This is a genomic window from Glutamicibacter sp. NPDC088483, from assembly GCF_044753145.1.
GTDB lineage: Bacteria > Actinomycetota > Actinomycetes > Actinomycetales > Micrococcaceae > Glutamicibacter.
Genome location: NZ_JBIVMP010000001.1, coordinates 169,033 through 224,945, shown reverse-complemented (window position 1 = coordinate 224,945; position 55,913 = coordinate 169,033). Strand labels below are relative to the sequence as shown.

General features: G+C 61.8%; 54 protein-coding genes, 7 tRNA genes and 1 riboswitch (1 of these 62 running past the window's edge). Of the genes, 35 read left to right on the top strand and 26 right to left on the bottom strand.

Translation table 11 applies throughout. From position 1 onward, the window contains the following. The first annotated feature begins 28 nt into the window (after positions 1–28). The 6 genes from ACIP6G_RS01140 to ACIP6G_RS01115 all read left to right on the top strand — a co-directional run bounded on the left by ACIP6G_RS01140 (position 29) and on the right by ACIP6G_RS01115 (position 5,000). On the top strand, positions 29–793 hold the full coding sequence (locus ACIP6G_RS01140) for a phosphotransferase (RefSeq protein WP_400288222.1): 765 nt from the start codon (positions 29–31) through the stop codon (positions 791–793). A gap of 169 nt (positions 794–962) precedes the next feature. Next, entirely contained in the window at positions 963–2,930 is a 1,968-nt protein-coding gene (gene dxs, locus ACIP6G_RS01135; RefSeq protein ID WP_105656856.1) for a 1-deoxy-D-xylulose-5-phosphate synthase, read from the top strand. Between the two features lie 65 nt (positions 2,931–2,995). Then, positions 2,996–3,547 (top strand): DUF402 domain-containing protein, encoded by a 552-nt coding sequence (locus ACIP6G_RS01130; RefSeq protein WP_400288219.1) that lies wholly within the window; start codon positions 2,996–2,998, stop codon positions 3,545–3,547. Positions 3,548–3,575: 28 nt separating this feature from the next. Further along, on the top strand, positions 3,576–4,145 hold the full coding sequence (locus tag ACIP6G_RS01125; protein WP_400288217.1) for a hypothetical protein: 570 nt from the start codon (positions 3,576–3,578) through the stop codon (positions 4,143–4,145). A 6-nt stretch (positions 4,146–4,151) separates the two neighbouring features. Beyond that, positions 4,152–4,643 carry a GNAT family N-acetyltransferase gene (locus ACIP6G_RS01120; RefSeq protein ID WP_133834258.1) on the top strand — a complete coding sequence of 164 codons (492 nt, stop codon included), beginning with the start codon at positions 4,152–4,154 and terminating at the stop codon, positions 4,641–4,643. A 21-nt stretch (positions 4,644–4,664) separates the two neighbouring features. Further along, positions 4,665–5,000, top strand: a complete 336-nt coding sequence (locus ACIP6G_RS01115; protein ID WP_400288215.1) for a hypothetical protein — start codon at positions 4,665–4,667, stop codon at positions 4,998–5,000. A 145-nt stretch (positions 5,001–5,145) separates the two neighbouring features. Here ACIP6G_RS01115 and argG read toward each other — a convergent pair whose 3' ends face one another. Further along, positions 5,146–6,573, bottom strand: coding sequence for an argininosuccinate synthase (gene argG / locus ACIP6G_RS01110; protein WP_400288213.1), 1,428 nt, complete (start codon positions 6,571–6,573; stop codon positions 5,146–5,148). Between the two features lie 135 nt (positions 6,574–6,708). Here argG and ACIP6G_RS01105 point away from each other — a divergent pair, with 135 nt between their 5' ends. After that, the gene (locus ACIP6G_RS01105; protein WP_400288746.1) at positions 6,709–7,683 is read left to right on the top strand and encodes an aldo/keto reductase; all 975 of its coding nucleotides are present in this window, start codon (positions 6,709–6,711) and stop codon (positions 7,681–7,683) included. Positions 7,684–7,757: 74 nt separating this feature from the next. Here ACIP6G_RS01105 and ACIP6G_RS01100 read toward each other — a convergent pair whose 3' ends face one another. Beyond that, entirely contained in the window at positions 7,758–8,231 is a 474-nt protein-coding gene (locus tag ACIP6G_RS01100; RefSeq protein ID WP_400288211.1) for a Rieske (2Fe-2S) protein, read from the bottom strand. Positions 8,232–9,228: 997 nt separating this feature from the next. On the opposite strand from ACIP6G_RS01100, the gene ACIP6G_RS01095 reads away from it, so the two are divergent. Next, entirely contained in the window at positions 9,229–10,920 is a 1,692-nt protein-coding gene (locus ACIP6G_RS01095; RefSeq protein ID WP_400288210.1) for a sodium:solute symporter family protein, read from the top strand. Beyond that, positions 10,920–11,051 (top strand): putative transporter small subunit, encoded by a 132-nt coding sequence (locus ACIP6G_RS01090; protein WP_219844114.1) that lies wholly within the window; start codon positions 10,920–10,922, stop codon positions 11,049–11,051. The genes ACIP6G_RS01095 and ACIP6G_RS01090 overlap by 1 nt, the downstream gene beginning before the upstream one ends. A gap of 200 nt (positions 11,052–11,251) precedes the next feature. Here the strand turns inward: ACIP6G_RS01090 and ACIP6G_RS01085 are convergent, their stop codons facing one another. The 8 genes from ACIP6G_RS01085 to msrB all read right to left on the bottom strand — a co-directional run bounded on the left by ACIP6G_RS01085 (position 11,252) and on the right by msrB (position 20,641). After that, positions 11,252–13,375 carry a 3-hydroxyacyl-CoA dehydrogenase NAD-binding domain-containing protein gene (locus ACIP6G_RS01085; protein WP_400288208.1) on the bottom strand — a complete coding sequence of 708 codons (2,124 nt, stop codon included), beginning with the start codon at positions 13,373–13,375 and terminating at the stop codon, positions 11,252–11,254. Between the two features lie 10 nt (positions 13,376–13,385). Then, positions 13,386–14,636: a thiolase family protein gene (locus ACIP6G_RS01080; RefSeq protein WP_400288206.1), complete on the bottom strand. Its 1,251-nt coding sequence runs from the start codon at positions 14,634–14,636 to the stop codon at positions 13,386–13,388. A gap of 158 nt (positions 14,637–14,794) precedes the next feature. Next, positions 14,795–16,045, bottom strand: a complete 1,251-nt coding sequence (locus tag ACIP6G_RS01075; RefSeq protein ID WP_332486048.1) for an HRDC domain-containing protein — start codon at positions 16,043–16,045, stop codon at positions 14,795–14,797. 46 nt (positions 16,046–16,091) lie between these two features. After that, complete coding sequence (locus tag ACIP6G_RS01070) at positions 16,092–16,730, bottom strand: DUF3000 domain-containing protein (RefSeq protein ID WP_400288204.1); 639 nt, start codon at positions 16,728–16,730, stop codon at positions 16,092–16,094. Between the two features lie 61 nt (positions 16,731–16,791). Then, complete coding sequence (locus ACIP6G_RS01065) at positions 16,792–17,853, bottom strand: threonine aldolase family protein (RefSeq protein WP_400288202.1); 1,062 nt, start codon at positions 17,851–17,853, stop codon at positions 16,792–16,794. 82 nt (positions 17,854–17,935) lie between these two features. After that, complete coding sequence (locus ACIP6G_RS01060; protein WP_400288201.1) at positions 17,936–18,640, bottom strand: SDR family oxidoreductase; 705 nt, start codon at positions 18,638–18,640, stop codon at positions 17,936–17,938. Between the two features lie 22 nt (positions 18,641–18,662). Further along, positions 18,663–20,048, bottom strand: coding sequence for a DUF6421 family protein (locus ACIP6G_RS01055; protein WP_332486054.1), 1,386 nt, complete (start codon positions 20,046–20,048; stop codon positions 18,663–18,665). A gap of 149 nt (positions 20,049–20,197) precedes the next feature. Beyond that, the gene (gene msrB / locus ACIP6G_RS01050) at positions 20,198–20,641 is read right to left on the bottom strand and encodes a peptide-methionine (R)-S-oxide reductase MsrB (RefSeq protein ID WP_105656732.1); all 444 of its coding nucleotides are present in this window, start codon (positions 20,639–20,641) and stop codon (positions 20,198–20,200) included. A gap of 62 nt (positions 20,642–20,703) precedes the next feature. On the opposite strand from msrB, the gene ACIP6G_RS01045 reads away from it, so the two are divergent. Continuing rightward, positions 20,704–21,927 carry an alpha/beta fold hydrolase gene (locus ACIP6G_RS01045; RefSeq protein ID WP_332594949.1) on the top strand — a complete coding sequence of 408 codons (1,224 nt, stop codon included), beginning with the start codon at positions 20,704–20,706 and terminating at the stop codon, positions 21,925–21,927. 85 nt (positions 21,928–22,012) lie between these two features. On the opposite strand, the gene ybaK is transcribed toward ACIP6G_RS01045, so the two are convergent. The 3 genes from ybaK to ACIP6G_RS01030 are packed head-to-tail and all read right to left on the bottom strand — an operon-like array spanning position 22,013 to position 23,925. Then, positions 22,013–22,516, bottom strand: coding sequence for a Cys-tRNA(Pro) deacylase (ybaK, locus tag ACIP6G_RS01040; RefSeq protein WP_400288198.1), 504 nt, complete (start codon positions 22,514–22,516; stop codon positions 22,013–22,015). A 57-nt stretch (positions 22,517–22,573) separates the two neighbouring features. Next, positions 22,574–23,014 carry a SufE family protein gene (locus tag ACIP6G_RS01035; RefSeq protein ID WP_105656729.1) on the bottom strand — a complete coding sequence of 147 codons (441 nt, stop codon included), beginning with the start codon at positions 23,012–23,014 and terminating at the stop codon, positions 22,574–22,576. Continuing rightward, positions 23,011–23,925 (bottom strand): sulfurtransferase, encoded by a 915-nt coding sequence (locus ACIP6G_RS01030; protein ID WP_332594951.1) that lies wholly within the window; start codon positions 23,923–23,925, stop codon positions 23,011–23,013. Before ACIP6G_RS01030 ends, ACIP6G_RS01035 begins: the two co-directional genes overlap by 4 nt. 214 nt (positions 23,926–24,139) lie before the next feature. Between ACIP6G_RS01030 and zapE the strand changes: the two genes are divergently transcribed. Beyond that, positions 24,140–25,180 (top strand): cell division protein ZapE, encoded by a 1,041-nt coding sequence (zapE, locus tag ACIP6G_RS01025; RefSeq protein WP_400288195.1) that lies wholly within the window; start codon positions 24,140–24,142, stop codon positions 25,178–25,180. A 24-nt stretch (positions 25,181–25,204) separates the two neighbouring features. Here the strand turns inward: zapE and ACIP6G_RS01020 are convergent, their stop codons facing one another. The 9 genes from ACIP6G_RS01020 to ACIP6G_RS00980 all read right to left on the bottom strand — a co-directional run bounded on the left by ACIP6G_RS01020 (position 25,205) and on the right by ACIP6G_RS00980 (position 27,741). Continuing rightward, positions 25,205–26,392: a benzoate/H(+) symporter BenE family transporter gene (locus ACIP6G_RS01020; protein WP_400288193.1), complete on the bottom strand. Its 1,188-nt coding sequence runs from the start codon at positions 26,390–26,392 to the stop codon at positions 25,205–25,207. 145 nt (positions 26,393–26,537) lie between these two features. After that, a complete protein-coding gene (locus tag ACIP6G_RS01015) occupies positions 26,538–26,747 on the bottom strand; it encodes an antitoxin (RefSeq protein WP_133834248.1) in 210 nt (69 codons plus the stop codon). Between the two features lie 237 nt (positions 26,748–26,984). Continuing rightward, positions 26,985–27,060: transfer RNA gene (locus ACIP6G_RS01010), tRNA-Gly, on the bottom strand. 19 nt (positions 27,061–27,079) lie between these two features. Continuing rightward, positions 27,080–27,155 (bottom strand) — tRNA-Gly (locus ACIP6G_RS01005). Between the two features lie 45 nt (positions 27,156–27,200). Then, positions 27,201–27,272 (bottom strand) — tRNA-Val (locus tag ACIP6G_RS01000). A 54-nt stretch (positions 27,273–27,326) separates the two neighbouring features. After that, positions 27,327–27,399, bottom strand: a tRNA-Gly gene (locus tag ACIP6G_RS00995). Positions 27,400–27,444: 45 nt separating this feature from the next. After that, positions 27,445–27,516 (bottom strand) — tRNA-Val (locus ACIP6G_RS00990). A gap of 27 nt (positions 27,517–27,543) precedes the next feature. Continuing rightward, positions 27,544–27,614, bottom strand: a tRNA-Cys gene (locus tag ACIP6G_RS00985). A gap of 54 nt (positions 27,615–27,668) precedes the next feature. After that, positions 27,669–27,741, bottom strand: a tRNA-Gly gene (locus ACIP6G_RS00980). A gap of 192 nt (positions 27,742–27,933) precedes the next feature. Here ACIP6G_RS00980 and ACIP6G_RS00975 point away from each other — a divergent pair. From ACIP6G_RS00975 to hisF, 13 genes are all read left to right on the top strand, one after another. Further along, positions 27,934–28,776 (top strand): PD-(D/E)XK nuclease family protein, encoded by an 843-nt coding sequence (locus ACIP6G_RS00975; RefSeq protein WP_286172228.1) that lies wholly within the window; start codon positions 27,934–27,936, stop codon positions 28,774–28,776. A 93-nt stretch (positions 28,777–28,869) separates the two neighbouring features. Continuing rightward, positions 28,870–29,433, top strand: a complete 564-nt coding sequence (def, locus tag ACIP6G_RS00970; protein WP_133834247.1) for a peptide deformylase — start codon at positions 28,870–28,872, stop codon at positions 29,431–29,433. A 3-nt stretch (positions 29,434–29,436) separates the two neighbouring features. Further along, positions 29,437–30,369, top strand: a complete 933-nt coding sequence (gene fmt / locus ACIP6G_RS00965) for a methionyl-tRNA formyltransferase (protein ID WP_133834246.1) — start codon at positions 29,437–29,439, stop codon at positions 30,367–30,369. After that, positions 30,366–31,889 carry an RsmB/NOP family class I SAM-dependent RNA methyltransferase gene (locus ACIP6G_RS00960; RefSeq protein ID WP_400288191.1) on the top strand — a complete coding sequence of 508 codons (1,524 nt, stop codon included), beginning with the start codon at positions 30,366–30,368 and terminating at the stop codon, positions 31,887–31,889. The genes fmt and ACIP6G_RS00960 overlap by 4 nt, the downstream gene beginning before the upstream one ends. 28 nt (positions 31,890–31,917) lie before the next feature. Beyond that, positions 31,918–32,580: a ribulose-phosphate 3-epimerase gene (rpe, locus tag ACIP6G_RS00955; RefSeq protein WP_400288189.1), complete on the top strand. Its 663-nt coding sequence runs from the start codon at positions 31,918–31,920 to the stop codon at positions 32,578–32,580. Between the two features lie 41 nt (positions 32,581–32,621). After that, positions 32,622–32,759, top strand: a riboswitch (FMN riboswitch). Positions 32,760–32,874: 115 nt separating this feature from the next. Next, positions 32,875–33,576: a nicotinamide riboside transporter PnuC gene (gene pnuC / locus ACIP6G_RS00950; RefSeq protein ID WP_105661574.1), complete on the top strand. Its 702-nt coding sequence runs from the start codon at positions 32,875–32,877 to the stop codon at positions 33,574–33,576. A 15-nt stretch (positions 33,577–33,591) separates the two neighbouring features. Further along, a complete protein-coding gene (gene ribD, locus ACIP6G_RS00945) occupies positions 33,592–34,632 on the top strand; it encodes a bifunctional diaminohydroxyphosphoribosylaminopyrimidine deaminase/5-amino-6-(5-phosphoribosylamino)uracil reductase RibD (RefSeq protein ID WP_400288187.1) in 1,041 nt (346 codons plus the stop codon). Positions 34,633–34,666: 34 nt separating this feature from the next. Beyond that, the gene (locus ACIP6G_RS00940) at positions 34,667–35,290 is read left to right on the top strand and encodes a riboflavin synthase (RefSeq protein WP_400288186.1); all 624 of its coding nucleotides are present in this window, start codon (positions 34,667–34,669) and stop codon (positions 35,288–35,290) included. Then, positions 35,290–36,537: a 3,4-dihydroxy-2-butanone-4-phosphate synthase gene (gene ribB, locus ACIP6G_RS00935; RefSeq protein WP_400288184.1), complete on the top strand. Its 1,248-nt coding sequence runs from the start codon at positions 35,290–35,292 to the stop codon at positions 36,535–36,537. The genes ACIP6G_RS00940 and ribB overlap by 1 nt, the downstream gene beginning before the upstream one ends. Before the next feature lie 36 nt (positions 36,538–36,573). Beyond that, entirely contained in the window at positions 36,574–37,065 is a 492-nt protein-coding gene (gene ribH / locus ACIP6G_RS00930; RefSeq protein ID WP_400288183.1) for a 6,7-dimethyl-8-ribityllumazine synthase, read from the top strand. Positions 37,066–37,137: 72 nt separating this feature from the next. After that, positions 37,138–37,401 carry a phosphoribosyl-ATP diphosphatase gene (locus ACIP6G_RS00925; RefSeq protein ID WP_038991810.1) on the top strand — a complete coding sequence of 88 codons (264 nt, stop codon included), beginning with the start codon at positions 37,138–37,140 and terminating at the stop codon, positions 37,399–37,401. A gap of 142 nt (positions 37,402–37,543) precedes the next feature. Then, complete coding sequence (gene hisG, locus ACIP6G_RS00920; protein ID WP_105656716.1) at positions 37,544–38,392, top strand: ATP phosphoribosyltransferase; 849 nt, start codon at positions 37,544–37,546, stop codon at positions 38,390–38,392. Between the two features lie 21 nt (positions 38,393–38,413). Next, positions 38,414–39,184 carry an imidazole glycerol phosphate synthase subunit HisF gene (hisF, locus tag ACIP6G_RS00915; protein ID WP_105656715.1) on the top strand — a complete coding sequence of 257 codons (771 nt, stop codon included), beginning with the start codon at positions 38,414–38,416 and terminating at the stop codon, positions 39,182–39,184. A 54-nt stretch (positions 39,185–39,238) separates the two neighbouring features. On the opposite strand, the gene ACIP6G_RS00910 is transcribed toward hisF, so the two are convergent. The 4 genes from ACIP6G_RS00910 to ACIP6G_RS00895 form a co-directional block, all read right to left on the bottom strand. Continuing rightward, a complete protein-coding gene (locus ACIP6G_RS00910; RefSeq protein WP_400288181.1) occupies positions 39,239–40,150 on the bottom strand; it encodes a hypothetical protein in 912 nt (303 codons plus the stop codon). Further along, positions 40,147–40,791 (bottom strand): DUF6318 family protein, encoded by a 645-nt coding sequence (locus tag ACIP6G_RS00905; RefSeq protein WP_400288180.1) that lies wholly within the window; start codon positions 40,789–40,791, stop codon positions 40,147–40,149. Before ACIP6G_RS00905 ends, ACIP6G_RS00910 begins: the two co-directional genes overlap by 4 nt. A gap of 230 nt (positions 40,792–41,021) precedes the next feature. Then, entirely contained in the window at positions 41,022–41,654 is a 633-nt protein-coding gene (locus tag ACIP6G_RS00900) for a hypothetical protein (protein WP_400288179.1), read from the bottom strand. Positions 41,655–41,756: 102 nt separating this feature from the next. Then, on the bottom strand, positions 41,757–42,398 hold the full coding sequence (locus ACIP6G_RS00895; RefSeq protein ID WP_286134102.1) for a TIGR03085 family metal-binding protein: 642 nt from the start codon (positions 42,396–42,398) through the stop codon (positions 41,757–41,759). Between the two features lie 134 nt (positions 42,399–42,532). On the opposite strand from ACIP6G_RS00895, the gene hisI reads away from it, so the two are divergent. The 11 genes from hisI to ACIP6G_RS00840 form a co-directional block, all read left to right on the top strand. Next, entirely contained in the window at positions 42,533–42,934 is a 402-nt protein-coding gene (gene hisI / locus ACIP6G_RS00890; protein ID WP_400288177.1) for a phosphoribosyl-AMP cyclohydrolase, read from the top strand. Between the two features lie 103 nt (positions 42,935–43,037). Next, positions 43,038–44,609 carry an anthranilate synthase component I gene (locus ACIP6G_RS00885; RefSeq protein ID WP_332727224.1) on the top strand — a complete coding sequence of 524 codons (1,572 nt, stop codon included), beginning with the start codon at positions 43,038–43,040 and terminating at the stop codon, positions 44,607–44,609. After that, positions 44,606–45,196: a Trp biosynthesis-associated membrane protein gene (locus ACIP6G_RS00880; RefSeq protein ID WP_133834236.1), complete on the top strand. Its 591-nt coding sequence runs from the start codon at positions 44,606–44,608 to the stop codon at positions 45,194–45,196. The genes ACIP6G_RS00885 and ACIP6G_RS00880 overlap by 4 nt, the downstream gene beginning before the upstream one ends. Positions 45,197–45,352: 156 nt before the next feature. Beyond that, positions 45,353–45,601, top strand: a complete 249-nt coding sequence (locus tag ACIP6G_RS00875; protein WP_105656709.1) for an HGxxPAAW family protein — start codon at positions 45,353–45,355, stop codon at positions 45,599–45,601. Between the two features lies 1 nt (position 45,602). Further along, positions 45,603–46,427 carry an indole-3-glycerol phosphate synthase TrpC gene (trpC, locus tag ACIP6G_RS00870; RefSeq protein WP_400288174.1) on the top strand — a complete coding sequence of 275 codons (825 nt, stop codon included), beginning with the start codon at positions 45,603–45,605 and terminating at the stop codon, positions 46,425–46,427. Positions 46,428–46,537: 110 nt separating this feature from the next. Then, positions 46,538–47,869 (top strand): tryptophan synthase subunit beta, encoded by a 1,332-nt coding sequence (gene trpB / locus ACIP6G_RS00865; protein WP_400288173.1) that lies wholly within the window; start codon positions 46,538–46,540, stop codon positions 47,867–47,869. Beyond that, positions 47,870–48,652, top strand: a complete 783-nt coding sequence (gene trpA, locus ACIP6G_RS00860; protein ID WP_400288171.1) for a tryptophan synthase subunit alpha — start codon at positions 47,870–47,872, stop codon at positions 48,650–48,652. Next, positions 48,652–49,650, top strand: a complete 999-nt coding sequence (lgt, locus tag ACIP6G_RS00855; RefSeq protein WP_400288169.1) for a prolipoprotein diacylglyceryl transferase — start codon at positions 48,652–48,654, stop codon at positions 49,648–49,650. Before trpA ends, lgt begins: the two co-directional genes overlap by 1 nt. 92 nt (positions 49,651–49,742) lie before the next feature. Then, on the top strand, positions 49,743–49,907 hold the full coding sequence (locus ACIP6G_RS00850) for a hypothetical protein (protein ID WP_400288167.1): 165 nt from the start codon (positions 49,743–49,745) through the stop codon (positions 49,905–49,907). 305 nt (positions 49,908–50,212) lie between these two features. Beyond that, the gene (gene gltB, locus ACIP6G_RS00845; protein WP_400288165.1) at positions 50,213–54,832 is read left to right on the top strand and encodes a glutamate synthase large subunit; all 4,620 of its coding nucleotides are present in this window, start codon (positions 50,213–50,215) and stop codon (positions 54,830–54,832) included. Beyond that, positions 54,825–55,913: the 5' portion of a glutamate synthase subunit beta gene (locus ACIP6G_RS00840; RefSeq protein WP_400288163.1), read on the top strand. It continues 381 nt past the right edge of the window; only the first 1,089 of its 1,470 coding nucleotides appear in the window; its start codon is at positions 54,825–54,827; its stop codon lies beyond the right edge, outside the window. The genes gltB and ACIP6G_RS00840 overlap by 8 nt, the downstream gene beginning before the upstream one ends.

The following is a 55,913-nucleotide window of genomic DNA, read 5'->3' as shown; positions in this document are numbered from 1 at the left end:
GCTCGGAGAGGCAACAGTCGTTTCGGACATGTCTTGGGGGCTGACAGACATTAAAGTCCTCCATTTGGATGCAACCGGAAAGCACTTCGTGCTCAAGACCGCGGGCGAAAGAAACCATCACATCATCCGGGAGCTGGAAGCACATCGCCGGTACACGCGTGTACTTGCCGAAGCTGGGCTGGCCGCGCGGCTGCGTTTTTCAAGCGATGCACACCGCTTGGCAGTGCTGGACTACCAGCCCGGAGAACTGTGCGTAGGGACAGAACATGAATACGCGCCGGATTCGCACCGACAGGCGGGACACGCGCTCAGGTTGCTGCACGATCAAGAACAGCGTGTTGCTCATGGCTACGAAGCCCGGCTGACGGCAAAATTCCTTCAATTGCTTGAACGCAAGCACCGCATCGGTGCTTCACGGTGCCGGCAGATCAGGGACCTGTTCACCAGCTACGAGCCTAAATCCGTGGCCGTCGTCCCAACGCACGGAGACTGGCAGCCTCGTAATTGGCTCGTAGACCAAGGAAAACTGAAAGTCATTGATTTTGGACGTTTCGATTTCCGTCCAGCTTCCAGCGACTTCGCGCGGCTCTCACTACAGCAGTGGGTGGGGCATCCGGAGCTGGAACAGGCCTTCCTTCAGGGCTACGGCTATGATCCGCGCGAAGAATTATCATGGAAAATGATGCAATTACGTGAAGGCCTGGGGACGGCCGTCTGGTCTTATGAAGTTGGAGATGAATCCTTCGAAGCGCAAGGGCTGCAAATGCTGGCCGATACGCTGGACCGCAACTAGGCTCGCACGCGAACGGGCACATGCGTTCGGGGGTAGTGAACGTCATTGCCAGGAAATTAGCACCAGCACGGACGTTGACGGATAATGAAAGAAGCCTTGAACGCGGTAAACTAGGTATTTCGCATGGGCTTTCCAGCCTATTGTCGGCGAATTTGTGAAGGGGATGAACGTGTCTTTATTGAAGACCATCAAGAAACCAAGTGACCTGCGGGCGCTTACCCTCGAGCAGCTCGACGACTTGGCGGAGGAAATCCGCGGCTTCCTCATCGACAATGTTGCTCGTACTGGCGGCCATTTGGGTCCCAATCTCGGTGTTATCGAGCTGACCTTGGGCATCCATCGTGTCTTCGATTCCCCAACTGACTCCATCGTCTTCGATACGGGACACCAGTCGTATGTGCACAAGCTGGTTACCGGACGCCAGAATTTCGAGACCTTGCGCCAGCAAGGAGGCCTGTCGGGCTACCCTGACCGCGGTGAATCAGAACACGATGTGGTTGAGTCCTCCCATGCTTCCTCCTCGCTGTCGTGGGTTGATGGAATTTCCCGCGCCAACAAGCTGATGAATAACAATGACCGCTACGCCGTAGCCCTGGTGGGCGATGGCGCCTTGACCGGCGGCATGGCCTGGGAAGCAGTCAACAACATCGCTGCCGACAAGGACCGCAAAGCAGTCATCGTAGTCAACGACAACGGCCGCTCCTACGCCCCGACCATCGGCGGCCTGGCCAACCAGCTTTCGGGACTGCGCCAGCAGCTGGACAAGTTCCGTACCCACCCGGCCTACGAGAACGCCATGGACAAGCTCAAGGTCAAGCTCAAGGGATCCGGGCCAGTAGGCGATTTCACTTACAAGTCCCTTCACGCCACCAAGAAGGGCATCAAGGACTGGTGGGCACCGCAAGGCCTGTTCGAGGACCTGGGCCTGAAGTACATCGGCCCGATCGATGGCCACAACCAGCGCGCAGTAGAAGAAGCGCTGCAGCAGGCCAAGCAGTACGCGGGCCCAGTGCTCGTGCATGCCCTGACTGAGAAGGGCCACGGCTACGCTCCGGCCCGCGCCGATGAAGCTGACCAGTTCCACGCCGTTGGCGTGATCGACCCAATCACCGGTCTGCCGGTTTCCAAGTCCAGCGCGCAGAGCTGGACCAGCGTCTTCGGCGAAGAGATCGCGGCGGTGGCCAACGAGCGCGAGGACATTGTGGCGATCACCGGTGCCATGCTGCAGCCAGTGGGCCTGAAGAAAATGTCCCAGGAACACCCTGAACGCGTCATTGACGTGGGCATCGCCGAACAGCACGCCATGACTACTGCCGCCGGCCTTGCCTTTGGCGGACTGCACCCGGTGGTCTGCGTCTACGCGACCTTCCTCAACCGTGCCTTTGACCAATTGCTGATGGACGTGGCCCTGCATAAGGCCGGTGTCACCATCGTGCTGGACCGCGCTGGAGTCACCGGCCCGGACGGCGCCAGCCACCACGGCATGTGGGATATGGCGCTGACCCAGATCGTGCCTAACCTGCATCTGGCTGCTCCGCGCGATGCCGACCGCCTGCGGGAGGAACTGCGTGAAGCCCTGGACATCAATGATGCGCCAAGTGTCGTGCGATTCTCCAAGGGCTCGGTGGGTGAACCCATCGAAGCTGTGGACCGCCTGCCAGATGGCGTGGATGTTCTGGCACGCTTGGGGGACCGTTCCGCACCGGATGTTCTCATCGTTTCCGTGGGCGCCATGAGCGAGCTTTCGCTGGATGTCGCAGAACGACTGAACAGCCAGGGCGTATCGGTGACCGTGGTGGATCCTCGTTGGGTTCTACCAATGCCAACCTCGGTGATTTCACTGGCAGCCCGCCACCGCATTGTGGTCTGCATCGAAGATGGCGTCCGAGCCGGCGGTGTGGGTTCGCGCTTGCGCACCGAAATGCGTGCAGCGGGTGTCGATACGGCTCTGAACGAAGTAGGTTTGCCTACCGAATTCTTGGCGCACGGAACTCGGGCTGAGGTCTTGGACCGCGTTGGACTGACTGCACAGCAGGTAGCCCGCGATACCCTGGCGCAGGTTCTGGGAACCAAGGTTCCATTCGCCCGGCCCCTCCCTGGACAAGACCTACCTACCGGTCAGATTCCGAAGCTGTGAGCCTACCGTCCGGCTGCCCGGTAGACCTGCCCCGTAGCCCAGAAACTATCGCCGAGGGTTCCTTGGTGGTAGCGCGCGCCTGGAAGTATGATTCCAGCCCGCACTGGGTGGTGCCCGGATTTTATCTCGGACAGGACAAATACGGACATTGGCTTCACCAGCCGGCCGGCGCACTGGTAGCCCGTCCGGGCACCGCACACTTGGCAGCGAGTAATGCGCTCTGCCTGATTCCACACTCGGGCCAGTGGATTGCCACCCTCTATGCGGATGCACTGGAAGATTTTGATGTCTACATCGACCTGTCCAGCAACATCGGATGGCGACGGATGAAGCGTGGCGCTTGGGAAGTCAACTCCATTGACATGGATTTGGACGTGCTTCGTTCACGTAGCCAAGGCGTGTTCCTTGATGATGAAGATGAATTCGCCGCACATGAAATAGGCATGAACTATCCAGCTTCCCTAGTTCGTAGTATTGGAAGAGAAGCTGGACTGTTGCTCGGCACCGTGATCAACAACGATGCACCGTTCAATGCCGAACACCGCGCCACCTGGCAATCCAAGGCTGAGCGCCTAGCCGCACAGCTTGCCGAAGCCTCCAAAAATTTAGATAACTAAGCACACCGTAGACCCAAGGGGTAATCACATGGCGATCATTCGCACCTACCGGATGAACGAAAAGAACGAACTGGAATTCCGCGAAGCATGGTTCCAGCAGTTCGAGGACGATGAATTGGGTCAGTTCGTGATCAATCACGGCACCGTGGGACATATGTCCAAGACCAATGAAGTCCAGGACGTAAACACCGACCGCGCCGACGAATTGTTCGCTGGTTTCGCTGAAGCCTGTGCTGCCGAAGGCTATGCAGAGATCAAGGAAGAAGATCAGTCGTGGGTTATCGTGCAGTACGCGCTGAAATCGGCAAATGGCACCGAACGCGACCAGTACCTGGACAAGAAGGCCAAGGAAGCGCTGACCGGCCACTTGGCATGGCGCGGACTGGGCACGGTGGAGTCCAGCGATTTCGGTAACCGAACGCTGAACATCCGAGTCCTATCGCCAGCTCCAAAGCTTGCAGTCGCTGCGATCAAGACGTGCATCCGCGAAGCCAAGCTGGACTTCACCAAGATGAGTATCGGTGTTGCGCCCTATGCGGAATTGAACAAGCTGAAGATGGCGCACCCGATGCCACCAAAGCCGATGTCCATCGACTGATCACGAATGATAAGCCCCATAGTTGCGACGCAGCCAATGCAGGCAGCGGACCACCCGGCCATCCGTCGGCTGTCGGAGAGTTTGGGGCGTCAGGCTGAACCTGGAAATTGGGGCGCTGGTGAATGCCAGGTAGTCGTCAAGAACCCGGCCGGAGAGCTGCTTGGCTGGGCTCGAGCCCATTGGTGGGAGCCTGCTGATCCGTTGGCGCCAGCTGGCTATTACCTTGCCGGGATCGAGGTTGCCTGCGGATACCGGCAACGGGGCGTGGCACGAAGCCTAACCGAGGCCAGGCTGTCATGGATTGCGCAGCGCGCTTCGACCGCATGGTGCGTGGTCAACGCGCAGAATACTGCGTCTTTGGCGCTTCATCGTGCCCTGGGATTCGAAGAAGTAGCCCGGGCTCCACGGTTCGGTACTGTGGTTTTTAACGGCGGCAGTGGCCTGCTGTTGTCCAAGGAAGTGGTGTCTTCGCGCGGCCCCGCGAAAGCACAGGTTTAAACGAGCAGGAAACAAGGAGAAATGATTCCACAAGAAGACCGGGACGAGACCCCCGGCGCCCAGCGTAAAGTCCCGCGGATGGGAGCAACCCGCACGCCGTTGCACCTGGTTTTCCAGGCTTGCGTCGGTGTCATCATCGGCATTGGAGTGGTGTCCCTGCTTTCTGGCCTCGCCCCAGTGCAGGTTGCCTTGACCGGTGTTGTCATTGCCATATTGGTGTGGATCGTTGAACAGGGCTTCCGCCTGCCAGAACCGAATACCAAGCAGGGAGCACGTGTCCGCATGGTACTTCGACTGATTTCCTTGATTGGTTTCACCATCGCGGTGAGCCCGCTGCTGTCCTTGATCGAGGGCTGACAGCCTGCAACCCAGGCTAGTCCCGGACGTTCACACGTCTGGGACTATTTTTTTGCGCTGACCGGTTTCCGGGCAGAATAAAAGATCGGCCAGGTTCTCCCCGTGATGGGAGAACCTGGCCGATCCTCTAGCTAGGCGTTGGCGCCTAGTCGGTGCCTGCGTCGAATGCAGCAGACTCGATAGCACGGTCGGTAGCCAGATCTTCGCTATCAACCGGGGTTGCGTTCACGATGTCATCAGCGCCACCGGCTTCCAGCGAGCCGACTAGTTCAGCGGTGGTGCCGCCAACTAAGCCCATGGTGGCGTACTGTTCCAGGCGGCCGCGGGAATCGGCGATGTCCAGGTTGCGCATGGTCAGCTGGCCGATGCGATCCACTGGGCCGAAGGCTGCATCGCCTACGCGCTCCATCGAGAGCTTGTCCGGGTGGTAGCTCAGGTTCTCGCCCTCGGTGTTGAGGATGGTGTAGTCGTCGCCGCGGCGCAAGCGGATGGTGACGGTACCGGTGATGGCCGAGCCAACCCAGCGCTGCAGCGATTCGCGCAGCATCAGGGCCTGCGGGTCCAACCAGCGGCCTTCGTACATCAGGCGGCCCAAGCGGCGGCCTTCGTTGTGGTAGCTGGCTACGGTGTCTTCGTTGTGGATCGCGTTGACCAGGCGTTCGTAGGCGATGTACAGCAGTGCCATTGCCGGTGCTTCGTAGATGCCGCGGGACTTGGCCTCGATGATGCGGTTCTCGATCTGGTCGCTCATGCCCAGACCATGGCGTCCGCCGATGATATTAGCTTCGTTGACCAGAGCCACCGGATCGGTGAACTCCTTGCCGTTGATGGCTACCGGGCGGCCAGCGACGAAGGAAACCGAGACATCTTCGGTCTTGATCTCTACGTTCTCGTCCCAGTACTTAACGCCCATGATCGGCTCAACTGACTCGATGGAGCTGTTCAGCAGTTCCAGGGTCTTGGCCTCGTGCGTTGCGCCCCAGATATTGGCGTCGGTTGAGTAGGCCTTTTCAGCCGAGTCGCGGTAAGGGAAACCGTGCTCCTGCAGCCACTCGGACATTTCCTGGCGTCCACCGAGCTCTGCAACGAAGTTGGGGTCGAGCCATGGCTTGTAGATGCGCAGCTTGGGGTTGGCCATCAAGCCGTAGCGGTAGAAGCGCTCGATGTCGTTGCCCTTGTAGGTCGAACCGTCGCCCCAGACATCCACGCCATCTTCGCGCATTGCGCGGACCAGCAGGGTGCCGGTGACGGCGCGGCCCAGCGGGGTGGTGTTGAAGTAGGTCTTGCCGCCGGTGCGGATGTGGAAGGCGCCGCAAGCAAGTGCTGCGAAGCCTTCTTCAACCAGAGCAGGCTTGCAATCAACCAGGCGGGAGTTCTCTGCACCGTACTCCAGAGCACGGCCAGGTACGGCGTCGATATCTGGCTCGTCGTACTGGCCGAGGTCGCCAGTGTAGGTGTAAGGGATGGCGCCCTTGTCGCGCATCCAGGCTACTGCCACCGAAGTGTCAAGGCCACCGGAGAACGCGATACCTACGCGCTCGCCTACAGGAAGATTGGTAAGAACTTTAGACATGTTTCCATCCTAATGGATAAATATGCAATGCAGTGAATTATGCTGTGAAATGTTGAGCAGAACTACCTACCAGATAGCCTATGGGTATAACCTCGCTCAGTGAAGCGGATGAACAAACCAACAGATGAGGTGTCCATGGAATTCCGTCAGCTAGGCCGCAGCGGCCTGAGTGTTTCCGTCGTCGGGCTAGGCTGCAACAATCTTGGCCGCGCAGGAACGGCGACCGAAACCCAAGAAGGAACCGACGCGGTTATCCACGCGGCGCTTGACGCGGGTATTACTCTCTTCGATGTCGCGGATGTCTATGGCAAGGAACCGGGGCTATCGGAAATCCGTCTGGGCAAAGCGCTTGGGCAAGTACGCAATGACATCGTGCTGGCCACCAAATTCGGCATGGATATGCAGGGCGCAAATGGCCCGGACTTCAATGCGCGTGGTTCGCGCCGTTATATCGTCAAAGCAGTCGAAGCATCGCTCAAGCGACTCGGTACGGACTACATCGACCTGTATCAGTTCCATACCCCAGATGCGAACACTCCCATCGAAGAAACCTTGCGGGCCATGGATGACCTGGTCACCAGCGGCAAAGTTCGCTACATTGGCCATTCCAACCGGACCGGCTGGCAAATCGCCCAAGCGGAGTACGTGGCCCGTGAATTGGGAACCGAGCGATTCGTCTCGGCGCAGAATCACTACAACCTGATTGACCGCCGTGCTGAACTGGAAGTGCTTCCAGCGGCTCGTGAATTCGATCTGGGCGTCTTGCCCTACTTCCCGCTGGCAAACGGCCTGCTGACCGGCAAGTACTCCAAGGGGCATGCCCCTGAGGGCAGCCGGCTGACTCACGCGCGTCAGCATCTCGTGGAAACCAGCGATTTTGAGCAGTTGGATCAATTCGACGCCTTTGCTGCCGAACGGGATCTGACGCCGATCGAATTGGCGTTCTCCTGGCTGGCAGCGCAATCGCCGGTGGCCTCTGTGATTGCCGGTGCCACCCGTCCTGAGCAGATTCGAGCCAACGCTGCAGCTGTGCGTTGGGTACCGAGCGCTGCGGAACGGGCCAAGATGGATGAGCTCTTCCCGGCCCCAGAGAAGGTTGCACTGTTCTAGGAGTATCTCTAGCAAGCACTGAAGGCTGAACCCCATCCGGGTTCAGCCTTCAGTGCTTAAAAAGTGCTGGGAAACTACTCTGCGGCGGTGACGTAGGCGACGATGTCGTCACCTTCAATTGCCGCCGCGTAGCGTGGCAGTGCTGCGATAGCTGGACCTGCGTCCACGGTACCGTCAGCGGGTGCGAATCGTGAGCCATGGCAGGCGCAGTAGAAATCTTCCTTGCTGGACTTCGGGCTCACAGCGCAGCCCTGGTGGGTACAGACGTTCGAGTAGGCCAAAACGGTCTTCTCATCCTTGCGGAAGAGCAAAACGCCTACTTCTTTTCCGGAAGGATCCTTGGCTGGAGCGAGTGCACGCGATCCGATGGCAAGGTCCGTGGCCTTCATGAGGGCCTGTCCTTCGCCTGTTGGTTCAGGAATCGGCAGTGCCTCGGGGGTGTCGGCTTCAGAATGTCCATCGCCGCAGGCGGTGAGCAGTGCGGCGGAACCGAGTGCTGCCGAGGCGCACATGAACGTACGACGGGCTGGTCGGGCAATGTCAGTCATGCGCCTATTCTGGCAGAGATCTCTGTGCCGGCGCTAAGAGCAAAGCGCCCGTGTCGGGAGGATGCGGCATGTGGTGAGTTTGATCGGCGGAAAGCGGTCTGCATGCGTTAGCCAGGCGGTATCGAATGCTGTGAATATTTATGCAGTGTTTTCGAAGTCCCGAGAGTATCCATAGCGCCGGGTGCTCCCTCGGCATGGCTCTGAATCCCGCACTTTGGAGAGGTTAGTAATCCAGGTGGGGCATTTCGGGTGGTGTAATTGGGGCATGCCCGCCCGTCTCCCAGTGGGGAATAGAACGGCCAGAACTAGATATTTTTTATCCCGGTTTTCCGCACTTATGTGCGCACCGTTACACGCATCTGCAAGGTAGTCCCGTGATTGATACAGGCGATGGGCTGATTCAACATCGTGCCCCTGCCGGCCGATCGGTGAGTGGGTTGCCCCGCTGCCTTGCGGCGGAGGATTCGAATATCTTTGCATTCATGCTAATATTTGTATGCAGTTAGTTGAAGCTACTAATTTCGGAGAGAGCTTTCGCTGTTTTCCGGTCCGGCGTTTTATCGCCGACTGAGTTACTCCGCGCAGTAATCGCGTGTTGAGTTCCGGGTAGCAGCCCTCCGATGGAAAACCGGCGGTATTCGCCAACGCGAGTACCGCGCCTGAACTGACCCGAAGCGCCATTGCGCGCCAATATGGATAGCCGCAAGTGCGATGCAGGCAAACCATGGGTCCGGATTCACGTTGTGAAGCCAAAAGCGCTAGGTCTGGAACGAATCCACGAGCTGGTGCTCCCCGTGACTAGGGATGAACGATACGAATGAGAAACGAACGAAACTTGAGTGTAGGGAAGTGGTTCATGGGCCCAGGGGCTTGTGCGCGTCGGCTGAAATTTACCCCTTGCGATGAATCTCGCAGGAAGACGTGCAGGATAAGTCGCCGGTTGAGCATTTAGCTCCCGGCGCGAATCTCATCACTGTCTATTAGAGGGAGGTGGCGCGTGAATAACGAAATAGTGCAGTTCAGCGCCCTAACTGTTGTCTTGCTATTGGTGCTCTTCTACGGAGGCACCTTCTTTATTTCCACCCGAATCGGAAAGAAAAAAGAGAACGCCGACGACTACATGACGGCGGGAAATAAAATTGGATTCGGCATTTCCGCTGCAAGTATGACGGCTACCTGGATCTGGGCTTCGTCGATGTACGCCTCAGCCACCTCCGGGTACACCTATGGAATCTCCGGTCCGATCCACTATGGGCTCTGGGGCGCGTTGATGATTCTGTTCATCTACCCATTCGGCAAGCGGATTCGCAAGGTCGCGCCCCGCGCGCACACCCTCGCCGAGGTCATGCATGCACGCCACGGCCGCTCCAGCCAGCTGATGCTGGCCGGGTCGAATATTGTCGGTTCGGTCATCTCCTTGATGTCCAACTTCATCGCCGGTGGCGTATTGATCTCGATGCTCTCGCCGTTCAACTTCATCCAGGGCGTGCTGGCCGTTGCCGGTGGCGTTCTGCTCTACACCCTGTGGTCCGGGTTCCGTGCCTCGGTACTGACCGACTTTGTCCAGGTCGTAGGCATGCTGGGCGCTGTAGCAATCATTGTCCCGGCGATCTTCTTTGCCGCAGGGTTCCCGGCCGCATTCGAAACCGGTGCGAGCAACTTGACCCCGCAACAGTCCAATTTCTTCTCCTCTGAAGCATTCCTGGGCCAGGGGGCACCCTACATTGCAGCCGTTCTGGCCTACGCAATTGGCAACCAGACTATTGCCCAGCGGCTCTTCGCAGTACGCGAGGACTTGATCAAGCCAACCTTCATCACTGCAACCATCGGCTACGGCGCGATGGTCATCGGCGTGGGCATGCTCGGCGTGCTCGCCCTGTACCTTGGGTTCGAGCCGTCGGGTGGAGACATGAACAACCTCATCCCCGAGATGGCTGCCAGCTACCTGCCAGGTGTTCTGCTGGCATTGTTCTTCATCATGATCATTGGTGCGCTGTCGTCAACTGCTGACTCGGACTTGGCGGCCCTGTCTTCGATTGTGATGGCTGACGTATACGGCCAGAACGTTGCCGGCAAGGACAAGGCCGATCCGAAGAAGATGCTGCTCATTGGCCGTGCGACCATGGTCGTTGCCACCGCATTGGCAGTCGCTTTCGCGAGCATGCAGCTGAACATCCTGGACCTGCTGGTCTTCGTCGGAGCTCTTTGGGGTGCTCTGGTCTTCCCGGTTCTGGCCAGCTTCTACTGGAAAAAGGTCACCAACAAGGCCTTCACCGTTTCGGTACTCGTTGCACTGGCGATCTTCATCCCTGTTCGCTTCGAACTGATCCCAGTCAATGGCGTCACCGGCTTGCTGATCGAGCTGCTGTCGGTGATTGGCATCGGCGTGGTCGTGGCGTTGATGAGCTTCGGGTTCTTCGGCCTGCGCGTTGCCAAGATTGTCGGTGTCGTCGCGATGCTGGCCAGCGCGCCGTTCGTCTTCGGTTTCCTGCGCGACTACACGACCTTGAGCGCCTCGCTGGTTGCCTACTCGGTCAGTACCATCGTCTGCTACCTGCTGTCGTTCAGATCCAAGATGGAATTCGACTTCGATGTCATCGCTGTACGCACCGGCGACTTCGACGCAGTACCTGGAAAGCCTGACGCTGCAGATGCCGGACACGATGCCAAGAGCCTGGGAGGCAAATAATGACGACGTTTTTCTTGAGCCTGTACGTACTGGTATGGCCAGTTATAGTGGCCGGAGTACTGTTCTTCATCAGCAGGGGCTTTATCCAGGAATGGCTGGAAGCCCGCCGCAATGGTGAAGACATCATCTAGTAACCGGGCACGCGAAGCGGCGCTCCATGGAGCGCAGGAACCCCGTACAGCAGCATTTACCAGCTGTACGGGGTTCCTGCATCTTAACGGGGCAGCAAGAAGCCGGGACCAGCTTTCCTCATGAGGGAAGCGGTCCCGGCATTTCGCATGGTTCCAGCACTCAGGGAGAAGCACCGGAACCAAGAACGGCCCGGAAGGTACTAGCCGTTGAACCTCTTCCCGTTGACACGTTCGGAGGCGCCAACCTGGTCCAGGTACGGGGTGATGCCACCGAGGTGCATTGGCCAGCCGGCACCGGTGATCATGCATAGATCGACGTCGGCTGCTTCGGCAACGACGCCCTCATCCAGCAGCAGCCCGATTTCCTCGGCCAGAGCATCTTGAACACGAGCCAGGATCTGTTCCTTGCTCGAGTGCTGATCGCCGAAGGCCATCAGCTTTTCAGCCTCGGGATTCAGCACCTGGTTGCCTGCCTCATCCTTGACCCAGAGGGCAGTGATCTTGGCATCGATCAGTTTCTGCAGATTCTCCGAGACGGCAAATCGTTCGCCGAAAGCGGCGTTCAGCGACTCGTTGACATGCTGCGCGACCGGCAGACCTACCATCGCCAACAAGGTCAACGGGCTCATTGGCAGGCCCATGGGGGTCAGTGCCGAGTCAGCTGTCTTCGCGTCGGTGCCCTCGTCGAAAGCGGCCTGGACTTCACTCATCAGGCGAAGCAGTACTCGGTTGACCACGAATGCGGCAGAATCCTTGGTTTTCACCGTGGTCTTCTTCAGCTTCTTGCCCAGCACGAATGCAGTGGACAGCGAGGAATCGTTGGTCCACTCCGTAGCAGCAATTTCCAGCAGCGGCATCACGGCTACCGGGTTGAAGAAGTGGAAACCGACCAGGCGCTCTGGATACGACAAGTCGCGGCCCATCTCGGTGACAGAGAGCGAGGAAGTGTTGGTGGCCAGGATGCACTCGGGGGAGACCACCGCTTCAACCTCTGCGAAAACCTGCTTCTTCACATTCAGCTCTTCGAAGACGGCCTCGATGGCGAAGTCGGCATCCGCGAACGCCTTCTTGGTGACCGATCCGGTAACCAGAGCCTTGGTGCGGTTGACCGCATCCTGGCTCATGCGGCCCTTGGCGTGCAGCTTGTCGATCTCGCCATGGATGTAGGCAAGGCCCTTGTCCACGCGCGATTGATCCAGATCGGTGATAACCACCGGAACGTTCAGGCGGCGGGCGAACAGCAGGGCCAGCTGGCCAGCCATCAACCCTGCGCCAACGACACCCACTTTGGTGACGGGGCGCGCGAGCTTTGGATCCGGTGCGCCGGCGGGGCGCTTGCCGCGCTTCTGGACCAGGTCCAGGAAGGCGTACACGGTGTTCTGGAACTGCGGGGTGCTCATCAGCCCAGTCAGCGCTTCGACTTCAAGGACTGCTGATTCCTGCTGCGAGATGGCCAGGCCCTTGCGGAAGACCTCAAGCACCTTGTACGGTGCCGGGGCCGCGCCGGACAGCTTCGCATCGACGAACTTTTCGGCAGCGTCGGCCGCATCCAGCCAGCGGCGAGCAACCTCGGGATCGGTTGGATCGACCGCATTGGGGCGCTTGACCTCTGTGGTTCCGGAGATGACACCGTCAGCGAAGGCAATGGAGTGCTCGATGAAGTCAGCTGGTTCGAACAGGGCGTCGGCCACCCCCATCTTGGCGGCTGCCGGACCGGAGAGGGTGCGGTTGCTGTTCAGCGGGTTCTCGATCATGACCTTCAGCGCGTTCTCGGGGCCGACTAGGCGGGGCAGGCGGTATACGCCGGCCCAACCCGGAATCAGGCCGAGGAAACCTTCTGGCAGGCCCAAAGCGCCCGCGGCGGTGCTGACCGTGCGGTAGTTGCAAGCCAGCGCGATTTCCAAGCCGCCGCCGAGCGCCAGGCCGTTGATGAAAGCGAAGGTCGGAACGCCCAAATCGGCAAGCAGCTCATAGGTGTAGTGGCCCAGCGAAGCCATGGCGGTTGCTTGATCCGGTGCGCTCAGGCGGGTGACGGCCGACAGGTCGGCACCGGCAATCAGGAAGTACGGCTTGCCGGTGATCGCCAGGGCATCGATCTCGCCATTCTTGGCGCGTTCTGCTTGGACTTCCAGCGCGGCGCGCAGTTCCAGCAGGCCATTGGGCCCGAGGGTGGTCGGCTTCTTGTGGTCCAGGCCGTTATCCAGGGTCAGCAGTGCCAGTGTCTTGCCGCTTGGCAAGGCCACATCCTTCACGAAGGTGTGGGTGACAGTCTCATCGTGCATCAGCTGCGCGACAGCCTGGAAATCTTTGCTCATTGCAGTCATTGTCTCTTCCTTATGCCTTGCTGCCGAAGTCCGCGTGGTTTGGGTTCTCCCAGATCACTGTGCCGCCCATGCCCAAGCCGATGCACATGGTGGTGATGCCATAGCGCACCGAATGGTCCTCGGAGAACTGGCGGGCCAGCTGGGACATCAGGCGCACGCCGGAAGAGGCCAGCGGGTGCCCCACCGCGATGGCACCGCCGTACCGGTTCACGCGCTCATCGTCCTGGTTGATTCCGTAGTAGTCGAGGAAGGACAGCACTTGCACGGCGAAAGCCTCGTTGATTTCGAACAGGCCGATGTCGTTGATGCCAAGGCCGGCCTTGGCCAGGGCCTTTTCGGTGGCCGGCACCGGCCCGTAGCCCATCACGTCCGGGTCCACGCCGGCGAAGGCGAAGGAGACCATGCGCATCTTCGGTTCCAGGCCCAGTTCGCGCACTGCCGCGCCGCTGGCCAGCAGGGCGGCGGTGGCTCCGTCGTTCAAGCCTGCTGCGTTGCCTGCGGTCACGCGTCCGTGGGCGCGGAAGGGGGTGCGCAGTTCGGCCAGCGATTCCATGGTGGTGCCTGGCCGTGGCGGTTCGTCAGCCGAGTTCACGGCCCAGCCTTCGCCCGGCCGCTTGGCTGCCACGGGGATCAGATCGGCCTGGATCTGCTGGTTCTCGTAGGCCTTGGCCAGCTTGGCCTGCGATGCGACAGCATAGCGGTCGGCGCGTTCCTTGGTGATCGCAGGGAAGCGGTCGTGCAGGTTCTCCGCGGTATTGCCCATGTTCAATGCTTGCGGGTCGACGATGCGCTCGGAGAGGAAGCGCGGGTTCGGGTCCGCTCCGGCGCCCATTGGGTGGTTGCCCATGTGCTCCACGCCGCCGGCGACCACTACGTCGTAGGCGCCGAAAGCGATGCCGCCGGCGGTCGCGGTGACTGCGGTCATCGCTCCGGCGCACATGCGGTCGATGGCGAAGCCCGGAACGGACTTGGGGATACCGGAGAGCAGGCCCACGGTGCGGCCCAAGGTCAAGCCCTGGTCGCCGGACTGCGTAGTTGCGGCCATGGAGATCTCGTCGATCTTTTCGGCAGGAACTTCCGGGTTGCGTTCCAGCAGGCCGCGTACGGCTTTGACGGCAAGGTCATCGGCGCGGGTACCGTGGTAGATCCCCTTCTCGCCGGCTTTGCCAAATGGGGTGCGTACCCCGTCGATGAAGACGACATCGCGGTCGTCGAGCGAAGGGCGCGCATTGTTGCGCACGGTCGAAGCGTTGGCACTCACCGTCGGGCTCCTTGGGGTTGGTTCATGCTGCCCGTGAAGACCGGGCAGTGGCCAGCATCACTGTGACCTGAACCATACGTTACTCAGTAGTAACTTGAAGTGCAAGTGCATCACCTCGCAAATCCGGGAACCCTCGGTGAATCCTTCTTGGAAACCGCCTAGGCCTGCTTCAACGCGATGGCCAGCTTGTCCGCAAGAAGTCCACGCTGCCACTGGCGGGCACCGAGATTTTCCAGCATGTCCGCTACGCTTGCCTCGCTGATGCGAGCCGGCGCATTCCAGCACAATTCACGCAGGTACTTCGGGGTCAAGAGATTCTCGCCGGGAATATTCCAGTGCTCGCTCACCTCATTGACGACCAGCTTGGCCGCGTCCAGCCGGTTCGCCGCGGCCGGGTTCTTTTCGGCCCATGAGCGGGGGTGCGGCAAGTCCGGCTTGGGGGCGCGCAGGTCGGGCAGGTCCCTGGTGCTATTGCCGCGCTTGATCGCGTCGACCCAGCGTGCGGCATCGCGTTTGGCATTGCGCGTGTGGAACCCGGGGATCTGCAAGAGCGCTGGAACGCTGGTGGCGCGCTGATCCACGGCGGCCATGATTGCGCGGTCGGGAATGAGCCGACCCGGGGCAACGTCGCGGCTCTGCGCCAGGGCTTCGCGGGAAAGCCACAGTTCGCGAGCTACCGCCAGGTTGCGTCGGCTCTTGAGCTTATGGATGCCGGACAATTTGCGCCACGGCACCTGTGCCGGGGAAGGGTCAGGCAGATTGCGTTCGTACTCGAATTCCTGGAAGGCGAAATCCAGCTTGCCCTGCTCTTCCAGCACCGCGGTGATGGCCTGGCGCAGCTCTTCGAGAACTTCCACATCCAGTGCGGCGTAGTTCAGCCATGATTCAGGCAACGGGCGGGTGGACCAGTCCACTGCCGAATGTTCTTTGGCCAACTGCAGCTCGAGCAATTCGCCCACCATGGTACCCAGCGAGACGCGGGGGAATCCCGCAAGACGGCCAGCCATCTCGGTATCGAACAGCGAGGTAGGGGACATGCCCAATTCGTGCAGGCACGGCAAATCCTGGGTGGCCGCATGCAGGATCCAGGGCTGCTCGTTGACGAACTCGCGCAGCGGGGACAGATCGTCCAGGGTTTCCGGGTCGATCAGCCAAGTACCCGCACCTTCTCGGCGAATCTGCAGCAAGAAGGCGCGCTGGCCGTAGCGGAACCCGCTGGCTCTTTCGGTATCCACGGCCAGATCGCCGGTGCCGGCTTCCAGTGCGCGCACTGCACGGCGCAAGGCAGGTGCGGTGTCGATGACTTCGGGGATCCCGTCGCGCGGCGCACTTAGTGGCGTCAGAACGGGTGCGGCGGCCTCGTTGGCAGTGGTGGATGATGCGGGAGCGGAAGAGTCAGAATTCGGCATGGTGCTTCCATTCTAGGACTATTCGGCTCCATCGCATTGATAATCGCTAGCTCAGGCGGCGATGAGGCAGCTGCTGCACGCCTTCGGGCAGGGGAGGCAGGCCGGCGAAAGTGCAAACCATATCGGCCCACGCGCTCAGATGCGCTCCCAGATGGTCAGAGTCCGGGGACCAGGAAGCACGCAGCTCAATATCGATATGGTCTTGTTCCCCGGCGAGATTGCCGAAGGATTCGGAAATTACCCGGGTCGCAGTACCGCCAGCGGAATGGTATGCGGCGTCGCGATCGCGCAGGGCTTCTTCGAGCCATGACCACGCGACGGAAGCCAGCATGGAATCCTGGCCCATTTCATGATCCAGGCGGGCCCGAATGTAGGTGACGATGCGGAATTGGCCATTCCACAGTTCTTGGCCTGCGGGGTCGAAGAGGAGGATGAAGCGTCCGGTGGCCAGCTGCTCGGCTGGTTGGAGGAACGGGGTGCGGCCAATCTCCTGGCCCTGGGGGCCGTGTCCGGGAGCAACCACATCCATCACGTCGCCGCTGAGTGCCAGCGCGAACGGCGCCAGCCTGCCAGGGGCCGGAATTTCGGTGAATTTCAGTTCCTTGCGCACCTTGGCATGCGACAACTCTTCAAGGGCCGTGGCAAAGGCCTTCGGAATGGCGGAAGCAGGGCGATCATTGGTCACAATTTGAGTCTAAGCGCGCCGTACCCGAGCATGGGTACGGCGCGCCGACCGCGGGTTCATGCTAAGCGGCGGCGTAGGCGCCGAGCAGCTCGTGCAGCTTGGCAATGAACGCTGCAACATCTTCCTCGGTGGTGTCGAACGAGCACATCCAGCGCACTTGGCTGGCCGCGCGATCCCAGTCGTAGAAGCGGAAGTGCTCGCGCAGCTGGTCGCTGACCTCGGTAGGCAGCTGGGCGAAGACGCCGTTGGCCTGAGTCGGGTAGACCAGCTGGACTCCGTCAATTTCCTCAACTGCCTGCGAGAGCTTGGCGGCCATGGCGTTGGAGTGGCTTGCCAATTCGCGCCACAGATCGGTGCCGTAAAGCTCGATCAGCTGTGCGGAGATGAAGCGCAGTTTCGAACCCAGCTGCATGTTCATCTTGCGCAGGTACTTCAGGTCCTGGGCCAGTTCGCTGCGCAGAGTCAGAATGCCCTCACCGAGCAGGATGCCGTTCTTGGTGCCGCCGAGGGAAACAATGTCCACGCCGACGTCAGTGGTCAGCGCGCGCAACGGCACGCCCAGGGAGGCCGCGGCGTTGGACAGGCGCGAGCCATCCAGATGCACTTTCATGCCCAGCTTGTGCGCGTGGTCGGTGATGGCCTTGATTTCCCCAGGGGTGTACAGGGTGCCCAGCTCGGTGGCCTGGGTGATCGACACGGCCAGCGGCTGCGCGCGGTGCTCGTCGCCCCAGCCCCATGCTTCCTGGTCGATCAGCTCTGGAGTCAGTTTGCCGTCGGGAGTGTCAACCTGCAGCAGCTTGAAGCCGCCGATGCGCTCCGGCGCACCGTTCTCATCCACGTTGATATGTGCAGAAGATGCGCAGATGACAGCGCCCCAGCGTGGAAGCAAGGACTGCAAGGCGATGACGTTGGCGCCGGTGCCGTTGAAAACCGGGAAGATCTGGGCTTCCGGGCCAAAGGCATTGCGGGCGACGTTGCCTAGTTCCTCGGTGTACTGGTCCTCACCGTAGGAGATCTGGTGGCCGCCGTTGGCGCGGGCAATCGCATCCATGATGCGCGGGTGCACGCCAGAATAATTATCCGAAGCGAATCCGCGAATCGAAGAGTCGTGGGTAAAAGTCATGCTGTGGAGGTCCTTAGTAGTTCAAGGGGTGAAGTCGAAAGCTATGCCAGTGCAGCGCCCAGAGGTGTGCACCGGCCAGTAATCAGGCCTTGGGCAATGCAACCCGGGTGCCGTTGAGCTCGCGGGCATCCTGGCCAAGCAAAGCCACTGCGGCCTGGGCAAGAAACTGCACCGGGGTCTGCCCGGAAGGCGTTTCTTCGGGAGACTTGTCGCTCAATGCCTTGACGACCCAACTCACCGCGGCGGCATTTTCTGCCTGCTTGGCGAACAGGCGGGCGATGGCATTGACCCAGTGTTCCGCTGCGGCCTTGACCGCACCGTAGTTGGCATTGGACGGGGTCGGATTCAGCACTGCCTCGGAACTGACTATCGCCAAGCGGCCTGCGGGGGAGGCGACCAGATCATCGACGAAGGCGCGGGAGGTGTTGCGCAGGGTGGTCAGCACGCTGCTGTGCAAGAAATCCCAGTCCTCGTCGGTTTGGCCGGTGATCGACTTACCGCCACGCCAGCCACCTACCAGGTGGATCAGCGCATCGATGCTGCCGTGCTCTTCATGAATCCGCAGCGCCAATTGCTTGACCGCTGCGAAGTCGCCCAGATCGCATTCATAGCGGGCATGAACGAACGGGAGGCGTTCGTCGAGGCGCTCTTGGTTGCTTCCCACTGCAAGCACACGCGCTCCGGCATCAACCAGCGCGGTGGCGCTGGCAATGCCGGAGGCGGAAGTAGCACCGGCAAGGAGCACTAGTCTGGATGTCTCGTTCAAGGAGATTCTTTCTTTGCTCACATTTTCTAGCCTAGAGGAAAGGCTAGATTTTCGTTGCCCCGGTCATGCCCTTGGTCGATTCGATGACGGTGGCCATTTTCTTATTCAGAGCTTCGTAGAACATCGACAGCGGGAATTCATCGTCCATGACCTGGTCGGTGATTTCACGTAGTGGTGCGGTCAGCGGCAGGGCATCCGGACCCTTGGCCCAGACCGACGCGGGGTTCGGGGTGACGGTGGCCGAAACCAGTTCGTAGGCAGCAAGCCAGTGAGCCAGCTTCGGACGGTCGATGGACTTCCAATACAGTTCGTCGATCGCATCCCCCAAGGCTGCAACCACCTCGGGTACTTGATCCCAATCGATGCTCAACTTGGTGTCGGTCCAGTGCAGTACATGGTGCTGGTGCATCCATGCGAACAGCAACTGGCCACCGAGACCGTCGTAGTTGCGTACGCGCGAGCCGGTGATGGCGAAGCGGAAGATGCGGTCGAAGATCACCGCGTATTGCACCAGCTTGGCCATCTTGGCGCTCTTCTGATCCGAAGCCGGGTTGGCGGCGATCTTCATGCATTCGCGGAACGCGGTCAAATCGCAACGCAGTTCTTCGAGCGAGTAAAGGAAGAACGGCATGCGCTGCTTGATCATGAACGGGTCGAATGGCAGATCGCCACGCATGTGGGTGCGGTCGTGAATCAGGTCCCACATGATGAAGGTTTCTTCGGTCAGGTGCTGGTCCTTGAGCAGCTCTGCGGCGTCATCGGGCAGTTCGAGGTTGGTGATGCGTGTAGCTTCCTGCAGGACCTTGCGGAAGCGTACAGCCTCACGATCCTGGAAGATCGCGCCCCAAGTGAATGACGGAGTCTGCCGAATGGCGACCGACTCCGGGAAGAGCACCGCGGAATTGGTGTTGTAGCCTTCGGTGAAGTCGATGAAGCGCAGCGGCACGAACAGGGCGTTGGCGTAGTCCTTGCTCTCCAGGTCGGCAATGAACTCAGGCCACATGACCTGCACCAGCACGGCTTCGAGGTGGCGGTTGGTTGAACCGTTCTGGGTGTACATCGGGAAAAGCACCAGATGCAGCAGGCCGTCAATGCGCTGGGCCTGGGGCTGGAACTGCATCAGCGAATCGAGGAAGTCGGGAACGCCGAAGCCTGCATCTGCCCACTGGCGCAGGTCCGTGACCAGCTGTTCGAGGTACTCTGCGTCGTGCTCGAAGTGCACGCGCAAGGACTGCACCGACTCGATGATGGAATCAACGAGCTTGGCAGCCTGTGGTGCAGATGCGCTGTCGGCCAAGGAACCGTCCTGTGCCTGGAGGCCCTGGAACTCGGTGGCGGCAGACTTCAGCGTCAGCCAAGCTTCCGAGTTTGCGATCTGCAGTACTTCTGCGTCGGTGGCCGGTACTGGCTTGGAGGAAATCTGAGTCATTTCATACACCTTCTTTTCATGTTTGGGGCAGCGCTCAAGTGCTTACCTTGAACGCTACGCTCAAACAACAGAAAAGGTGATGCTAAGTCGTCAGTGAATAAGCAACTCTTGCTCTAAATGTGATCCAGGCCTTGCCACCGACAAAGGCATTAGCCCTGAGCAGGACGCAGGGTCAAGCTCAAAGAGTTCATGCAGTAACGCAGATCGGTTGGGGTTTGGAAACCTTCACCCTCGAAAACGTGGCCCATATGCGAATCGCAATTGGCGCAACGCACCTCAACACGCTTCATGCCCATGGACTCGTCGCTGATATAGCGCACCCGATCTTCGGCCAACGGCGCGAAGAAGGAAGGCCAGCCGCAACCGGCATCGAACTTCGTAGTGCTGGCGAACAGTTCCGAACCGCAGGCTCGGCAGGAGTACACGCCCTCGGTAGTGGTATCCCAGTATTCGCCGGTAAATGGACGCTCGGTCCCTGCTTGGCGCAATACGCGGAATTCCTCGGAAGAGAGGATCTGCTGCCACTGCACATCGCTGCGCGCGGTTGCTTCGTCTGCTGGCTGTGCTGATTGGTTTACCGATTCATCATTCATGCAATGTAAAACGCTTGAGCAGGCTAGATGATTCCCGGGCCAGGTCATGGAAAGATGAAAACATGGCTCGGAACATCGTAGATACCATGCAACCCCGCAGCGCAGTGCCTGCAACCCTGATTGGGGTTGGGCTGGGACTGGGCGCTGGTTCCCTGGTGGCCGCCAGCGTATCAGCGCTCGCCGGTTACTTCGCCCGACGTGTAGTGACCCCGGAAGAACGCCGCACCGGCAACAGCATCATCCGGGAGGTCGTCACCGATGCCGAGGGCAAACTCTGGTTGCATTTCAACAAGGACGCCGATACCAGCGAACCTGGTCCGTGCAGCTTCCTCACCGAATTCGACTCCTGCGCGCTGCGGCTTTCCGCGCCGGAAGCCGTTCCGGGCAAATCCCGCCTGGTTGCGCGCAAAATCGAGAAGATCTATCACGGCACCCTCCAGGGAGTACGCCGCGGCAACCTATCCGGGGCAATTTACGAGCACCCCGCGGACCTGGGCTTTGACGCAGAAGACGTAGTCGTGCCCCTGGATGGCGGCGACGGTCCAGCCTGGCTGGTGCGTGGCTCCACGAACGAAGATGTCTGGGTGATTGGCGTGCACGGCCGAGGCGCCCGACGTAATGAGACCATTCGGGCGCTGCCTGCCTTGAGCGAACTCGGGGTTACGACCTTGCTGATGAGCTACCGCAATGACGGTTTGGCTCCGAGCGCCCCGGATGGCCGCTACGGTCTGGGCGATACCGAATGGCATGACGTGGAATCGGGTATCCAATTCGCACTGGACCGCGGAGCGAAGCAGATCATCTTGCTGGGCTGGTCCATGGGAGGTGCCATCAGCCTGCAGGCCGCCGATCGGAGCAAGCTGGCCCACCATATTGACTCGCTCATGCTGGTCGGCCCGGTAATCAATTGGGTAGATGTGCTTTCGCACCAGGCCCGGGCCAATAAGATCCCGCAATCGGTGGGCCTGTTTGGCCAGTGGCTGCTGTCCAATAAGGCAGGGCGCTGGGTCACCGGCCAAGCGGCCCCGGTCAATCTGCGCCGGTTGAATTGGGTGGACCGCGCGGACGAATTGAAATTCCCGACGCTGATAATGCACAGCCGTGATGACGAGTTCGTCCCTAATGGCCCGAGCTTGAAACTGGCGGCGCTGCGCCCGGATTTGGTCACGCTCAAGACCTTTGCCAAGGCAGGGCACACGCGTGAGCCGAATGTGGATCCACAGGGTTTTGCCCGGGCGATCACCGACTTCTTGAGCAAGCGCATGTCGCTGCTTCAAGTCCAGTAGTCCAAGGCGGCAAAGGGCCCTGCCCGCGAGAACGATCAACAGATCTCGATCCCGCAGGCAGGGCCCTTTTTTGGCCAATCGCTGTCTAGCCGGAGGCGATCGGCGCCCAAATGGCTCCGGTCGCCTTCGCGGCATCTCGCGGAGCGATCTCCAGGCTGAAACCGCGGCGCCCGCCAGAAATGAATACCGTCTCGAACTGCTGCGCACTGGAGTCAATGACGGTAGCGGTTTTCTGGCGCTGCCCGAACGGGGAAATCCCGCCCAGGACATAGCCGCTGCGTCGCTGGGCGGCAGCCTTGTCAGCCATCTGCGCCTTCTTCTTGCCCAACGCGGTGCCAATCGCCTTCAGATCCAGCTTCGCATTCACTGGCACCACTGCGACGGCCAGATCCTGGGTGGCGTTGGCTCCGGTGGAGACCATCAGGGTCTTGAAGACCCGGTCGCCACTGGCACCCAATTGCTCGGCTGCTTCGGCGCCGTAGCTTTCGGCCAAGTCGCTATGCGCATAGCTGTGCGCTACATAGCTGATACCTGCCGCATCCAGTGCGGCGGTCGCCGGGGTGGAGGCGGCCTGTTTCTTCTTGCCCACGTGCTTGGGGATCCTTAACTACTGCTTATTGGCTTCTAGCTGCGTTCGAGGCAAAACCTACGCAGGCAGCTGCTCTGAGATCTGGCGCTTAATGCGGCCGAGCATGGCGGTCATGCCGCGCATGCGCAACGGCGACAGCGCACGGGTCAGACCCAGCTGCTGGGGCATGTCATCGGGAACGGCGAGAATCGCTGCGGCCTCCGCGCCGTCCAGGCCGGCAGCCAGCACCGAGGCGAAGCCGCGGGTGGTTGGAGCCTCCGGGGGAGCGGAGAAGAACAGTCCCACCGGGTTATTCGCTTCGGCCGAGACCTCGACGGCCAAGAACAGCGGCGACTGGCATTCGACAACCTGCTCGAATAGTTCAGGATGATCAGCCAGGCGTGCTGGAAGCTCGGGCAGCTCGCGCGAGTACTCCAGCAGCAGTTCCAGGCGGTCGGCCTCGGGCACCTCGGTGAACTCCTCGACGATTTCGTTCAGTGCATCGGGGAGCTGGCTCATGCGCGGGCTCCGCGCTGTGCAGGCATCTCGCCGGCGGCTTCGCCGCGAACGATGGGCACGCCGACCGCGTTGCCCCATTCGGTCCATGAACCGTCGTAGTTGCGCACGGTTTCGAAGCCCAGCAGGTGCTTGAGCACGAACCAGGTGTGGCTCGAACGTTCACCGATGCGGCAGTAGGCCACCACATCGTCGCCCGGCTTCAGGCCGGCGCCGTCGAGGTAGATGGCTTCCAATTCTCCGCGCGAGCGGAAGGTGCCGTCCTCGGCCGCAGCCTTGGCCCATGGCACCGATGCGGCGGTTGGGATGTGCCCGCCGCGCAGAGCGCCTTCTTCCGGATAATTCGGCATGTGGGTACGTTCGCCGGTGTATTCCTCGGCCGAACGCACGTCGATCAGCGGGTTGCCCAGGTGCTTCAGGACCTCCGGAAGGAAAGCGCGGATCTCGGAGTCGACGCGCTCGATCACAGGGTATTCGGTGGCGGTCACGGCCGGCTTCTCGGTGCTCAGCTCGCGGCCTTCAGCGATCCACTTGTCGCGGCCGCCGTCCATCAGGCGTACATCTTCGTGGCCGAAAAGTGTGAAGACCCACAGCGCGTAGGCGGCCCACCAGTTGGACTTGTCGCCGTAGATGACCACGGTCGACTCGCGGGTGATGCCCTTGGCGGCCATCAGCTGTGCGAAGCCTTCGCCGTCAACGTAGTCGCGCGTGACTTCGTCGTTCAGCTCCGTGTGCCAGTCAATCTTCAGTGCGCCTGGCACGTGGCCAGTGGAATACAGCAAGATGTCCTCATCCGATTCCAGTACTACGAGATTCTCGGCTCCGAGGTTGTCTGCCACCCACTGGGTGGAAACCAGTCGTTCTGGGTGAGCGTAGGCTGCATATTTCTCGTTGGACTCGACGGGCAACGACATTCCTAATCACGATCCTTGCGGGTGTCAGTTTTTGCCACGCTGGAAACAGCGGGCACGGGCATTACTTCTAGCCTAGTCCTCATCCATTGCGAACCCAGTGTGCTCTACGACATTTTCGGCAATGATTCGCCGCGTTCAAGGTAAACTGGCCGATGGGAAAGCCACGGCTTCCCGACCATTTCCTGAGCAATCAACTGAAGGACTCCCACAGCCAATGGCGACGATCACCCACCTGAGCGAGACCAAGCCGAATCTTTCAATCGAAGAACTGCTGGCCGGATTCCACCCGTCCTACCGCTTTGGTGAAGTGTCCTTCAATACCTATCGCCCGGATCCTAACCAGCCTTCGCAGACCGAAGCCGTCAATAAGCTCAAGGCTTTCGCAGAAACCGTGGGCAAGAACAACTCCGGTTCGTTCTTCTCCAAGCTTTTCGGCAAGAAGAAGGAAACCAAGAACGGCATCTACCTCGATGGCGGCTTCGGCGTAGGCAAGACCCACCTGCTCGCCTCCCTGTGGCATGCAGCCCCGGGCCGCAAGGCCTTCGGCACCTTCGTTGAGTACACCAACCTGGTTGGCGCGCTGTCTTTCCGCCAGACCGTTGAAGTGCTCAGCCAATACTCGCTGGTCTGCATCGACGAGTTCGAACTGGATGATCCGGGGGACACCGTGCTGATGTCCCGGTTGATGCGCGAGCTGTCCGATGCTGGCGTGAAGCTGGCGGCAACCTCCAACACCCTGCCTGGTGCGCTGGGCGAGGGGCGCTTCGCGGCAGTGGATTTCCAGCGTGAAATCAAGACCCTGTCAGAGCAGTTCGACGTGCACCGCGTCGAAGGCGAAGACTTCCGCCACCGTGGCCTGCCCGATGCCCCCGAGCCCTTGGACGATGCGAGCATCAAGGCATTCGCCCTGGATCGCTACCCGGACAAGACCTTGGCCGATGACAACTTCGAGGATCTGGTGGCTCACCTTTCGAAGGTTCACCCGTCGCGTTACCGCCAGTTGCTTTCCGAGACTGATGTGCTGGTTCTGCACAACGTGGATACCATCACCGATCAGGCCATCGCCCTGCGTTTCGTGGTTCTTGCGGACCGCCTGTACGACAAGGACGTGCCAATCGTTGCCTCAGGCAAGCCATTCAGCGAACTGTTCACCCCGGAAATGATGTCCGGCGGCTACCAGAAAAAGTACTTCCGTGCCGTCTCGCGCCTGACCGCTTTGGCTCGTGAAGGCCAAGTTGGAGAACCAGCCCTCTAAGCCGGAAACACCTGTCCCGCCACTTCATCGTCGAGCCCTGCGCTCGACGATGAAGTGCGTTAAGAGCCCTGCCACCAAGGCCCAGAAGGCACCACCGATCCCGAAGAGCGTGAGATTACCGGCAGCGACCAGGACCGTGGTCAATGCGCTCAACCGCCAGGAGGAATCGGCCATCGCTCCGAGCAGCGCATTGGCGAGTGTTGCCAGCAAGGCCAAGCCCGCCGCCGCCTGGAACAGCCCCTCGGGCGAGGCGCTGGCCACCGATACGATCAGCGCGCTCAAGGCACCGAAGACCAAGTAGAAGACGCCTGAACTCGCCGCCGCCCGCCAGCGCAGCCGGGGGTCCGGGCCGGCCTGCTCTCCGGCAGCCAGCGCCGCGGTGATTGCCGCCAGATTGATGGCATGCCCGCCGAAGAACGCGCCGCTAGCCGACCCCACTCCGGTCGCCAGCATGGTGGGGCGCCACGGCGCTGTGTACCCGAAGGAGCTGAGCACGGCCACGCCCGGAATATTCTGCGATGCCATCGTCACCACGAACAACGGAACGCTGATGCTGGCAATGGCCTGCCAGGAGAATTCAGGACTGACCCATTGCAGCTGCGGAAGAACTTCGAGCGAATCCCACGTCGCGGTGCGGCCAATATGCCATAGGCCGAAACCCACCGCCGCCAGCATGCTCAGCGCTACAGCGAATTTCGGAAGGATCCTGAGCCCGATGAAGAACACCAGGAGGATACCCAACGCGGGCAACGGGATGCTGGCCACGGCTGTAAATGGTTTCAGGCACAGCGGAATCAAGACACCGGCGAGCATGCCTTGGGCAATTGGGACCGGAATACGAGTGAGCAGCCGGTGCAAGGACGGTACCAGACCGGTCAACATGATCAGCGCGCCGCTGACGATGAATGCCCCCACTGCCTGATTGAACCCGAACACTCCGGGAGCCAGTGAGGCGAGCATCGCTGCACCGGGAGTGGACCATGCAATGCTGATCGGCTGGCGGTATCGCAGCGAAAGCGCAATGGTGCTCAGGCCTACGCAGAGGGACAGGACGAATAAGCCTGAGGCCGCCTGTTCGCTCGAAGCTCCGACCTGGAATAATCCGGCCAGTACGACAGCGAAGGATGCTACAAACCCCACCATGGTGGTGATCAATCCCGCAAGCACGGAATGGAAAAGGCCAGCTTCACCTGGGGGCGTGTGACGAGTCATACTCTTTTTCTACAGGGTGGCGCCGGTTGGCCGAAAATCGGCATGAATTAATTCCCCTGATATGACGTTAAAGCAGGGAAGGCACCGACCTCGGTCGGTACCTTCCCAGGATGCTCGGGCAAGCCGAGGGGAGTGCGTCGAGGAATTAGGCCTCGTTATTCTCGCCTTCGCCTCCGCCAAGGCCATTGAGGTAGTCGCCAGCGCCCTGCTGGACACCGTCTACCTGCTCGGCGAACTTGCCGCCGGTCTTGTCATCGACAAAATCACCAGCCTGTTCGATACCCTGGGATACCTGCTCCGGGTTCTCCTTGGCGAATTCCTCTGCCTTGCCACGCAGATCATCAAATCCTGCCATGCTGCACCTCCATTCGTCTGTGGGAACCCCTGTAGCTCCACAACTACCACCCACCCTAAAGGCTCAGGCCAACGCATGGAAGTGCATTAGGGACATTTCCCCAGTTGCCTAGGTGTTTTGCTGGTGGCTGTCAGATTGCACACAGGTTAGCTATTTACTAGTCAGGGAAGTGGTGGCCGCCTGGAACGATGGTTAAAGCAAAGATGGGAATCACGAAAAGTGATTCCCATCTTTATTTGGAGCGGTCAACGAGGTTCGAACTCGCGACCTCAACCTTGGCAAGGTTGCGCTCTACCAGCTGAGCTATGACCGCAAAACTATATTCAATTATTTGGAGCGGTCAACGAGGTTCGAACTCGCGACCTCAACCTTGGCAAGGTTGCGCTCTACCAGCTGAGCTATGACCGCATATATTTAATTAGTAGATCCATGGTCTGGAGAACCATGATTCCGTGCGCGATACTGGGATCGAACCAGTGACCTCTTCCGTGTCAGGGAAGCGCGCTACCGCTGCGCCAATCGCGCCGAAGATTCGCAAGGAATCTCGACAGAATTCAAAATTGCCTTATGAATTCACAGAGCGGTCAACGAGGTTCGAACTCGCGACCTCAACCTTGGCAAGGTTGCGCTCTACCAGCTGAGCTATGACCGCATATATTTAGTTATTAGATCCATGGTCTGGTGAACCATGATTCCGTGCGCGATACTGGGATCGAACCAGTGACCTCTTCCGTGTCAGGGAAGCGCGCTACCGCTGCGCCAATCGCGCAAAAAAGATCAAGCAATCTTCATTGCGAGGTGGGGACGGGATTCGAACCCGCGTATACGGCTTTGCAGGCCGCTGCCTCGCCTCTCGGCCACCCCACCATACTGACCGAAGTCAGAGTGACTAGTTTTACCTAGTCGGTGAATCTTTTTGCGAGCGGACAACGAGGTTCGAACTCGCGACCTCAACCTTGGCAAGGTTGCGCTCTACCAGCTGAGCTATGTCCGCAAAATGTGTTGTTTTCTGAACGTTTCCGTTCGCTCCAACGAGTAAAAACTCTATACGAGTTTTCGCATCCCCACAAATCGAAACGCTGAGATCTGGTTCACATGGCCTAAAAACCGCGGAACTACGCGGAAAATTGATTTTTCCGTCTCGACTAGGAGCGAAGCAATCCGAGTGCATGCCATGATCGTGTGCATGACGTCACCAAAACTGGCTATTCAAACAGACCTGGGCCGCATGTACAGCCGAAAAGTCGGCGGGGAAGCGATTGTCCCATCCATCACCACAGTCATCGGCATGGACAAGCTCGACCTCTCCGGCTGGGCCGGGTACATGGCGGCCAAGTCGCTTTCCGATGATCATCGGCTGGTGCAAGCGGTGGGGGACCCGCGCCAATTGCGCTCACTCGTGCGAGATGCAGCCGGTGCGGCCGAAGCTTATCGGGATTCCGCGGCCATGCGCGGGGACCGGGTGCATAACTACGCGGAGCAGCGCGCCCTGCAAGCGCTGGATCTGGAACATGACCTGGGCGCAGCTCAAGCCGCGCTCGAAGCGAATAAGGAGTTGGGCTTCGCACGCCACTTTGACCAATGGTGGGAAGACTACAACGTCCAGCCCATTGCCGCCGAGGTGACGGTTTGGAATCACAGCGTCGGCTACGCCGGCACCATCGACCTGGTCGCCAAGATTGGCGGTCGAACCTGTCTCGTTGACTACAAGACCAAAAACACCGACCGCGACGGCTTCGTCAAGCGTCCTGACGACAAGGTGATCATGCAGCTCGCGGCCGCATGCAAAGCCGAAGAGCAAGTAGTCGATGCCGAACAAGGCACGTGGAAAGGGTGGGAGCACGGGACCGATGCCATGCTGCTCGCCGTAGCCCTGGGCGAGACCGGGGCACGCACCTTCATGGCCCCACCTCCAGCTTTGCCCGACTACTGGTCCAAGTTCTATGCCTTGCGCCGGAATTGGGAAGCCTCATTCAGGATCGCGCAGTCGCGTGCCTCACTGGCCGAAATCACGCCGCCAGCTCAATAAAGTCGCACGCCCACCGCGTAGACTGGAACGGTTAGCTTTCGGCATTGCGAAACCTAATACCAATGTCCACGGCAGGGAAGGTACCAGCGGATTATGGCGATTTTGGGAATTCGGATCATCGGAGACCCCGTTCTACGCACCCCAGCGCAGGAGGTGACCGACTTTGGCCCGGAGCTCCAGAAGCTCGTCGAAGACATGGATCAGACGATGGAAAACGTCACCGGTGCAGGACTTGCCGCACCGCAGGTCGGTGTTTCCCTGCGTGTCTTCACCTACCAAATTGGCGAAAAACGCGGACATATCGTGAATCCGGTGCTGGAGCTCAGCGAGGATTACCAGGAAGACCAGGTGGAGGGCTGCCTGTCCATCCCGGGCATTGCAGCACCAGTTCGGCGCCGGCGCTATGTCAGGGCCACCGGCTTCGATAAGTTCGGCAACCCGGTAGAACTCGAAGGCGCCGACATGCTCGCCCGCTGCTTCCAGCACGAAACCGATCACCTGGACGGCATCTTGTTCCTGGACCGGCTGGCACCAGAAGAAAAGAAAGCGGCGTGGCGCACCTTGCGGGCCAACAACTACTCGCAGACCGCTAACGCCACCGTAAAGAAACGTTCCGGAGCCCTGGGCTCCAGCTTTGGCGCAGGATTGGGGTTCTAACTCATGCGTATTTTATTCGCCGGCACACCACAGGTCGCCGTCACTTCCCTGGATTACCTGCACGAGGCCGGTTTTGAAATTGCCGCAGTGCTCACCCGTCCCGATGCCCCGTTGGGACGCAAACGCGTGCTGACCCCATCGCCGGTTGCCGCTCGCGCCGCAGAGCTTGGCCTGCCGATCATCAAGGCTGCCAAGATCACCGAAGAAACTACCGCCGAACTTGCGGCCTTGGATCTTGAAGCCGCGGCCATCGTCGCCTATGGAGGGCTAGTGCCGGAGGCGGCATTGGCAGTTCCAACCTATGGCTGGATCAACCTGCACTTCTCCTTGCTACCGCACTGGCGGGGTGCCGCTCCGGTGCAGCATTCCATTATCAACGGCGATGACATCACCGGTGCAGTCACCTTCCAGCTGGAAACCGGACTGGACACAGGTCCGGTATTCGGACAGGTCACCGAGAGAATTGGTGAACTGGACACCGCAGGCATCATGCTCGAACGGCTCAGCCGGTCCGGCTCGAACCTGCTGGTGCAGACCTTGCAAGCTCTGGATTCCGGGCAGGCCATTGCCATTCCGCAGTCCGGATCGCACACCTACGCACCGAAGATTACCGACGTGGATGCGGAGCTGGACTTCACCCGGACCGCCACGGAAATCCGTCGGCGCGCCCACGGAACCACCCCGTCCCCGGGCGCCTGGGTCAAGGCCGAAGACAAGCGCTTCAAATTCGGTCCACTGCGTGAGCACCGCGAGATCACCGACCTTGCGCCAGGCGAAGTGCGCATCGAGCCAGGCAAGCAGCCGAAGGTATACATCGGCACCGCCACCTGGGCCCTGCAGCCCACCGAAATCCAGCCTCCGGGCAAGAAAATGATGAACGCCAGCGACTGGGCACGTGGAGTGCTCACCCAGGGAACGAAAGTGAGCTTCGCATGAGCGGACAGGAACCACGCGGCGGATACCGCGACAATGATCGCCGCAATGAGCAGGGCCGTACCCGCAACCGCGGCCAGGCCGGCCCGCGCAAGTATTCGGCATCCGCACCCGGCCAGCGAAAGCGCGCGGCCGACCCGGCACGCCTGGTAGCTTTCAAGACCCTGCGTGAGGTATCCGGCGCGGATGCCTATGCCAACCTGGTGCTGCCGAAGATGATCCGCGAATACCAGCTTGACCGCCGCGACGCGGGCTTCGCCACCGAACTGGCCTACGGGGCACTGCGCGGCCAGGGGTTCTACGACGCGATCCTGACCACCCTGGTTGACCGTCCGCTGGCCGAGCTGGATCCGGCCATCCTCGATGCGCTGCGCCTGGGCGCCCACCAGCTGCTGGCCATGCGTGTGCCCAAGCATGCCGCCCTGGATGAAACCGTGTCGCTGGCTCGTGCGCAGATCGGTGCCGGTCCGTCCGGCCTGATCAACGCCGTACTGCGGCGCGTTTCGGCCAAGGAAGCCGACGAATGGACCGAACTGCTGGGCAATGCTGCCGCTTCGGAGTCCGAGCGGCTGGCCATCGAGCACTCGCACCCGGATTGGATTGTCCGGGCCTTGCGTGGCGCGCTGATTTCCCATGGCCGCGACGCCAGCGAACTCGAAGCCCTGCTGGAAGCGGATAACCTGGCGCCGCTGGTGAACCTGGTGTCCCTGCCGGGGTTGGGCGATCTGTCCGGCGCCCTGGAATCCGGGGCGGAACCGGGCACCTTGCTGGCTGATTCGGCCACCTACAAGCACGGCGACGTCTCGCGTGTGCCAGGGGTCAAGGAAGGCACCGTGCGTGTCCAGGATGCCGGCAGCCAGGTCTTGGCCCGCGCCCTGGCTACTATCGAATTGCCCGAAGCCGGCGAGGACCGCTACTGGCTGGATCTTTGCGCAGGTCCAGGCGGAAAGGCGGCGCTGCTCGCAGCGATCGCCGTGCAGCGCGACGCCCGCCTGACTGCCAACGAGCCAACACCGCACCGCGCTCGCCTGGTCGAGAACTCGTTGGCTGCGGTGCCGCATGACTACTGGATGGTCACCGGTGACGACGGGCGCAGCTTCGGCGGTCTGGACTATGCAGGGGACTACGACCGCATCATGGTCGATGCCCCTTGCTCCGGCTTGGGCGCATTGCGCCGCCGCCCGGAATCGCGTTGGCGCAAAGCCCCGCGCGACATTCCGGAACTGACCAAGTTGCAAGGCGAGCTGCTCGCTGCAGCCTTCAACGCGGTCCGCGTCGGCGGCGTCATCGGCTTCGTCACCTGTTCGCCGCATCAGGCCGAAACCCGCCTGGTTGTGGAAGACTTCTTGAAGCACCACGAAAACGCGGCACTGCTGGATACCAGCGCCGCGGTTTCCTCGGTGATGTATCAGGACGCGCCATCGGCAGGCCATGCACTGGGCGATGGGAGCACCGTGCAGCTGTGGCCGCACGTGCACGGCACCGACGCCATGTTCATGGCAATCCTGACCAAAAAAGCCTAGCCAAGCCCGAGTATTCCAAGGAGCATCCATGCGTAATGCGCGGATCAACCCGTCGATCCTGTCCGCCGATTTTGCGAACCTCGCTAGCGAGCTGGACCGCATCCACACTGCCGACGCGGTCCACGTGGATGTCATGGACAACCATTTCGTTCCCAATCTGACCTTGGGCTTGCCCGTGGTTGATGCGCTGAACAAGGTCAGCAAGCTGCCGATCGATGTGCACCTGATGATTGAGAACGCGGATCGCTGGGCCCCGGAATACGCGCAGCTCGGCGTGGATTCGGTGACTTTCCATGCCGAGGCTTCGGCAGCTCCTGTCCGCTTGGCTCGTGAATTGCGTTCCGCCGGGTCCAGGGCCGCCATGGCCTTGCGCCCGGCCACGCCGATCGAACCCTACCTGGACATGCTCGGCGAGCTGGACATGGTTCTGCTGATGACCGTGGAACCAGGTTTCGGCGGCCAGAAGTTCCTGGATCTGGTCCTTCCCAAGATCGAGCGTGCCCGGGCTGCCATTGACGGCAGCGGCAAGCCGATTGCGCTGCAGGTTGACGGCGGCATTTCGCGCGACACGATCCTGCGCGCCGCCGAAGCCGGTGCGGATGTCTTCGTCGCCGGTTCCGCGGTGTACTCGGCCCAGGATCCATCGGTGGAAATCGATGTATTACGCAATCTTGCGCTGGGCGGTCACTAGCGGCGCACAAAGTGTGTCAGAATAAACTCAGTAAACACGAATACGTGCTCCGGGGTCGGTGAAAGTCCGAACCGGCGGTGATAGTCCGCGACCCGCAACCAAAGCCACAAGCTGAGGGAACGGTTGAACTGGTGAAATTCCGGTACCGACAGTTAAAGTCTGGATGGGAGAAGCACGAATTTGATATGCCTACTGGTACTGCCGATAGCCCGCACCGGGTCTATCTCCTAAAGCAGAGCCACAGGCCCATCAAATGCACACCCCCGGAGCCGCCGCTTCGAGAAGGGTGGAATGATGGATTTCCTGCGGTGGCTCATTGAAGCTTTCAACTCACAAATTGCGATCGGCTCGTCGGCACTTTTGGTGCGCGAAGTCGTAGGCAATATCTTCGGCCTGGCCAGCGCCGTGGGCGGCATGCGCCGGAAAGTCTGGGCCTGGCCTATCGGAATCGTCGGCAACCTGTTGCTGCTGACGGTGTTCCTGGGCAGCATTTTCGATACCGGATACACTGCCAACCTCTGGGGCCAAGCCGGCCGGCAGATCATGTTCATCGCCGTCTCGGTCTTCGGCTGGTACCGCTGGAAGCAGGCCAAGAACGGCACCGGTAGCGCCGTCACCCCTGAATGGGCTTCCAACAAGGCTCGCCTGGGCCTGATCGCCGTGCTGATCCTCGGCACTCTCGCAGTGACACCGATCTTCCGCCTCCTCGGCTCCTATGAACCTGTCTGGGCTGATGCATGGACCTTCGTTGGCTCGATGCTCGCCACGTACGGCATGGCCAAGGGCTGGGTCGAATTCTGGCTGATCTGGGTCGCCGTCGACGCCGTAGGCGTGCCGCTGCTGTTCTCCGCCGGCTACTACGCCAGCGCGTTCATGTACCTGTTCTACGGGGCATTCACCCTGGTCGGCTTCTTCGTCTGGGCCAAGTCCAAGCGCGACGCGAAACCCCAGATTGAAACCGAAATGCTCGATCCAACCATCTCGCGCCAACGCTGAAAGGGGAGCAGCACCATGATTACGACCCAGCAGCTCGACGCCGCATTGCGCACCGCGCTGGAAACCGCCGGACGCGGCCACCGCGGGGCCAACCCGCTGGTCGGCGCCTGCGTCCTGGATGCCGAGGGAAATATCATCGCCACCGGTTTTCATATCGGGGCGGGGCATCCGCACGCCGAGGTCGACGCACTGCGGCGCCTGGGCAAGATGCCTCCTGCCAAGGCCCGCGAACTAACGATGGTAGTGACCCTCGAACCGTGCAACCACACCGGTCGCACAGGTCCCTGTGCCCGAGCCATCGTGGAAGCCGGCATCGGGCAGGTGTACTACGCAGTCTCGGATAACACCGCCGCCAGCGGAGGTGCCGACTACCTGCGCAGCCACGGAACCCAAGCCACCCAGCTGGAGGATTTCTCCGCGGCGAAGCAGCTGAACCACCGCTGGTTCATCGCCAAGGCTGAAGGTCGACCGTTCATCACGGTGAAAATTGCCCAGTCGCTCGACGGCCGGATCAACGCACCGGATGGCACGAGCCAATGGATCACCTCCGAGGCCTCGCGCAACCACGCGCACACCCTGCGCTCCCGCGTGGATGGCATCCTGGTCGGTACGAACACGGCGATCATCGACAACCCGCGGCTGACCGCCCGCACTCCCGAGGGGCAGCTGCACGAGCGCCAGCCCTTCCGCCTGGTCATGGGTGAACGCGATTTGCCAGCAGATCTGGCACTCGCCCAGGGAAGCGATTGGTCGCAGATCCGCAGCCACGACGTGCAAGAGGCCATCGCCCGGGCTAACGAGTTGGGCCTGGCCCATCTGCTGATTGAAGGTGGCGCCACGGTCGCCTCGGCCTTCATCGCAGCAGATCTGGCCGACGAAATCTACTGCTACCAAGCACCAGTGCTGATCGGCGCAGGCAGCTCATCGGTCAACATGCCAAGCACCACCACACTCAGTGACGCGCAGCGTTTCCGGCTGGATTCGGCCAGCAACGAATCGTTGACCCGGCTGGGCGATGATATTGCCCTGCATCTAGAACCGTTGCCCCACGCCTAAGCGCCAGCAACCCCAAACTTTTCAAGGAGTAATCATGTTCACCGGAATTGTCACCGGCCAGGGAGTCATAGAAGGCATCGAGACCTTCAGCGGCAAGGATCTGGCAGTACTGACCCTGCGTGCCCCGGGCCACACCGAAAACCTGGGCCTTGGCGGTTCTCTTGCCGTCAACGGGGTCTGCCTGACCGCCACCGAGCTGGAAGGCGACACGCTCAGCGTCGACGTCATGGGCGAAACCCTGCGCCGCACCACCATCGGCGCCTTGAAAACCGGCGACCAGGTCAACCTCGAACGCTGCACCCCCGCCGGAGGCCGGCTCGATGGGCATGTGGTGCAGGGCCACGTAGACACCGTCGGCGAGGTGCTGGCCCGCGAAGACCACGGTCAGTGGACCACCTTCCGCATTGGAATCGACGCTGCTTACGCGCCGCTGACCGCGGAAAAGGGTTCCATTGCGCTGGACGGCATCTCGCTGACCATTACCGCAGTCTCCCCGGCAACGAATTCCGGTGGGCACTGGGTCGAGGTCGGCATCATCCCGATCACCCTCGCCGAGACCACCATGGGCACCCGCCAAGTGGGCGAGAAGATCAATATCGAGGTCGACGTGCTCGCCAAGTACGTGGCACGCCTGAATGAATTCGGAGGCCGGCAGTAATGGGCACCTCGACTTTGGATTCCATCCCTACCGCGCTGGCAGCCCTGGCCGCCGGACGAGCCGTAGTGGTCGTCGACGACGAGGACCGGGAAAACGAGGGCGACATCATCTTCGCCGCCCAGCACGCTACGGCCGAGCTGATGGCCTTCACCATCCGCTTCACCTCAGGGGTGATTTGCGTGCCCTTGGGCGCCAAGCGGGCCGACGCGCTGCGCCTGGCCCCGATGGTCGGCATCAACCAGGATGCCAAGGGCACTGCCTTCACCGTCACCTGCGACGCCGCCGAAGGGATCACCACCGGTATTTCCGCTGCCGATCGTGCGCTGACCAGCCGACTGCTGGCCGACCCGGCCACCGAACCGGCCCAGCTCTCCCGCCCGGGCCATATCTTCCCGCTGCGAGCTGCGGCCGGGGGAGTGCTGGAACGTCGCGGGCACACCGAAGCGGCGGTCGACCTGTGCCAGGCCGCCGGCTTGGAACCGGTTGGGGTGATCGGCGAAATCACCAAGGACGACGGCGAAATGATGCGCCTGGATGACCTGCGCGTCTTCGCAGTTGAACACAACTTGCCGCTGATCTCCATCGACGACCTGGCCCGCTGGCGCCGAGTCAACGACGAGATCGAGCTGACCGATCCGATCAAGCTGCCCACCGCCTTCGGGGACTTCACCGCCCGCGCTGCTACCGCAGAAGGCCACGAGCACGTCGTGCTCAGCCACGCCGGCCCCGACGGCGCTAAGCCCGGCAACCTGGTGCGCATCCATTCGGAGTGCCTCACCGGGGACATTTTCGGTTCCTACCGGTGCGACTGCGGCGAACAGCTGCATGCTTCGATGGAAACCATCGCCCGCGAAGGCGGTCACGTCATCTACATCCGCGGACACGAAGGCCGCGGCATCGGCCTGGCCAACAAGCTGCGCGCCTACGCCCTGCAGGAAGGCGGCATGGATACCCTGGACGCCAACCTGCATCTGGGCTTCCCTGCCGACGCACGCGAGTACTTCGCCGTCGCTGCCATCCTCAAGGCCATGGGCATGGACGAAATCCGATTGCTGAGCAACAACCCGGACAAGCAGGAACAGCTGAATGACGCGGGAATCAAGGTAGCAGAGCTGATCGGCCTGCAGATTGCACCGCGTGAGCAGAACTCGGCCTACCTGCGCACCAAGCAGACGCGCTTCGGCCACCACCTGGATCTGCCCGATGCCGACGATGACCAGCAGGCCGACGCCTACCACGGCGCCTGAACCCCACGAATCCAGAAGAATAGAAGGAGCATCAAGATGAGCAAGCATGGCGCACCTGCCGATGTCAGCGAACAGCTGAAGGCCCTGGCCGTTCAGGAGAAGTTCTCACAGCTCAAGGTGGCCATCGTGGCCGCGAGCTGGCACGAGGTGATCATGAACGGACTGATTGACGGCGCCGAGCGCGCCGCCAAGGATGCCGGTCTGGAATCGAGCACCACCCTGGTCCGTGTACCGGGCACCTTCGAATTGCCGGTCGCTGCCTCCACCCTTGCCGGCGACTACGACGCGGTCATCGCGCTCGGCGTGGTCATCCGTGGCGGTACCCCGCACTTTGACTACGTCTGCTTGGCCGCGGCCAATGGCTTAACCAATGTGAGCGTGGACACCAAAACACCAATCGGTTTTGGCGTGCTCACCTGCGATAACGAAGAGCAGGCCCTTGACCGCGCTGGCTTGGAAAACTCCAGCGAGGACAAAGGCTATGAAGCCTACTCGGCTGCCGTCATGACGGTAGCCACACTGCCATAGCATTCGGGTGGCCCTGTCACAAAGGGCCACCAGAATACAGCCCCTGCAGAGAAAACAGCTAGGATAAGTTCCGTGAAAACTTTTGACGAGCTCTTCAGCGAACTATCGCTCAAGGCACAATCCCGCCCGGAAGGCTCACGTACCGTCACCGAACTCGACTCTGGTGTCCATGGCATCGGCAAGAAGATCGTCGAGGAAGCCGCCGAAGTTTGGATGGCTGCGGAGTACGAAACCGATGAGGCCGCGGCGGAGGAGATCTCCCAGCTGCTGTACCACCTTCAGGTCCTCATGATCGCCAAGGGAATGACCTTGGCCGACGTTTACAAGCATCTATAGCCGTCGCGCGATTGCGGCCTGATCCACTGCCGATCAGGTCGCAGTCAACGCACGGCGGCAGAAACAACGGCCAACGAATTAATCCTTGGCGCTTGTTTATGGCTAATCGCCGCAGCGCCATTCATGACGAAATGAGTCAATAATGCTCCGCGTAGCCCTACCCAATAAGGGTGCCCTATCCGAAATCGCTTCCACCATGTTCAAGGAAGCCGGCTACCTCCAGCGCCGCGATTCCCGCGAACTGGTCCTGGTCGATGAGGAAAACCAAGTTGAATTCTTCTACCTGCGTCCGCGCGACATCGCAGTCTATGTCGGCCGGGGAATCCTGGACGTAGGCATCACCGGTCGCGATCTGTACCTTGACGCAGATGTCGACGACGCTGTCGAAGAGCAGCTCTCGCTAGGCATCGGGAAATCGGCTTTCCGCTTCGCTGCCCCGGTTGGCGCCTTCAACGATGCACAGCAGCTCAATGGCAAGCGCATTGCCACCAGCTATGACGTGCTGCTGCGGCACTACCTCGAAAAGTCCGGCATCCAGGCTTCGATCGTTCGCCTTGACGGTGCCATCGAATCTTCGGTCCGGCTGGGCGTGGCCGATGCCATCGCTGACGTTGTAGAAACCGGCAATACCATCAAGGCCGCTGGCATGGAGATCTTCGGCGATCCGCTGCTGAACTCCGAAGCAGTCATGATCGGCCGTGTCGGCCACAAGCCATCCGGCTTGGACGTGCTGATCCGCCGCCTTAACGGTGTGCTCGTTGCCCGCCAGTACGTCATGCTCGACTACGACGTCCGCCGCGAGCTTGCCGACCAGGCTTGCGAGCTGACCCCTGGCCTGGAATCGCCAACCGTGTCGGACCTTGCAAACTCCGATTGGGTGGCCGTGCGCGCCATGGTCAAGAAGTCGCAGACCAATAACATCATGGACGAGCTGTACGAAGTTGGCGCCCGCGCCATCTTGGTCAGCCAGATCCACGCCTGCCGCATCTAAGTAGACAAGGAAAATTCGCTGATGAGCGTTGCAATTCGTGTTATTCCTTGCCTCGACGTTGACGCCGGACGTGTTGTGAAGGGCGTGAACTTTGCGGGGCTTCGCGATGCTGGCGATCCCGTTGAGCTTGCCCGTCGCTACAATGATGCAGGTGCCGACGAGTTGACCTTCTTGGATGTCACCGCATCCAGCGCGGATCGTGAAACTACTTATGAGGTCGTTCGCCATACCGCAGAAGAAGTTTTCATCCCGCTGACCGTAGGCGGAGGCGTCCGCGCTGCCGAAGACGTCGATCGCCTGCTGCGCAACGGCGCCGACAAGGCCTCGATCAATACCGCGGCGGTGAACCGTCCTGAGGTCATCAACGAGATTACCCAGCGCTTCGGCTCCCAGGTACTCGTGCTGTCGCTCGACGCCCGACGCACAGATGACCCGACGATTGCATCGGGCTACGAGGTTACTACTCATGGTGGTCGGACCGGCACGGGAATGTGCGCCGTAGCTTGGGCCAAGGAAGCTGCTGAACGAGGCGTGGGGGAGATCCTGCTGAACTCGATCGATGCTGATGGCACCAAGGATGGTTTCGATCTGGAAATGATCCGTGCAGTTCGCGCCGAGGTCTCGGTCCCGCTGATCGCATCGGGTGGTGCAGGAAAGCCTGAGGACTTCCCTCCAGCAATTGAAGCAGGTGCCGATGCCGTTTTGGCCGCCTCGATTTTCCACTTCGGTCCGAAGGACATGATCGCCAAGGTCAAACAGGCCATCCGCGAAGCTGGCTACCCAGTTCGCTAGGCACGTAAGCCGAAGGCCCAGCACCAAATGGTGCTGGGCCTTAGCTGTACCCGGCTACTCGTTGGCAATCAGTTCCTTCTCGGTCCGCCAAACGTCAATTTCAATAGGAACGCTGGCGACGGCAGCCTGACCGGGTATAGCTTGCCACGCGCCGCCATCGACGCTGAATTCTCCGCGGTAGAGAGTGGTCACCCCGACCTTGAAAGTTCCCGTCTCTCCATACGAGTGACTCGTGGGGGTTTCATCTCTCAGCGTATGGTGCGGCATCGGTTCGCCAGGGAAACTTAGATTTCGAGTCGTCCCATCCCCATAGTTCCAGTTCCACTGAATCGGTATGGCCTTGATTTTTATTTCTGCGCCCGATAAGTTCGAGTCAAATAATTGAGTTTCTTGAGACGCCCAGAAATGCGAATAACCATTTCTCAGAGAGAAAGTGGTAGGAGTACTCCTGACTGTCGAACCTTTGATCGGGAAGGACCGGAAGGCTTCAAGAGTAATTCGCGGTTCATCTATATACGATTCCTCTGGTATATCCTCCGGAAGTGGGTCTCCAGGACATACCGAGAATTGCCGAATGAATTCGCCGTCGAGTGCTAGTACTTGCCGCGTGATTGGGCGCGACCCGTCCGGGCAGGAAGGTCTGTCGGGGTTGGAATCACATCCGGTCACGTCGCTGTTCCCGGTGTGACACTCGTAGAAATCCCGAATTTTCAATCGAGGTTTCACTTTAGGTCCATCCTGCTCCCGCTTGGGACCCTTTTCCGGAACGTTCCACACTTCAAATTTGTCTGATTCCGGGGATTGGCACTCAGCATAGCTATGTTCGGCATTAGTCTCGGTGAGCTCAGTTTGATCAAGCTGTGGACAAGGGCGTGCGAAGGGAGCTATATCGGTTGGGAAGGTGACTCCGGGTGACGTGAGAAATACATAGAGCAATATTTCGCTTACAAAGGTTTGAATTTTCATTTGGATGGCGTCTCAATGTCAATTATGTAGACCTTCCAGCCAGAATCATATTCCATTCCTATCGCGGCCGTTTTCGACGGCCGTTTGTCTTTTCTCGATTCGAGCTCGTTTGGTTTTATGTAGAAGTTTGCCGCGGCGACTTCAAAACGAACCGTTACGACGGCCTTGTTGTTTGATGATTTATAGCTGTCAATAACTTGATAACTGTGTTCACCTCCGACTTGCCATTTGCCACTTATCTGCGCACGTCCCGCCGGATCAATGAGTGATTTACCGCAAACTTCGCATTGACGAGTGGTGGATTTCTTCAACGGCTCGCCATCGTTGGTTTGTATTACGTAATTAATGACTTCGAAATAGTACTCAGCAAAGGCAGTGGCGCCCTCCTCAGAATTCTTTTTGGCGGCCGCGGACATTTTTGGAACAGGGACGTTTTTAGCTGGGCCTGTCGCTGATGCTGGCTGGTACTTATGGGTTTCGCCTACCGAGGAAGTTGCTGATCCAGACGGTGTTGCGGAGGAGTTTACCGCCGCCGTCGACGGTGAGCTCTTTGGCCCTTCAGCGTTCCCTGCGTTGCAGCCTGATAGTGCGAGTGCAACAGCTGCAACGGACGCGACAACTGCAATTTTCCGAGTGTCCATTCGAACTCTCCATGATCATTGGGAATGCCAGGTTGTGCGCCATCCTATGCCCGTGTTTCAAGAAAGTGGAGAGTTTTCGAGGAATCTGTGGAAAACTCAGGGCAGCTAAATCCCGAATCCCAATTACCTGTAACCACGTTTGATGACGGTCTGGAGTGATAACGATGCGGCTGGCGACGTTTGATTTCAGGACTCATGGATTCGCCTAGCCTGAAATCAGGCACGTTCAATTAGCTGAGCGGTGCTTTACTCGGGGGACTCTCAAGCGCGATGGCAGAAACTTTCCATCCGGTGTCGGTGTATTCAAGTCCCATGGTGATTTCACCCAGATTTTGTTCTTCGACAATGATGGTTTCCTGATCGGGACGAAGGAGCGAACGTTCAGACAAGGTGAGCTCGCCCATCAGATAAGCAGAATTACCGTCAAACCGGACGATATAGTCCGTGTGCAGGAAGTAGTAGCCGCCGGTTTGCATGTCTTCCGGACCTGTTCGGAGGTCTTCTTGCTCGCGGAAGGTCTTCCAGCACTGTTCCGCTTTGCATGTTCCGGTAACTATCGGGGTGAAATCGGCGGAGTCCTGGTAGATGATTTCATAATTGAGCAAGTCGAAGAAGTACGTTCCGGCGTCCTGGACTCCGTAATCCGATTTTTCATACGTGATATCTGCCGACTCCGGAAGCTCCAGTTCGCTTGATGGAGGTGCCTGCGTGGTACTTGAAGCCGTCGGCAATGAAGCCGAGGACGCCGGATCGGCGGGAGCGACTGAAACGAAGAGTGCTGATACCAGGGCAACCAAGACGAACGCGGGCACGATGGCGATAGCGACACTGGGGTAATGCTCAAGGACTCTGCGCGTGTTCATGGCCAAGCTCCAGACCTGTTGGATATCGATTGCTCGAAATCCTAGGCCGGTGCGACGCGAACTTGGACGGCGCACCCACGAATGTGAATAACCAAGGGAGCTCTATAGCCCTGGCTTGAAGCCCTTGACGATTTCCAATGCGGTTTCCCCGCCTTCGAACAAGACCAGGCTCTGGTCGATGCGGCCGAAGGAGTACATCATCAGCTCGGTGACCGGGCCGGTAATCGAAACAGCGTTCGGAGCCTTCTTGGCGACATGACGCTGGCCATCGGGACGCGTCAGGATGATGCCAATTGGCGCATGGCGGAACAGCAGGCGAGACATGCGGGTCAGCGACTGCCAGAGCAGTTCGGTGTACTCGGTGTCCAGGACCCGCGGAGCCCACTGGCCGCGGGCACGCCGCACATCTTCGGTGTGGATGAAGAACTCGGAGAGGTTCGCCGACTGGTTGACCTTGTCGATGGCGAACGGCGAGAAAGCGGGTGGACCCGATCGGAAGCTGCGGACCAACCCGGCATAGCCTTCGGGAGTCTGCGCCGCGATCACCATTTGGTTCTGCTTCGCCTCGAGCTTCTTGGACAGCGGTTTGAAGAACATGCCGGCAGAAAGCAGTGAGCTTTCGCGCAACACAAGGTGAGCGGCGAGATGGCGGGTCTGCCAACCGTCGCAAAGGGTGTCGGCGGTAGGTCCTGCCGCAAGCAGGGTCTCGGCCAACGCAAGTCTGGAAGCCTGAACTAAGTGCATCACCTCTGAAACTAGCACGCTCCAAGTGACTAATTGTGCAAGGTGAAAGAGGTGTCGCCAAGACGGCGTGGCGCGTCGACGAGCGGTACGTCACAGGTCTCTGGATTCCGCGGAAAACCAGTATGCTAATGGTGATGTCTACTTCTAACGACGGCTCGAATCCGAGCCCTGAATCCCACAGCCTCGACCCGGCTATTGCCCGGCGTCTCAAGCGAGATGCCAATGGCCTGTTTGCTGCCATCGCGCAGCAGTACGACTCCGGGAAAGTGCTGATGCTCGGCTGGATGGACGATGAAGCGTTGCACCGCACGTTGACCACTGGCCGGGTCACCTTCTACTCCCGTTCCCGCCAGGAATACTGGCGCAAGGGCGACACCTCCGGCCACTTCCAGTTCGTGCAGTCCGTTGCCCTGGATTGCGATGGGGACGCGCTGCTGGTGCAGGTCGACCAGGTAGGCGCCGCCTGCCACACCGGCACCGAATCCTGCTTCACCGATCGTGAATTGCCGGCCGTCGTGGGCCACCGCCCCGAGTAGGACTTTCGAAGCACCGGCACACGCGGTTGGCTAGCGCCGGGAATGCCGCGCCCAGCTGCGCATCGCAGCACGCGCTCGAAGAATACGTAGAAGAAGAACACAGATGAAAACCCTTGGCAAGATTTCCCCGTCCCGCGAGTCCTTCCGCGCCATGGCCGCGAACCGTCGTGTCATCCCCGTGACTATCACCGTGCTGGCTGACTCGCTCACGCCCATCGGCCTCTACCGCACCCTGGCGCAGGGCCGCCCGGGCACTTTCCTGATGGAATCGGCTGCCCCGGGCGGTGTCTGGAGCCGCTATTCCTTCATTGGAGTGAACTCCCCGGCAACGCTGAGCACCCGTGGTTCAGAAGCCTACTGGCAGGGCCATGCGCCAGCTGGCCTGCCTACCGGCGGTGCGGGCGTGGAGGTCTTGCGCGACACCGTGCGCGCGCTGAAGACCGAACCCGTTCCCGGCATGCCTCCCTTGACCGGCGGCATGGTCGGCTTCATCGGCTGGGAATGCGTGCGCCACTGGGAGAAGCTGCCCAACCCGCCGGCCGATGATCTGAACCTGCCTGAGCTGAGCATGAACCTGGTAGCGGACATGGCTGCCCATGATGCGGCCGAAGGCACCGTCACGCTGATCGCCAACGCGATCAATTTCGATGGCAGCGACGAGAACGTCGACGACGCCTACGACGGTGCCGTCACCCGCCTGCAGGCGATGCTCGACCAGCTCGCCGTGCCAGTGGATTCGGCCGCGGCGGTGCTCACCGGTACCGATGTGCCGCGCGAAACCCTGATGGAAGCTGTCACCCACTCCTGGGATGAAAACGAATACCTCAAGGCGCTGGCCAAGTCCAAGACCGCGATCGTGGACGGAGAGGTCTTCCAGATCGTCGTCTCGCGCCGCTTCGAGCTGGAAACGCAGGCCGACGCGCTGGATGTCTACCGCGTGCTGCGCGCGACTAACCCGAGCCCGTACATGTACCTGTTCAACTTCGTCAACGAGGACGGCGAACGGTTCGAGATCGTCGGTTCCTCGCCCGAAGCGCTGGTCACCGTCAACGATTCGCACGTGGTCACCCACCCGATCGCCGGTTCCCGCCCGCGCGGGGCGAACTACGAGGACGACCAGCTGCACGAGAAGTCGCTGCTCAACGACGAGAAGGAGCGCGCCGAGCACCTGATGCTGGTTGACCTTTCGCGCAACGACCTCTCGCGGGTCTGCAAGGCCGGCACCGTGGAAGTCACCCAGTTCATGGAGGTCGAGCGCTTCAGCCACATCATGCACCTGGTCTCCAATGTGGTGGGCAAGACCCGCGACGACGTGGACGCCTACGACGTGCTGGCCGCGACCTTCCCGGCCGGCACGCTCTCCGGCGCACCGAAGCCCCGCGCCCTGCAGCTGCTGGACGAGTACGAACCGTACCGCCGCGGCATCTACGGCGGCGTGGTCGGCTACCTGGACTTCGCCGGCGACATGGACATGGCCATCGCCATCCGCTCCGCCCTGCTCAAGGGGGAGCGCGCCTATGTGCAAGCCGGCGGCGGCATCGTCAACGACTCGAAGTTCGCCGACGAAGCCCTGGAAACCGTGAACAAGGCAGCCGCCCCGCTGCGCGCCGTCTGGGCTGCGCAGTCGATGCGTGCGGCCCACAACATCAACACCGAATCAGGTGAAACGAAGTGAAGAAATTGACCAGCGCCCGCACCCTCGCCCTCTTCGGCATGGCCGGCGCACTGATCGGCCTCTGGTCGGCCACCCGCACATGGATCACCGTCGATGTGGCCTCCAGCTCCGTGCAGATCCCGCAGATCGCCATCGACGGCGCCACCGCGGCCGCCTCGGTCACCGCGGTCTCCGTGGTGGTGCTGGCCGGTTCGCTGGCGCTGCTGATCGCCGGGAAGATCGCCCGCTACATCATTGCGGCGATCTGCCTGCTCGCCGGTGCCACCGTGGTTGCCGCCGGCCTCGGGGCGCTGCGCGATCCGCAGGCCGTCGCCTCCACCACCGTGGCCGAAGCTACCGGACTGGCCCAGAACGTCGGCGAGTACACGCTCAGCGCGTGGCCAGCGGTCGCGGTGTTCGCCGGAGTGCTGATGGCGCTGCAGGCCGTGCTGGTGTTCGTCTTCGCCGGCCGCTGGCCCGCCAAGGCCAGCAAGTACGATCGGCAAGCGGCAAGGTCCAGCGCGGAGCCCAAGGACCAGTCCTCGCGCAACATCGCCAGCTGGGAGCAGCTCTCGGACGGCGAAGACCCGACTGCTGGCCGGAAATAACCCGAGCGGATCGTGATTCGCACCACCGGCGCGAAACGAAGGCTTCCGGAATAGGAGGTTCCCGCGCGCAGGTGGCAGAATGGAACCTGAAGACCAACGTCCCGGGCAGCAACGCCCTGCCGGGACGCAGCATCACAACATGAGGAGACATCGAACATGTCGCAGAACACCGAGCTCGATCCGGTATACACCGAAGAGATTGGCCACGGTAACTCCATCGCAGCGTGGGCCTGCGTACTGACCATGATTGCCGGTTCAATCGTGGCCGGCATCGCCTTCGCCTACTTCGCCTGGTCCATCGTCTGGGTCGGTTGCGGCATCATGGTGGTTGGCCTGCTCCTGGGCTGGATCCTGAAGGCAGCCGGTTTCGGCGTGGGCGGCGCTCGCAGCGGAGCATCGCACTAAATTGACTGTTCTTGATGAGATCATCGCGGGCGTCCGGGAAGACCTGGGCGCCCGTCGCGCAATCACCAGCCTGGAAGCGATCAAGCAGGCCGCGGCAGCGGCAGCTCCTGCGCGCGATGCTTTCGCCGCGCTCGGTGGCCATGCCGACCAGGCCGCCCGCGACACCACGCTGCGTGTCATCTCCGAGGTCAAGCGCAAGTCCCCGTCCAAGGGTGCGCTGGCAGATATCCCGGAGCCTGCCGTACTGGCCGCAGAATACGAGGCCGGTGGCGCCTCGGTGATTTCCGTGCTCACCGAAGCCCGCCGCTTCGGCGGTTCGCTGCAGGATCTCGACGCGGTACGCGCTGCCGTGCAGATTCCGGTGCTGCGCAAGGATTTCACGGTCGACGAGTACCAGATCTACGAAGCCCGCGCCCACGGCGCTGACCTCGTGTTGCTCATTGTTGCGGCGCTGAATGATGAATTGCTGGCATCTTTCCTAGAATTGACTCACCAGCTGGGAATGAACGCCCTGGTGGAGACCCACACCGAGGAGGAAATCGCCCGCGCCAGCAAGGCCGGAGCGAAGATCATCGGCGTGAACGTGCGCAACCTGAAGACGCTGGACGTCGATCCAGCCACCTTCGGCAAGCTCGCTCCGCTGCTGCCGGCCCAGGCGGTGATCGTGGCCGAGTCCGGTGTGGAATCCACCGAACAGGTCGCCCAATACGGTGCGGCCGGCGCCGACGCGGTCTTGGTGGGCGAAGCGCTGGTGAAGCATGCCGATCCGCGCGCTTCGGTCGCCGCGTTCATCAAGGCCGGTACCGGCGCCAAGCCGCAGCGCTAGCCGCGCACGGCGGCGAAGGACCCAGAACTGCTTTTCGTGCCCCGCAGGAGTTTCCGGCGGGGCACGAGACTTACCACGAATCAAGCTCCGTACGAGGAAAGAGGGAATCGATGAGCACTCCGGAAAACTCCGAGCACCGCCAGTCGATCGATGCACAGTCGCTAAGGCACGCAAGCGGCCCGTACTTTGGTGCCTACGGCGGGCGATGGATGCCCGAGTCCCTCATGGCCGCCATGGATGAGCTGAACGAGACCTTCGAAGCGGCCAAGAACGACCCCGAGTTCATCGCCCAGGTCAAGGACCTGAACAAGAACTACTCCGGACGCCCCTCCCTGCTCACCGAAGCCAAGCGCTTTTCCGAGCAGTACTGCGGCGGGGTGCGGATCTTCCTCAAGCGCGAGGACTTGAACCACACCGGCAGCCACAAGATCAACAACGTGCTCGGCCAGGCGCTGCTGGCCAAGCGCATGGGCAAGACCCGCATCATCGCCGAGACCGGTGCCGGCCAGCACGGCGTCGCCTCGGCCACCGCCGCGGCCCTGATGGGCCTGGAATGCGTGGTCTACATGGGCGCGGAAGACACCCGCCGGCAGGCGCTGAATGTCGCGCGCATGCGCCTGCTCGGCGCCACCGTCATCCCGGTCACCGTCGGCTCCCAGACGCTGAAGGACGCGATCAACGAGGCGCTGCGCGACTGGGTGGCCAACGTGGATAACACCCACTACCTGCTGGGCACCGCCGCCGGCGGCGCACCATTCCCAGCCATGGTCCGCTACTTCCACGAGGTCATCGGCGACGAGGCCCGCGAGCAGATCCTGGCCCAGACCGGCCGCCTGCCCAACGCGGTGACCGCCTGCATCGGCGGCGGATCGAACGCGATCGGCATCTTCCACGGCTTCCTCGACGATCCCGAGGTGGAGATCTACGGCTACGAGGCCGGCGGCGACGGCGTGGACACCGACCGCCACGCCGCGACCATCACCCTGGGCCGCCCGGGCGTGCTGCATGGCGCGAAGTCCTACCTGATGCAGGACGAGGACGGGCAGACCGTCGAATCGCACTCCATCTCCGCGGGCCTGGACTACCCGGGCGTCGGCCCGGAGCACGCCTACCTGGCCGACATCGGCCGCGTGAAGTACGAGCCGGTCACCGACACCGAGGCGATGGACGCGTTCAAGGCGCTGTGCCGCACCGAGGGCATCCTGCCGGCGATCGAGTCCGCGCACGCCCTGGCCGGCACCATCCGCCTGGCGGCGCGCAAGATCGCCGAAGGCGCGGTCCCCGAAGAGACCATCATCATCGCGAACCTCTCGGGCCGCGGGGACAAGGACGTGGGCACCGCTGCCGCCTGGTTCAACATGATCGACGAAAAAGACGCCGAGGCCGAAATCAACGCGGCCACTGCGCAGAACTCCGGCTCGCAGAAATCCGAGGAGAAGTAGATGACCCGCGTGACCAGCGCCCAGAAGATCGCCGCAGCCCGCGTCGAGGGCCGCCCGGCCCTCATCGGCTACCTGCCTGCCGGCTTCCCAGACGTCGCCACCAGCATCGAGGCCGCCGTGGCGCTGGCCGAGAACGGCGTGGATGTCATCGAGATCGGCATCCCGTACTCCGACCCGGTGATGGACGGTTCGGTGATCCAGGAAGCAACCGTGCAGGCGCTGGCCAACGGCTTCAAGGTCCCGCAGATCTTCGACATCGTGCGCGGAATCACCGAACGCACCGACGTGGCAGTAATGGTCATGACCTACTGGAACCCGGTCTTGCGCCTGGGCGTGGACGAGTTCTCCCGGCGCTTCGCCGAAGCCGGCGGCGCCGGCCTGATCACCCCGGATCTGGTGCCCGACGAGGCCGCCGAATGGATCCAGGCCAGCGAGAAGCACGGCCTGGAGCGCGTGTTCCTCATTGCCCCTTCGTCCACCGAAGCGAGGGTGCAGCGCACCGTGGATGCGTCCTCCGGCTTCGTCTACTGCGTGTCGCTGATGGGCGTCACCGGCGCCCGTACCGAGGTGTCCTCCGCCGCGCAGGCAGTGGTCGACGCCGCCCACAACGCCGGCGCCGAAAATGCCTGCGTGGGCCTGGGCGTCTCGCGCCGCGAGCACGTGGAAGAAATCGGCGCCTACGCCGACGGCGTGATCGTCGGCACCGCGCTGGTCGCCGCCCTGCGTGACGGGGGAGTGCCGGCCGTGGGCGCCCTGGCCGCCGAACTGAGCGGACGGGCCTGATGGCTTTTGCCGCGCAGCTGGCGCTTGCCTTGCCCGCCTCCATCCCTTCGCCGCCGCCGGAATTCGCCAGGATCTCGATCGGCCCGCTGACCATCCACGCCTACGCGCTGTGCATCCTTGCGGGCATCCTGATCGCGCTGTGGCTGACCAACAAGCGCCTCGGCGCCCGCGGCGGCAACTCCGACATGCTCTGGGACATCGCCATCTGGACGATCCCCTTCGGCATCATCGGCGGACGCCTCTACCATGTGCTGATCACCGACCCGATGTACTACTTCGGACTCGGCGGGCAAACCGCCCACCTGGCCGAGATCCCGCAGATCTGGCTTGGCGGGCTGGGCATCATGGGCGCGGTGTCGCTCGGCGCACTCGGAGCGTGGATCGGTTGCCGGAAAGCCGGCATCCGGCTCTCGGCCTTCGTCGACGCGGCCGTGCCCGGCCTGCTGCTGGCGCAGGCGGCCGGGCGCTGGGGCAACTGGTTCAACCAGGAGCTGTTCGGCGCGCCGACCGACTTGCCGTGGGGCCTGGAGATCGATGCGGACAACTACAACTTCCCGGCCGGGCTGCCCGCGGACACGCTCTTCCACCCGACCTTCCTGTACGAGTCGCTGTGGAATGTGCTGGGCGCCTTGGTGCTGATCGCGCTGGACCGGAAGTTCAAGCTGCGCCGCGGCGCACTGTTCTGCTGCTACATGATCTGGTACGGCATCGGCCGCACCTTCACCGAATCGCTGCGCCTGGACCCGGCCGAAATCATCGCCATCGGGCCGCTGGCCCTGCGCGTGCACCAGTGGCTGGCGATCGGCATCGCCATCGCCGGCATCCTCGCGCTGATCGTGGTCCTGGGAAAGCTGCGCAAGCAGCAGGTCGATCCGTTCTACCTGCCAGGCAGGGCCCCGGCGCAGCCGGTCGAAGCAGATCGCGCCAAGCCCGCCGCGCACTCACCGGCGGAGTCCAGCTCCGATCCGGGCAGCGACGCCACAGAGCGGCAGCAATAATTCCATAGCCCCATTCCGGTGGCCGGCAAGCATCCACGCTTGCCGGCCACCGGTGGTTTAAGCCGCGCCAGCAGCTGCCCGGATCCGCTTTCATGACGCGCCCTGGCCCCAATATGGCGAAATATCCGGAAAATCTGGGCAGTTTTCCGCCCCTCGGGCGCAACATGCCCGAAACATTGGGCGGCTATCAAAACCGGCTGGCAAAACCGGTTTTCGCGATCCCCGCCCGCAAAAAACTGCTTTTTCCGCGCCGGTAGCGGCAGAAGTTTTTAACATTCCTGAAACACAAGCACGCGCATGCGAGAAACAAAACCTGCGTAACGTGTGATCCACGCGCCACGCTGGTCGATCGACCCCTGGAAAGGCCAGCTGGTGCAGCACCACAACGAGGTGGGAAATGTTCGTCCCCGAAACCTCGATGCGCAAGCAGACCCCGCTTAGCACTGTCGAAAAGTTTCAGCTAGATGAAACATCCAGGCGGCCGGAAGCCCTTGCCAAGAATAAGCCCTTTACCGGGGGCTGCCGCGCGCCTATCCTGCATGAACCACAGAAAGGCACGCTCATGAGCATGACCGGAGTCCAGATGAACGCCTCGCCAGGTTTTGGCGAGGAGGTCCCCTCGCCCTACACCCGTTTTTCCGCGCTGCCTGGCGCGCAGGGTCTGTATGACCCAGCGGCCGAAAAGGATGCCTGCGGCCTGGCGATGATCGCGTCCCTGAAGAACGATGCCAGCCACGAGATCGTCGCCCACGCGCTGACCGCCCTGCGCCGGCTTGAGCACCGCGGCGCCATCGGCGCCGATGAAGGCACCGGCGACGGCGCCGGCATCCTGCTGCATCTGCCCGATGCCTTCCTGCGCAGCGTCACCGCATTCGATCTTCCCGCCGCCGGCTCCTACGCCGTGGGCATGGGCTTCCTCCCGGCCGACGCCGGCGAACGTGCCTTCGCCCAGGAAGAACTGGAAACCATGGCCGCCGAGGAGAACCTGGCGGTGCTCGGCTGGCGCGAGGTACCGGTTGATTCCGACGTGCTCGGCGCCTCGGCCCGCAAGGTGATGCCGTACATCGCCCAGATCTTCATCGGCGCCCACGCCGGCGCCCCGGCCGCCACCCGCCGCGAGCTGGACGCCGCCGCCTGGCGCATCCGCCGCCGCGCGCATAACAAGATGGGCGTGTACTTCGCCTCGTTCTCCTCGCAGTCCATCGTCTACAAGGGCATGGTCTCCACCGCGCAGCTCGAGCCGTTCTACCCGGACCTGTCCGACGCCCGCTTCACCAGCCGCTGCGCGATCGTGCACTCGCGCTTCTCCACCAACACCTTCCCGTCGTGGCCGCTGGCTCAGCCTTTCCGCACCATCGCGCACAACGGCGAGATCAACACCGTCAAGGGCAACCGCAACTGGATGCGCGCCCGGCAGTCGACCCTGGAATCCGAGCTGCTCGGCGAGGTGCCCGAGGAACTGTTCCCGATCTGCACCGCCGGCGCCTCGGACTCGGCTTCCTTCGACGAGGTCGCCGAAATGCTCATGCTCTCGGGCCGCAACGTGACCGAGACCATCATGATGATGATCCCGCAGCCGTGGGAAAACGACGATCAGATGGACGCGGACCTGCGCGCCTTCTACCAGTACCAGTCCATGCTCATCGAGCCGTGGGATGGCCCCGCCGCCGTCTGCTTCACCGATGGCGCGATGGCCGGCGCGGTGCTGGACCGCAATGGCCTGCGCCCAGCCCGCTGGTGGGTCACCGACGACGGCCTGGTGGTCCTGGCCAGCGAGGTCGGCGTGATCGACGTCGACGAAGAGCACATCGTGAAGAAGGGCCGTGTCGCCCCGGGCAAGATGTTCGCCGTGGACCTGGACGCCCAGCGTATTGTCGAGGACGCCGAGATCAAGGCCGAAGTGGCCGCCGCCAAGCCATGGCGCGAATGGGTTTCGCAGAACCTGAAGACGCTGGCCGACTTCCCGGACCTGGAGCACGTGCGCCACAACTCCGCCTCCGTGGCCCTGCGCCAGCTGACCTTCGGCTACACCACCGAGGAGCTGCGCGTGCTGCTCGCTCCCATGGCCGCCACCGGCGCCGAACCGCTGGCCGCCATGGGCACCGACACCCCGATTGCCGCCCTGGCTGACCGGGCGCGCCTGCTGTTCGACTACTTCACCCAGTCCTTCGCCCAGGTCACCAACCCGCCGCTGGATGCAATCCGCGAAGAGCTGGTCACCTCGATGGGCACCGCGATCGGCCCCGACGGCAACCTGCTGTCCCTGGACCGTGTCCCGCAAACTCAGATCGCGCTGGACTACCCGGTGCTGACCAACGACCAGCTGGCCAAGATCGTGCACCTGCGCGACGAATCCGGGTCCAAGTACTCGCTGAAGGTGCGCGGCCTGTACCGCCCGGCCGGCGGCGAATCCGAGCTGCGCGCCCGCCTGCAGGAAATCTGCGAGAAGGTTTCCGCCGCGGTGAACCGCGGGGTGCGCTACATCGTGCTCTCGGACCGCGATTCCTCCGCGGCCTGGGCGCCGATCCCGTCGCTGCTGCTGACCTCCGCGGTGCACCACCACCTGCTCAAGAGCTCCAACCGCACCCGCGTTTCGCTGATCATCGAGTCCGGCGACGCCCGCGAAGTGCACCACATCGCCCTGCTCATCGGCTACGGCGCCAGCGCCATCAACCCCTACCTCGCCCTGGAATCGGTCGAGCAGATGGCCGAGAACGGCGAGCTGCCCGGAGTTGACGGGCACCAGGCCAGCAGCAACTTGATCAAGGCGCTGGGCAAGGGAGTGCTGAAGATCATGTCCAAGATGGGCATCTCCACGGTCTCCAGCTACTGCGGCGCGCAGACCTTCGAGGCCGTGGGCCTGTCCCAGCGCGTGGTCGACCAGTACTTCACCGGCACCGCCACCAAGCTCTCGGGCATCGAGCTGGATGTGGTGGCCGCCGAGGCCGCCGCCCGCCATGCCCGCGCCTACCCGGAGATCGACGGCGGCGCCCAGCCGCTGGAACTGGAAACCGGGGGAGAGTACCAGTGGCGCCGCGAAGGCCCGCCGCACCTGTTCAACCCGGAAACCGTCTTCCGCCTGCAGCACTCCACCCGCACCCGCCGCTACGACGTGTTCAAGGAGTACACCAAGGCCGTCGACGACCAGGCCGCACAGCTCAAGACCCTGCGCGGGCTGCTGAAGTTCAAGACCCAGGGGATCACCCCGATCGCCATCGACGAGGTGGAGCCGGTCAGCTCCATCGTGAAGCGCTTCGCCACCGGCGCGATGAGCTACGGCTCGATTTCGGCCGAGGCCCACGAAACCCTGGCCATCGCGATGAACCAGCTGGGCGCGAAGTCCAACACCGGCGAAGGCGGGGAGGATCCGGAGCGGCTGCTCGATCCGGTGCGCCGCAGCGCGGTCAAGCAGATCGCCTCGGGCCGCTTCGGCGTGACCAGCTTGTACCTGGCCAACGCCGATGACATCCAGATCAAGATGGCCCAGGGCGCCAAGCCCGGCGAAGGCGGCCAGCTGATGAGCGCCAAGCTCTACCCCTGGATCGCCAAGACCCGCCACTCCACCCCGGGTGTCGGGCTGATCTCCCCGCCGCCGCACCACGACATCTACTCGATCGAGGACCTGGCCCAGCTGATCCACGACGCGAAGTGCGCCAACCCTTCCGCCCGCGTGCACGTGAAGCTGGTCTCCGAGTCCGGCATCGGCACCGTCGCGGCCGGCGTGGCCAAGGCCAAGGCCGACGTCGTGCTGATTTCCGGGCACGATGGCGGCACCGGCGCCTCGCCGATGAATTCGCTGAAGCATGCCGGCACCCCGTGGGAAATCGGCTTGGCCGAAGCGCAGCAGACGCTGATCCTCAACGGGTTGCGCGACCGCGTCACCGTGCAGGTCGACGGCCAGCTGAAAACCGGGCGCGACGTGCTGATCGGCGCCCTGCTGGGTGCCGAGGAATTCGGCTTCGCCACCGCGCCGCTGGTGGTCTCGGGCTGCATCATGATGCGCGTATGCCACCTGGACACCTGCCCGGTGGGCGTGGCCACGCAGAATCCTGCGCTGCGCGAACGTTTCACCGGCAAGGCCGAGTTCGTGGTGAACTTCTTCGAGTTCATCGCCCAGGAGGTGCGAGAGCTGCTCGCCTCGCTGGGGGCGCGCACCCTGGACGAGGTGATCGGCAAGGTCGAACTGCTCCAGGCCGATCCCGCCCAGTTCGCCGCGCACGACAAGGTCTCCGGGCTGGCCCTGGATGCGATTACCCACGTGCCGGATACCGAGCTGGCGGCGCGCCGCCGCCGCATCGGCCAGGACCACGGGCTGGACACGCACCTGGACCAGCAGCTGCTCGCCGCGGCCGGACCGGCGCTGGCTGACCGCCTGCCGGTCAGCATCGACGCGGCGATCGTGAATACCGACCGCTCCACCGGCACGCTGCTGGGCCACCATGTGACCAAGACCTTCGGGCTGCAGACCCTGGAGCGGGACACCATCAAGGTGAACCTCTCGGGCCGCGCCGGCCAGTCGCTGGGCGCCTTCCTTCCCGAGGGCATTACACTCAAGCTCTCGGGCGACGCGAATGACTACGTCGGCAAGGGATTGTCCGGCGGCCGGATCGCGATCCACCCGCCGCACACCACCCTGTCCAAACCCGAGGAGCAGGTCATCGCCGGCAACGTGGTCGGCTACGGCGCCACCAGCGGGGAGCTGTTCATCAACGGCATGGTCGGCGAACGCTTCGCGGTGCGCAACTCCGGGGCCACGATTGTCACAGAAGGCATCGGCGAGCACGGCTGCGAGTACATGACCGGGGGACAGGTGCTGATCCTAGGAGCCACCGGCCGCAACTTCGGCGCCGGGTTCTCCGGCGGCGTGGCCTGGGTGCTGGACTTCGATGCAGCCAAGCTGAACCCGCTGGCTGCCGGGCAGTCGGACGTGCTGGTAGCGCCGATTACCGATGCCGAAGCCGAACGCATCCACGAGCTGCTCACCGAGCACATCGCATTGACCGCATCCCCGCTGGCCTCCCGCCTGCTGCTGGACTGGGAACGAACCCGCAGCCGGCTGACCAGCATCACCCCGCGCGACTTCGCCGCCGTGCAGCAGCTGCGCAGCGACGCAGTAGCCAACGGGCAGAACCCGGATTCGCCGCAGGTATGGAACAAGATTTTGGAGGTGACCCGTGGCTGATCCACGTGGATTCCTGAAGGTGACCGAACGCGTCACCCAGCCCAAGCGCCCGGTGCCGGTGCGCCTGATGGACTACAAGGAGGTCGTCGAGCGCCAGAAGTCCGGCATCCTGGAGGAGCAGGCCGGCCGTTGCATGGACTGCGGCGTCCCGTTCTGCCATTCGGGATGCCCGCTGGGCAACCTGATCCCGGAGTTCAACGACCTGGCCTACAGGGGCCGGATGGATGATGCGGCCGCCCGGCTGCTGAGCACCAACAACTTCCCGGAGCTCACCGGCAAGCTGTGCCCGGCCCCGTGCGAGTCCTCCTGTGTGCTGGGCATCAACCAGCCCGCGGTGACCATCAAGCAGGTCGAAGCGGAACTGGCTGTCCACCTGATGGACGCCGGCGACTTCGTGCCGCAGCCGCCTGCCCGCCACACCGAGCACCGCGTGGCGATCGTCGGTTCGGGGCCGGCCGGATTGGCCGCCGCCCAGCAGCTGACCCGTGCCGGGCACACCGTGGCCGTCTACGAGCGCGACGAAGCCATCGGCGGCCTGCTGCGCTTCGGCATCCCGGACTTCAAGCTCGAGAAGCAGGTCATCGACCTGCGCCTGGCCCAGATGGAAGCCGAAGGAACGATCTTCCGCACCGGCATCGAGATCGGCAAGGACATCTCCTGGAAGCAGCTGCGCCGCGACTACGACGCGGTCATCGTGGCCACCGGTGCCACGGTGCCGCGCGAGCTGCCGGTGCCGGGCAACAAGCTCGACGGCGTGCACCATGCCATGGAGTTCCTCACCGAGAGCAACCGCGTGGTCGCCGGCCAGCTCGATGCCCCGCGCATCGATGCGGCGGGCAAGCACGTGATCGTGCTGGGCGGCGGAGACACCGGATCGGACTGCATCGGCACCGCCCTGCGCCAGGGAGCGGCGAGCGTCACGACGCTGGCCATCGGCCAGCAGCCGGGCACCGAGCGCCGCGAAGACCAGCCGTGGCCGATGATGCCGGTGCTTTTCGAGGTGCAGACCTCCCATGAGGAAGGCGGCGAGCGAACCTACCTGGCTTCGACCGTGAACTTCATCTCCGGCGAGGGAACTGAG

Coding starts and splice junctions, on each gene's coding strand:
- ribH (WP_400288183.1), top strand. CDS start 36,574: ATGAGCAAGCATGGCGCACCTGCCGATGTCAGCGAACAGCTGAAGGCC.
- ACIP6G_RS01125 (WP_400288217.1), top strand. CDS start 3,576: ATGGCGATCATTCGCACCTACCGGATGAACGAAAAGAACGAACTGGAA.
- ACIP6G_RS01015 (WP_133834248.1), bottom strand. CDS start 26,747: ATGGCAGGATTTGATGATCTGCGTGGCAAGGCAGAGGAATTCGCCAAG.
- ACIP6G_RS01140 (WP_400288222.1), top strand. CDS start 29: ATGTCTTGGGGGCTGACAGACATTAAAGTCCTCCATTTGGATGCAACC.
- hisI (WP_400288177.1), top strand. CDS start 42,533: ATGTCTACTTCTAACGACGGCTCGAATCCGAGCCCTGAATCCCACAGC.
- ACIP6G_RS00875 (WP_105656709.1), top strand. CDS start 45,353: ATGTCGCAGAACACCGAGCTCGATCCGGTATACACCGAAGAGATTGGC.
- ACIP6G_RS01115 (WP_400288215.1), top strand. CDS start 4,665: ATGATTCCACAAGAAGACCGGGACGAGACCCCCGGCGCCCAGCGTAAA.
- hisG (WP_105656716.1), top strand. CDS start 37,544: ATGCTCCGCGTAGCCCTACCCAATAAGGGTGCCCTATCCGAAATCGCT.
- ribD (WP_400288187.1), top strand. CDS start 33,592: ATGATTACGACCCAGCAGCTCGACGCCGCATTGCGCACCGCGCTGGAA.
- msrB (WP_105656732.1), bottom strand. CDS start 20,641: ATGAATGATGAATCGGTAAACCAATCAGCACAGCCAGCAGACGAAGCA.
- ACIP6G_RS01085 (WP_400288208.1), bottom strand. CDS start 13,375: ATGACTGCAATGAGCAAAGATTTCCAGGCTGTCGCGCAGCTGATGCAC.
- ACIP6G_RS01055 (WP_332486054.1), bottom strand. CDS start 20,048: ATGACTCAGATTTCCTCCAAGCCAGTACCGGCCACCGACGCAGAAGTA.
- fmt (WP_133834246.1), top strand. CDS start 29,437: ATGCGTATTTTATTCGCCGGCACACCACAGGTCGCCGTCACTTCCCTG.
- hisF (WP_105656715.1), top strand. CDS start 38,414: ATGAGCGTTGCAATTCGTGTTATTCCTTGCCTCGACGTTGACGCCGGA.
- ACIP6G_RS01105 (WP_400288746.1), top strand. CDS start 6,709: ATGGAATTCCGTCAGCTAGGCCGCAGCGGCCTGAGTGTTTCCGTCGTC.
- ACIP6G_RS01020 (WP_400288193.1), bottom strand. CDS start 26,392: ATGACTCGTCACACGCCCCCAGGTGAAGCTGGCCTTTTCCATTCCGTG.
- ACIP6G_RS01065 (WP_400288202.1), bottom strand. CDS start 17,853: ATGACTTTTACCCACGACTCTTCGATTCGCGGATTCGCTTCGGATAAT.
- ACIP6G_RS00910 (WP_400288181.1), bottom strand. CDS start 40,150: ATGAAAATTCAAACCTTTGTAAGCGAAATATTGCTCTATGTATTTCTC.
- rpe (WP_400288189.1), top strand. CDS start 31,918: ATGCGTAATGCGCGGATCAACCCGTCGATCCTGTCCGCCGATTTTGCG.
- ACIP6G_RS00905 (WP_400288180.1), bottom strand. CDS start 40,791: ATGGACACTCGGAAAATTGCAGTTGTCGCGTCCGTTGCAGCTGTTGCA.
- ACIP6G_RS01035 (WP_105656729.1), bottom strand. CDS start 23,014: ATGAGCCAGCTCCCCGATGCACTGAACGAAATCGTCGAGGAGTTCACC.
- ACIP6G_RS00900 (WP_400288179.1), bottom strand. CDS start 41,654: ATGAACACGCGCAGAGTCCTTGAGCATTACCCCAGTGTCGCTATCGCC.
- ribB (WP_400288184.1), top strand. CDS start 35,290: ATGGGCACCTCGACTTTGGATTCCATCCCTACCGCGCTGGCAGCCCTG.
- lgt (WP_400288169.1), top strand. CDS start 48,652: ATGGCTTTTGCCGCGCAGCTGGCGCTTGCCTTGCCCGCCTCCATCCCT.
- trpA (WP_400288171.1), top strand. CDS start 47,870: ATGACCCGCGTGACCAGCGCCCAGAAGATCGCCGCAGCCCGCGTCGAG.
- ACIP6G_RS01090 (WP_219844114.1), top strand. CDS start 10,920: ATGACGACGTTTTTCTTGAGCCTGTACGTACTGGTATGGCCAGTTATA.
- ACIP6G_RS00885 (WP_332727224.1), top strand. CDS start 43,038: ATGAAAACCCTTGGCAAGATTTCCCCGTCCCGCGAGTCCTTCCGCGCC.
- argG (WP_400288213.1), bottom strand. CDS start 6,573: ATGTCTAAAGTTCTTACCAATCTTCCTGTAGGCGAGCGCGTAGGTATC.
- ACIP6G_RS00960 (WP_400288191.1), top strand. CDS start 30,366: ATGAGCGGACAGGAACCACGCGGCGGATACCGCGACAATGATCGCCGC.
- pnuC (WP_105661574.1), top strand. CDS start 32,875: ATGGATTTCCTGCGGTGGCTCATTGAAGCTTTCAACTCACAAATTGCG.
- ACIP6G_RS01100 (WP_400288211.1), bottom strand. CDS start 8,231: ATGACTGACATTGCCCGACCAGCCCGTCGTACGTTCATGTGCGCCTCG.
- ACIP6G_RS01075 (WP_332486048.1), bottom strand. CDS start 16,045: ATGCCGAATTCTGACTCTTCCGCTCCCGCATCATCCACCACTGCCAAC.
- ACIP6G_RS01045 (WP_332594949.1), top strand. CDS start 20,704: ATGGCTCGGAACATCGTAGATACCATGCAACCCCGCAGCGCAGTGCCT.
- ACIP6G_RS00975 (WP_286172228.1), top strand. CDS start 27,934: ATGACGTCACCAAAACTGGCTATTCAAACAGACCTGGGCCGCATGTAC.
- ACIP6G_RS00895 (WP_286134102.1), bottom strand. CDS start 42,398: ATGCACTTAGTTCAGGCTTCCAGACTTGCGTTGGCCGAGACCCTGCTT.
- ACIP6G_RS01030 (WP_332594951.1), bottom strand. CDS start 23,925: ATGTCGTTGCCCGTCGAGTCCAACGAGAAATATGCAGCCTACGCTCAC.
- ACIP6G_RS00940 (WP_400288186.1), top strand. CDS start 34,667: ATGTTCACCGGAATTGTCACCGGCCAGGGAGTCATAGAAGGCATCGAG.
- ACIP6G_RS01120 (WP_133834258.1), top strand. CDS start 4,152: ATGATAAGCCCCATAGTTGCGACGCAGCCAATGCAGGCAGCGGACCAC.
- gltB (WP_400288165.1), top strand. CDS start 50,213: ATGAGCATGACCGGAGTCCAGATGAACGCCTCGCCAGGTTTTGGCGAG.
- trpB (WP_400288173.1), top strand. CDS start 46,538: ATGAGCACTCCGGAAAACTCCGAGCACCGCCAGTCGATCGATGCACAG.
- zapE (WP_400288195.1), top strand. CDS start 24,140: ATGGCGACGATCACCCACCTGAGCGAGACCAAGCCGAATCTTTCAATC.
- ACIP6G_RS00850 (WP_400288167.1), top strand. CDS start 49,743: ATGACGCGCCCTGGCCCCAATATGGCGAAATATCCGGAAAATCTGGGC.
- def (WP_133834247.1), top strand. CDS start 28,870: ATGGCGATTTTGGGAATTCGGATCATCGGAGACCCCGTTCTACGCACC.